Source organism: Kitasatospora sp. NPDC097643, assembly GCF_040302625.1.
GTDB lineage: Bacteria > Actinomycetota > Actinomycetes > Streptomycetales > Streptomycetaceae > Kitasatospora.
Genome location: NZ_JBEOSA010000072.1, coordinates 1 through 46,368 on the forward strand (window position 1 = coordinate 1; position 46,368 = coordinate 46,368).

At 73.3% G+C, this 46,368-nt stretch carries 37 protein-coding genes, 2 tRNA genes, 1 pseudogene and 1 riboswitch; of the genes and pseudogenes, 11 read left to right on the forward strand and 29 right to left on the reverse strand.

Going from position 1 to position 46,368, the window contains the following annotated elements:
• Positions 1-38 precede the first annotated feature (38 nt).
• Positions 39-2,597: an ABC transporter permease gene (locus tag ABTY15_RS33030; RefSeq protein WP_350603772.1), complete on the forward strand. Its 2,559-nt coding sequence runs from the start codon at positions 39-41 to the stop codon at positions 2,595-2,597.
• A gap of 179 nt (positions 2,598-2,776) precedes the next feature.
• Here ABTY15_RS33030 and ABTY15_RS33035 read toward each other — a convergent pair whose 3' ends face one another.
• From ABTY15_RS33035 to ABTY15_RS33065, 7 genes are all read right to left on the reverse strand, one after another.
• Positions 2,777-4,144, reverse strand: a complete 1,368-nt coding sequence (locus ABTY15_RS33035; RefSeq protein ID WP_350603774.1) for an NAD(P)/FAD-dependent oxidoreductase — start codon at positions 4,142-4,144, stop codon at positions 2,777-2,779.
• Between the two features lie 428 nt (positions 4,145-4,572).
• On the reverse strand, positions 4,573-5,508 hold the full coding sequence (locus ABTY15_RS33040; RefSeq protein ID WP_350603882.1) for a Ppx/GppA phosphatase family protein: 936 nt from the start codon (positions 5,506-5,508) through the stop codon (positions 4,573-4,575).
• Positions 5,509-5,510: 2 nt separating this feature from the next.
• Positions 5,511-6,182: a DUF501 domain-containing protein gene (locus ABTY15_RS33045; RefSeq protein ID WP_350603884.1), complete on the reverse strand. Its 672-nt coding sequence runs from the start codon at positions 6,180-6,182 to the stop codon at positions 5,511-5,513.
• The gene (locus ABTY15_RS33050) at positions 6,154-6,651 is read right to left on the reverse strand and encodes an FtsB family cell division protein (protein ID WP_350603775.1); all 498 of its coding nucleotides are present in this window, start codon (positions 6,649-6,651) and stop codon (positions 6,154-6,156) included. The genes ABTY15_RS33045 and ABTY15_RS33050 overlap by 29 nt, the downstream gene beginning before the upstream one ends.
• A 167-nt stretch (positions 6,652-6,818) precedes the next feature.
• Positions 6,819-8,105: a phosphopyruvate hydratase gene (gene eno, locus ABTY15_RS33055; protein WP_350603776.1), complete on the reverse strand. Its 1,287-nt coding sequence runs from the start codon at positions 8,103-8,105 to the stop codon at positions 6,819-6,821.
• 300 nt (positions 8,106-8,405) lie between these two features.
• Positions 8,406-9,338 (reverse strand): LysM peptidoglycan-binding domain-containing protein, encoded by a 933-nt coding sequence (locus ABTY15_RS33060; RefSeq protein WP_350603779.1) that lies wholly within the window; start codon positions 9,336-9,338, stop codon positions 8,406-8,408.
• Positions 9,339-9,342: 4 nt separating this feature from the next.
• Positions 9,343-9,511: riboswitch (cyclic di-AMP (ydaO/yuaA leader) on the reverse strand.
• A 210-nt stretch (positions 9,512-9,721) separates the two neighbouring features.
• Positions 9,722-11,020 (reverse strand): cytochrome P450 family protein, encoded by a 1,299-nt coding sequence (locus tag ABTY15_RS33065; RefSeq protein WP_350603783.1) that lies wholly within the window; start codon positions 11,018-11,020, stop codon positions 9,722-9,724.
• Between the two features lie 277 nt (positions 11,021-11,297).
• Here ABTY15_RS33065 and ABTY15_RS33070 point away from each other — a divergent pair, with 277 nt between their 5' ends.
• On the forward strand, positions 11,298-11,732 hold the full coding sequence (locus tag ABTY15_RS33070; RefSeq protein WP_350603787.1) for an SDR family NAD(P)-dependent oxidoreductase: 435 nt from the start codon (positions 11,298-11,300) through the stop codon (positions 11,730-11,732).
• A gap of 15 nt (positions 11,733-11,747) precedes the next feature.
• Here ABTY15_RS33070 and ABTY15_RS33075 read toward each other — a convergent pair whose 3' ends face one another.
• From ABTY15_RS33075 to ABTY15_RS33085, 3 genes are all read right to left on the reverse strand, one after another.
• Positions 11,748-12,776 carry a nucleoside triphosphate pyrophosphohydrolase gene (locus tag ABTY15_RS33075; protein ID WP_350603791.1) on the reverse strand — a complete coding sequence of 343 codons (1,029 nt, stop codon included), beginning with the start codon at positions 12,774-12,776 and terminating at the stop codon, positions 11,748-11,750.
• Positions 12,777-12,847: 71 nt separating this feature from the next.
• A complete protein-coding gene (gene mfd / locus ABTY15_RS33080; protein ID WP_350603796.1) occupies positions 12,848-16,504 on the reverse strand; it encodes a transcription-repair coupling factor in 3,657 nt (1,218 codons plus the stop codon).
• A gap of 513 nt (positions 16,505-17,017) precedes the next feature.
• Positions 17,018-17,359 carry a beta/gamma crystallin domain-containing protein gene (locus ABTY15_RS33085; protein ID WP_350603800.1) on the reverse strand — a complete coding sequence of 114 codons (342 nt, stop codon included), beginning with the start codon at positions 17,357-17,359 and terminating at the stop codon, positions 17,018-17,020.
• Positions 17,360-17,838: 479 nt separating this feature from the next.
• Here ABTY15_RS33085 and ABTY15_RS33090 point away from each other — a divergent pair, with 479 nt between their 5' ends.
• On the forward strand, positions 17,839-18,468 hold the full coding sequence (locus tag ABTY15_RS33090) for a hypothetical protein (protein WP_350603804.1): 630 nt from the start codon (positions 17,839-17,841) through the stop codon (positions 18,466-18,468).
• 47 nt (positions 18,469-18,515) lie between these two features.
• On the opposite strand, the gene ABTY15_RS33095 is transcribed toward ABTY15_RS33090, so the two are convergent.
• The 3 genes from ABTY15_RS33095 to ABTY15_RS33105 all read right to left on the reverse strand — a co-directional run bounded on the left by ABTY15_RS33095 (position 18,516) and on the right by ABTY15_RS33105 (position 24,000).
• Positions 18,516-20,021 carry a coiled-coil domain-containing protein gene (locus tag ABTY15_RS33095; RefSeq protein WP_350603807.1) on the reverse strand — a complete coding sequence of 502 codons (1,506 nt, stop codon included), beginning with the start codon at positions 20,019-20,021 and terminating at the stop codon, positions 18,516-18,518.
• Between the two features lie 277 nt (positions 20,022-20,298).
• Positions 20,299-22,935 (reverse strand): SUKH-4 family immunity protein, encoded by a 2,637-nt coding sequence (locus ABTY15_RS33100; protein ID WP_350603811.1) that lies wholly within the window; start codon positions 22,933-22,935, stop codon positions 20,299-20,301.
• A 63-nt stretch (positions 22,936-22,998) separates the two neighbouring features.
• Complete coding sequence (locus tag ABTY15_RS33105; RefSeq protein ID WP_350603816.1) at positions 22,999-24,000, reverse strand: HNH endonuclease; 1,002 nt, start codon at positions 23,998-24,000, stop codon at positions 22,999-23,001.
• A 366-nt stretch (positions 24,001-24,366) separates the two neighbouring features.
• Here ABTY15_RS33105 and ABTY15_RS33110 point away from each other — a divergent pair, with 366 nt between their 5' ends.
• Both ABTY15_RS33110 and ABTY15_RS33115 read left to right on the forward strand, forming a co-directional pair.
• The gene (locus tag ABTY15_RS33110) at positions 24,367-24,828 is read left to right on the forward strand and encodes a YwqJ-related putative deaminase (RefSeq protein WP_350603818.1); all 462 of its coding nucleotides are present in this window, start codon (positions 24,367-24,369) and stop codon (positions 24,826-24,828) included.
• A 46-nt stretch (positions 24,829-24,874) separates the two neighbouring features.
• The gene (locus tag ABTY15_RS33115; protein ID WP_502893649.1) at positions 24,875-25,423 is read left to right on the forward strand and encodes an SUKH-3 domain-containing protein; all 549 of its coding nucleotides are present in this window, start codon (positions 24,875-24,877) and stop codon (positions 25,421-25,423) included.
• Between the two features lie 20 nt (positions 25,424-25,443).
• On the opposite strand, the gene ABTY15_RS33120 is transcribed toward ABTY15_RS33115, so the two are convergent.
• Positions 25,444-26,712, reverse strand: a complete 1,269-nt coding sequence (locus ABTY15_RS33120) for a sensor histidine kinase (RefSeq protein WP_350603821.1) — start codon at positions 26,710-26,712, stop codon at positions 25,444-25,446.
• Between the two features lie 259 nt (positions 26,713-26,971).
• Between ABTY15_RS33120 and ppc the strand changes: the two genes are divergently transcribed.
• Complete coding sequence (gene ppc, locus ABTY15_RS33125; protein ID WP_350603826.1) at positions 26,972-29,767, forward strand: phosphoenolpyruvate carboxylase; 2,796 nt, start codon at positions 26,972-26,974, stop codon at positions 29,765-29,767.
• Positions 29,768-29,834: 67 nt separating this feature from the next.
• Here ppc and ABTY15_RS33130 read toward each other — a convergent pair whose 3' ends face one another.
• From ABTY15_RS33130 to ABTY15_RS33165, 8 genes are all read right to left on the reverse strand, one after another.
• Positions 29,835-30,866: a hypothetical protein gene (locus ABTY15_RS33130; RefSeq protein ID WP_350603828.1), complete on the reverse strand. Its 1,032-nt coding sequence runs from the start codon at positions 30,864-30,866 to the stop codon at positions 29,835-29,837.
• Complete coding sequence (locus ABTY15_RS33135) at positions 30,856-31,377, reverse strand: SigE family RNA polymerase sigma factor (RefSeq protein ID WP_350603832.1); 522 nt, start codon at positions 31,375-31,377, stop codon at positions 30,856-30,858. Before ABTY15_RS33135 ends, ABTY15_RS33130 begins: the two co-directional genes overlap by 11 nt.
• 122 nt (positions 31,378-31,499) lie before the next feature.
• Positions 31,500-31,823 carry a hypothetical protein gene (locus ABTY15_RS33140; RefSeq protein ID WP_350603834.1) on the reverse strand — a complete coding sequence of 108 codons (324 nt, stop codon included), beginning with the start codon at positions 31,821-31,823 and terminating at the stop codon, positions 31,500-31,502.
• Positions 31,824-31,957: 134 nt separating this feature from the next.
• The gene (gene pth / locus ABTY15_RS33145) at positions 31,958-32,539 is read right to left on the reverse strand and encodes an aminoacyl-tRNA hydrolase (protein ID WP_350603842.1); all 582 of its coding nucleotides are present in this window, start codon (positions 32,537-32,539) and stop codon (positions 31,958-31,960) included.
• Positions 32,540-32,656: 117 nt separating this feature from the next.
• Positions 32,657-33,244, reverse strand: a complete 588-nt coding sequence (locus ABTY15_RS33150) for a 50S ribosomal protein L25/general stress protein Ctc (protein ID WP_350603844.1) — start codon at positions 33,242-33,244, stop codon at positions 32,657-32,659.
• Positions 33,245-33,528: 284 nt separating this feature from the next.
• Positions 33,529-34,506 carry a ribose-phosphate diphosphokinase gene (locus ABTY15_RS33155; RefSeq protein WP_350603846.1) on the reverse strand — a complete coding sequence of 326 codons (978 nt, stop codon included), beginning with the start codon at positions 34,504-34,506 and terminating at the stop codon, positions 33,529-33,531.
• Between the two features lie 202 nt (positions 34,507-34,708).
• Positions 34,709-36,163: a bifunctional UDP-N-acetylglucosamine diphosphorylase/glucosamine-1-phosphate N-acetyltransferase GlmU gene (glmU, locus tag ABTY15_RS33160; RefSeq protein WP_350603848.1), complete on the reverse strand. Its 1,455-nt coding sequence runs from the start codon at positions 36,161-36,163 to the stop codon at positions 34,709-34,711.
• Between the two features lie 152 nt (positions 36,164-36,315).
• Positions 36,316-36,386: transfer RNA gene (locus tag ABTY15_RS33165), tRNA-Gln, on the reverse strand.
• 285 nt (positions 36,387-36,671) lie between these two features.
• On the opposite strand from ABTY15_RS33165, the gene ABTY15_RS33170 reads away from it, so the two are divergent.
• Together ABTY15_RS33170 and ABTY15_RS33175 are read left to right on the forward strand one after the other, a co-directional pair.
• A complete protein-coding gene (locus ABTY15_RS33170; RefSeq protein ID WP_350603852.1) occupies positions 36,672-37,667 on the forward strand; it encodes an acyl-CoA desaturase in 996 nt (331 codons plus the stop codon).
• 191 nt (positions 37,668-37,858) lie between these two features.
• Positions 37,859-38,461, forward strand: a complete 603-nt coding sequence (locus ABTY15_RS33175; RefSeq protein ID WP_280678407.1) for a TetR family transcriptional regulator — start codon at positions 37,859-37,861, stop codon at positions 38,459-38,461.
• A 60-nt stretch (positions 38,462-38,521) separates the two neighbouring features.
• Here the strand turns inward: ABTY15_RS33175 and ABTY15_RS33180 are convergent, their stop codons facing one another.
• Positions 38,522-39,379, reverse strand: coding sequence for a methyltransferase domain-containing protein (locus ABTY15_RS33180; RefSeq protein ID WP_350603855.1), 858 nt, complete (start codon positions 39,377-39,379; stop codon positions 38,522-38,524).
• A gap of 111 nt (positions 39,380-39,490) precedes the next feature.
• Between ABTY15_RS33180 and ABTY15_RS33185 the strand changes: the two genes are divergently transcribed.
• On the forward strand, positions 39,491-39,988 hold the full coding sequence (locus tag ABTY15_RS33185) for a MarR family winged helix-turn-helix transcriptional regulator (protein WP_153462181.1): 498 nt from the start codon (positions 39,491-39,493) through the stop codon (positions 39,986-39,988).
• A 90-nt stretch (positions 39,989-40,078) separates the two neighbouring features.
• On the opposite strand, the gene ABTY15_RS33190 is transcribed toward ABTY15_RS33185, so the two are convergent.
• The 5 genes from ABTY15_RS33190 to ABTY15_RS33210 form a co-directional block, all read right to left on the reverse strand.
• Complete coding sequence (locus ABTY15_RS33190; protein WP_350603864.1) at positions 40,079-41,044, reverse strand: LuxR C-terminal-related transcriptional regulator; 966 nt, start codon at positions 41,042-41,044, stop codon at positions 40,079-40,081.
• Between the two features lie 286 nt (positions 41,045-41,330).
• Positions 41,331-42,296, reverse strand: coding sequence for a UDP-glucose 4-epimerase GalE (gene galE / locus ABTY15_RS33195; protein WP_350603868.1), 966 nt, complete (start codon positions 42,294-42,296; stop codon positions 41,331-41,333).
• A gap of 160 nt (positions 42,297-42,456) precedes the next feature.
• Positions 42,457-43,125 carry a response regulator transcription factor gene (locus ABTY15_RS33200; protein WP_350603871.1) on the reverse strand — a complete coding sequence of 223 codons (669 nt, stop codon included), beginning with the start codon at positions 43,123-43,125 and terminating at the stop codon, positions 42,457-42,459.
• 167 nt (positions 43,126-43,292) lie between these two features.
• A tRNA-Thr gene (locus ABTY15_RS33205) sits at positions 43,293-43,368 on the reverse strand.
• A gap of 148 nt (positions 43,369-43,516) precedes the next feature.
• On the reverse strand, positions 43,517-43,960 hold the full coding sequence (locus tag ABTY15_RS33210; protein ID WP_350603875.1) for a winged helix-turn-helix transcriptional regulator: 444 nt from the start codon (positions 43,958-43,960) through the stop codon (positions 43,517-43,519).
• Between the two features lie 150 nt (positions 43,961-44,110).
• Here ABTY15_RS33210 and ABTY15_RS33215 point away from each other — a divergent pair, with 150 nt between their 5' ends.
• Complete coding sequence (locus ABTY15_RS33215; protein WP_350603876.1) at positions 44,111-44,710, forward strand: flavodoxin family protein; 600 nt, start codon at positions 44,111-44,113, stop codon at positions 44,708-44,710.
• 38 nt (positions 44,711-44,748) lie between these two features.
• On the opposite strand, the gene ABTY15_RS33220 is transcribed toward ABTY15_RS33215, so the two are convergent.
• Positions 44,749-46,104 carry an MFS transporter gene (locus ABTY15_RS33220; RefSeq protein ID WP_350603878.1) on the reverse strand — a complete coding sequence of 452 codons (1,356 nt, stop codon included), beginning with the start codon at positions 46,102-46,104 and terminating at the stop codon, positions 44,749-44,751.
• 171 nt (positions 46,105-46,275) lie between these two features.
• On the opposite strand from ABTY15_RS33220, the pseudogene ABTY15_RS33225 reads away from it, so the two are divergent.
• Positions 46,276-46,368 (forward strand): annotated as a pseudogene (locus ABTY15_RS33225) (MBL fold metallo-hydrolase); the annotation flags it as partial.

The following is a 46,368-nucleotide window of genomic DNA, read 5'->3' on the forward strand; positions in this document are numbered from 1 at the left end:
CCCGCCAGCCCGCTCGACGACCTTCCCCAGGACACCCCATGTATCGCACCGCACTGCGCAACGTGCTGGCCCACAAGGGCCGACTGCTGATGACGGCGCTGGCCGTCATGCTCGGCACCGCCTTCGTCGCCGGCACCATGATCTTCTCCGACACGTTCGGCAAGGCCATGCGGGACAGCAACTCCAAGAGCTACTCGGACGTTTCGGTCCAGGTCGTGGACAACGCGGCCGGCTCCCGCGCCTCCGCCCGGCAGAAGAGCGAGAGCGGCTCCGCCGCGCTCACCGACGCCACCGTCCAGCAGCTGGCCGCGCTGCCGGGCACCGCCAACGCCCGCGGCGTGGTCAGCGGCTTCACCGGCGTCGCCGACCGCGGCGGCAACCTGATCGGCCAGTTCTGGTCCGCCCGGGGCGCCAACTTCGCCCCGGGCCAGGACGGCAAGGACCCGCGCTACCCGATGGCCGAGGGCCAGGGCCCGAAGAACGCCAAGGAGATCGCCCTCGACCGCAGGACCGCCGACAAGGCGGGCTACCGGGTCGGCGACACCGTCCGGGTCGCCGCCAACGGCCCGGTGGTCGAGGCCAAGCTCACCGGCATCTTCACCACCGACGACCCGGTGGTGAACACCGGCGGCACGCTCACCCTGTTCGACCGCGCCACCGCCCAGCAGCTGCTGCTGGAGCCGGGCCGCTACAGCAGCATCGTGCTCACCGCCAAGCCCGGCACCGACGAGGACGCACTGCTCGCCCAGGCCGAGCCCAAGGTGCCGTCCGGTCACCAGTTCGTCATCGAGACCGGAGCCAAGCTCAAGGCCGACGAGCAGGAGATGATCACCAAGGGCACCGACAGCCTGCGCACCGTGCTGCTCGCGTTCGCCGGCATCTCGCTCTTCGTCGGCATCTTCATCATCGCCAACACCTTCACCATGCTGGTCGCCCAGCGCACCAAGGAGCTCGCGCTGCTGCGGGCGATCGGCGCCAGCCGCAAGCAGGTCACCCGTTCCGTCCTGGTCGAGGCCCTGGCGATCGGCACCGTCTCCGCCGTGGCCGGTCTGCTCGCCGGCGTCGGGATCGGCGCCGGGATGCAGTCCCTCATCCGCACGCTGAACGAGAACCTGCCGCAGGGCTCGCTGGTGATCAAGCCGCTCACCGTCGCCGTGACCCTCGCGGTCGGCGTCCTGGTGACGGTGCTGTCGGCCCTGCTGCCGGCCATGCGTGCGTCGCGGATCGCCCCGGTGGCCGCGATGAGCAGCGGCGACCAGCCGACCAGTCAGAAGGGCCTGGTCGTCCGCAACACGATCGGTTCACTGCTCGCCGCCGGCGGTCTCGGGCTGATCGGCTTCGGCGCCTCCACCGGCGACGACAGCGGCCGGATGCCGGTCGCGCTCGGCGCCTTCCTGGCCCTGATCGGCGTGTTCGTCCTGCTTCCGCTGCTCTCCCGCCCGGTCATCGCCCTGGTCGGCCCCCTGCTGCGCAAGCTGGCCGGCACCCCGGGCAAGCTGGCCCAGCAGAACGCCGTCCGCAACCCGCGCCGCACCGCCTCCACCGCCGCCGCGCTCACCATCGGCCTGACCCTGGTCAGCGGCCTCACCGTGATGGGCGCCTCGGTCACCGGCGCGATCGACAAGGCCGTCACCAGCTCGATGAAGGCCGACTACCTGGTCGGTGCCGCCAACGGCATGGACCTGTCCGACAAGGTGCCCGCCGAGATCGCCAAGGCCCCCGGGGTGACCGCCTCCTCGCCGCTCACCTCGGTCTACTGGGAGCTCAACGGCGTCACCAAGTCGATCAGCGGTCTGAACGCGGACAGCTTCGACCAGCTCACCTCGGTCAAGCTGACCAGCGGCTCCACCGCCGCACTCGGCCAGGGCCAGCTCCTGGTCGACCAGGACGTCGCCACCAGGTTCAACGTCACCACCGGCTCGACCATGACCGTGACCTACCCGGACCGGTCCAGCGGACAGCTCACCGTCGGCGGCGTGTACGAGAAGGCCGGCATGGTCGGCCCGGTCGTCCTGGCCAACAGCGAGATCGTCAAGCACGAGCCGAAGCCGCACATCTCCGAGGTCCTGGTCAAGGGCAAGGACGGCGCGACCGGCGCGCTCAAGCAGTCGCTCAAGGACGCCACCGGCGCCAACCCGGTGATCGAGGTCAAGTCCAAGCAGGACGTCCGGGACGGCTTCAGCCAGGCCATCACCGTCATCCTGAACCTGATGTACGGCCTGCTGGCGATGTCGGTGCTGGTCGCGATCCTCGGTGTGATCAACACGCTGGCCATGTCGGTCTTCGAGCGCAAGCGCGAGATCGGGATGCTGCGGGCGATCGGCCTGGACCGCCGGGGCATCAAGCGGATGGTCCGACTGGAGTCCGTGGTGATCTCGCTGTTCGGCGCCGGCATCGGCATCCTGCTCGGCTGCTTCATCGCCTGGGCGATCAACAGCACGCTGAAGTCCAGCCTGAACGGCCTGACCACCGTGCTGCCGTACGGTCAGCTGGCGCTCTTCCTGCTGCTGGCCGGGCTGGTCGGCCTGGTGGCCGCGCTCTGGCCGGCCCGCCGGGCGGCCAAGCTGGACATCCTGGCGAGCATCAAGACCGACTGACCCCGGTCCCGCACACGCGGAAGGCCCCTGCCGAGAGGGTTCGGCAGGGGCCTTCCAACTTCTGTACTCCGCCCGGTCGCACAACCGGCTGAGCACCACGGAGGTCGTGGTCCGGCAACACTGCCGGGCGGAGGGCCTCCGACTCATACCCCGGCGCTCCCACGCCGGGGTCCGGTCGCTTACTTGCTGGCGAGTTCCTTGTCGGCGGCCGGCTTGGCGGCCTCGACGGGCTTGGTGGGCGGGGTGACCTCCTGGATCGGCAGCTGCGGCTTCTCCATCTGGGAGAGGCCGACCAGCTCGCGCTTCAGGAACATCGCGAGCGTCCAGTCGGTGAAGACCCGGACCTTGCGGTTGAAGGTCGGCACCATCGCGCCGTGGTAGGCGCGGTGGAACCACCAGGCCAGACGGCCCTTCAGCTTCACCTTGCCGAAGAGGATCGCCACGCCCTTGTGCAGGCCGAGACCGGCGACCGCACCGAGGTTCTTGTGCTCGTAGTTCTTCTGCGGGAAGCCCCGCATGCCCGAGATGACGTTGTCACCGAGGACGACGGCCTGACGGCAGGCGTGCTGCGCGTTCGGCGGGCACCAGGCGCCCTCGCCGGCGGCGAGGTCGGGCACCTGGGCGTTGTCGCCGGCGGCCCAGACGTAGTCGAAGCCCTGGACCTGGAGGGTCGGCGCGGTGTCGACGTGGCCGCGCGGGCCCAGCGGCAGGCCGAAGTTGGCCAGCACCGGGTTCGGCTTCACGCCGGCGGTCCACACGATGGTGGACGCGTCCATCTCCAGGCCGTTCTTCAGCACGACGTGGCCGTCGACGCAGGAGTCCATCGAGGTCTCGATGTAGACCTCGATCTGGCGCTCCTCCAGCTTCTCCTTCGTCCACAGACCGAGGTCCGGGCCCATCTCGGGGAGGATGCGGTTGGCCGCCTCCACCACGACGAAGCGCATGTCGTCGCGGCTGACCGTCCGGTACAGCTTCGACGCGTCGCGGGCCATGTCCTCGACCTCGGCGATCGTCTCGACGCCGGCGAAGCCGCCGCCGATGACGACGAAGGTCAGGGCCTTGCGGCGGACCGCCTCGTCCGTGGTGGACTCGGCCTTGTCCAGCTGGGCCATGACGTGGTTGCGGAGGCCGATGGCCTCCTCGACCGTCTTCATGCCGATGCCGTGCTCCGCCAGACCCGGGATCGGGAAGGTGCGGGAGACCGAGCCGGTCGCGACGACCAGGTACTCGAAGGGCAGCTCGTAGCTGTCGCCCGCCGCGGGCTGGATGGTGGCGACCTTGCGGGCGTGGTCCACACCGGTGACCGCACCGGTGAGCACCTCCGCCTTCTTGAGGGCGCTGCGCAGCGGCGCGACGAGGTTGCGAGGCGCGACGTTGCCGCCGGCCGCCTCCGGGAGGAAGGGCAGGTACGTCATGTACGACCGCGGGTCGACGACCGTGACGGTCGCTTCGCCGTAGCGCATCTTCTTGAGGATGCGCATCGCGGCATACAGGCCGACGTAACCACCGCCGACAATGAGGATGCGAGGACGCTCCGTGGTGCTCATATCGGAAAGTATCCAGCACCGTTCGGAGCAGCCTTCGTGAGCCCGGTCACAAGCTGCTGGACACCCCGTGCTACACTGCGCGGCCACAAATCGGCCCCCTGGGCGACACCTCACCACCCCCGGCGGCCCCCCGTGAGCATGCGCGCGGCAACCACCCTGCTGAGCAGCAACGATCCGTATAGGGCCCGGGTTCCCGCTCGCGATTTCGATTTTCAAACCTCAAACGAGGCCTGACCTGCGATCCAGCGGGCGTCACGGACGGCACACCTTCAGTCCCGCATTTCGGACGTAGCGGACCGGCAGCTCCGACGAATGGCGGGCTCGTCATGTGAAGAAATTCACGAACTTTTCCGCACCGGCCCGGGCGCGCCCCGGCCCCGGGCCCCCGAAAGGGGCGCCGGGGCCGGTCGGGTAAGGCGCGCGGGTGGTCAGGAGGCCATACTCCAGGCGATGCCGTCCAGGATGTCGTGCTCGCTCACGACCAGCTCGGCGGCACCGGTCCGGGTCATGATCTCCAGCAGCTCCAGCGCGCCGGCCGCGATCACGTCCACCCGGCCCGGGTGCATCGACGGGATCGCCGCCCGCTCGGCGTGGGTGGCGGTCAGCAGCTCGGCCGCGATCTGCGCGACCCGCTCCCGGCTGAGCCGCGAGTGGTGGATCAGCGCCGAGTCGTAGCCCGGCAGGCCCTGGGCGATCGCGGACACCGTGGTGACCGTGCCGGCCAGGCCCACCAGGGTGGCCGCACCGGTCAGCGGGACGACCTCCTCCGCCTTGTCCAGCTCGGCCCGCACATGCGCCCGGGCGGCCTCGATCTGCTCCGCGGAGGGCAGCTCGACCCCGCCGAAGTGGCGCTCGGTGAGCCGCACGCAGCCGATGTCCACCGAGCGCGCCGCCTGCACGTCCTCGCCGCCCAGCACGAACTCGGTCGAGCCGCCGCCGAGGTCGAAGACCAGGTACGGCGCCGGGAACTGGCCGCCGGTCAGCTCCTTGGTGGCGCCGACGAAGGACAGGTGCGCCTCCTCCTCGCCGCTCACCACCTCGGGCTCAACGCCCAGGATCTCGCGCACGCCCTTGACGTACTCGTCGCTGTTCTCGGCGTCCCGCGAGGCGCTGGTGGCGACGAAGCGGGTGCGCTCCGGGCCGACCCCGAAGCCGGTGATGATCTCCCGGTACTCGCGACAGGCCGCGAAGGTGCGGGCCAGCGCGTCCGGGTGCAGCCGCCCGGTCTGGTCCACGCCCTGGCCCAGCCGGTTGATGATCATCCGACGGTCGAGGTCGGTGATCTCCCCGGTGGCCGGATCCAGATCGGCGACCAGCAGGCGGATCGAGTTGGTGCCGCAGTCGATCGCGGCCACCCGGGTCATGCTCACTGCGACTCCTGCTCCGCTTCGGCGTCCTCGGCGGCGCGCTTCTTGGCGGCGCGCTCGGCGGTCTTCTGCTGCTTGGCCGCGATCACGGCCTCGTGGTCCTGCTCCTTGGCCCGGTTGCGGACGACCCGCTCACCGGCCGCCGCGACCTCGGCCGGGGAGACGCAGGGGCCCTTGGCCCACCAGTCCTCCAGCATCCCGATCGCCTCGTCACCGAGCGGGTTGACGCCCTCGCCGGCCGCCAGCGAGTGGCCGACCAGCACGTGCAGGCACTTCACCCGGTCCGGCATGCCGCCGGCGCTCGGGAAGCCCTCCAGCACCTCGATGGCGTCGCGCCGGGCGATGTAGTCCTCGTGCGCCTTCTGGTAGGCGGCGGCCAGCTCCGGGTCCTCGGCGAGCCGGGCGCTCTGCTCCTTCATCACGCCGTCCGCCTCCAGGGTGCCGATCAGCGAGGCGGCCTTGGGGCAGGTCAGGTAGTACAGCGTCGGGAACGGCGTGCCGTCCGGCAGCCGGGGGGCCGTCTCCACGACGTCCGGGTTGCCGCAGGGGCAGCGGTGCGCCACGCCGCGCAGGCCGCGCGGCACCCGGCCGAGCTGGGCGGCGATGGCCGCGACGTCGGCGTCGGAGACGGTGGGGTGGTTCTCAGTGGTCATGGGGGGAGCGGTCTCCAGCGGAGGACGGGGAAAGCGGACGGGGGGAGGCGGGGGCCAGCGCGACGGTGGCGGCGGCGTCCACCGAGTCCCAGATGCTGGCGTACCAGGGCGTGGCGGCCTTCACCGGGCCGGTGGCCGCGCCGACGGAGGAGGAAGCCGCGGCGGAGGCGGAGCCGGGGGCCGCGGAGGGCTGGGCGGCACCGGATGCGGCCGGGTCCACCGCGATGTACGGGGTCTCCCCCGGCATCGCGTAGTGCAGCCGGGCGCGGGCCTGCGCCTTGACGTACTCCGGGTCCTGCCAGCGGGCCTTCTCCCGGCGCAGCTGTTCGACCTGCTGCCGGGCGTGGTCGGCCTTCGCCCGCTGGGCGGAGATCTCGGCGCGCTGGGAGATGAACTGCCGCGTCGGGTAGGCGAGGATCGCCACCAGCGAGCAGAGCACCAGGACGAGGACGGTCGCCCGGCTCGTGAACCGGGGTCGGGCCGCCAAGCCCGGGATCCTCCAGCCTGCCATCTCCCGTGTCCCCTCCTGTCGCGACGGTGCCCCGCCGTCCACCCTACGGGGTGAACGGCGGGGCACCGGTCAGGCTTGCGCCACCTGGCGCGCTCGGCCCTCGGACGGACCGTACCGACTACTCCGCGGAGCGGCTGTGCTCGTTACTCCGCAGAGCGGAAGCGCGGGAAGGCGCCGCGGCCGGCGTACTCGGCGGCGTCGTCGAGGATCTCCTCGATGCGCAGCAGCTGGTTGTACTTGGCGACGCGCTCGGAGCGGGCCGGGGCACCGGTCTTGATCTGGCCGCAGTTGGTGGCGACGGCCAGGTCGGCGATGGTGACGTCCTCGGTCTCGCCGGAGCGGTGCGACATCATGCAGCGGTAGCCGTTGCGCTGGGCCAGCTCGACGGCGTCCAGGGTCTCGGTCAGCGAGCCGATCTGGTTCACCTTCACCAGCAGCGCGTTGGCGGTGCCGGTCTCGATGCCCTTGGCCAGGCGGGCCGGGTTGGTGACGAACAGGTCGTCGCCGACCAGCTGGACCTTGTCGCCCAGCTTGACGGTCATGGCCTTCCAGCCGTCCCAGTCCGACTCGTCCAGCGGGTCCTCGATGGAGACCAGCGGGTAGGCGGCGACCAGCTCGGCGTAGTACTCGATGAGCTCGGCGGCGGACAGCGCCTTGCCCTCGAACTGGTAGGCGCCGTCCTTGTAGAACTCGGAGGAGGCGACGTCCAGGGCCAGCGCGACGTCACGGCCGGGCACGTAGCCGGCCTTCTGGATGGCCTCCATGATGAGGTCCAGCGCCTCGCGGTTGCTGTCCAGGTTCGGCGCGAAGCCGCCCTCGTCGCCGAGGCCGGTGGACAAGCCGCGGTCCTTCAGCACGCCCTTGAGGGTGTGGTAGACCTCGACGCCCCAGCGGACGGCCTCGGAGAAGGACTCCGCGCCGATCGGGGCGATCATGAACTCCTGGATGTCCACGTTGGAGTCCGCGTGCGAACCACCGTTGAGGATGTTCATCATCGGGACGGGCAGGACGTGCGCGTTCGGGCCGCCCAGGTAGCGGAACAGCGGCAGGTCGCTGGCCTCGGAGGCGGCGTGCGCCACGGCCAGGGAGACGCCCAGGATGGCGTTGGCGCCGAGCGAGGACTTGTCCGGGGTGGCGTCCAGGTCGAGCATGGCCTGGTCGATCAGGCGCTGCTCGGTGGCGTCGTAGCCGACCAGCTCCGGGCCGATCTGCTCGATGACGGCCAGGACGGCCTTCTCCACGCCCTTGCCGAAGTAGCGGTTCTTGTCACCGTCGCGAAGCTCCAGCGCCTCGAAGGCGCCGGTGGAGGCACCCGACGGGACAGCGGCACGGCCGGTGCTGCCGTCGTCGAGGCCGACCTCGACCTCGACCGTGGGGTTGCCACGCGAGTCGAGGATCTCACGGGCTACGACGACATCGATGGACGGCACGAGGCATCTCCTTGCGGAAGCAGGGTCCGGCCGACGGTGGTGATGTCGGCCGGATGATTGCGGAGTCGTTACGACCAGAGCCTAACCGCCCGGGCTCCCGGGGCCACGTCGGCCTCGGCACCGTCTCAGCGTGTGGCCCGACTACCCACCGGTAGTTCACCTGGTTGTCCCACCGAAGTGGGCGAATCAGGGGCGAAGACGGACGAAGGGGTCCGGGTCCTGCCCGGAGTGGCCCCCTCGTCCGCTCGTCAGATCGCCAGGTCGTCAGTTCGTTCGCTCACCCGCCGGACCGGCGCGGGCTCAGCCGAGGTGCAGCACCTGGCCGGGCACGATCAGGTTCGGGTCGCCGCCGACGGTGGCGCGGTTGCCCTCGTAGACGGACTGCCAGCCGCCGGACACGCCCTGGGCGGTGGCGATGCCCGACAGGGTGTCGCCGGCCCGGACGGTGTAGTCGTGGCCGGCCTGCTGGGCGGCGGCGGGGGCCGCGGCGCGCGGGGCCGGGGCGGGCTGGGCCTGGGCGGCCTGCGGGGCGTACTGGGGCTGGGCCGCGGCCTGCGGGGCGTACTGCTGGTAGACGCTCTGGTGGCTGGTCCAGTACCAGGCGCCGTTGTTCTGGTACCAGAACACCTTGGCGTCGGCGTCCCAGCCGGCCTTGCCGGAGAAGCCCGGGGCCTGGGTCTGCGGCTGCGCCTGGGGCTGGGCGTACTGCTGCGGCTGGGCCTGCTGGGCGTGGGCCTGCGGCTTGGCCTGCTGCACCGGCTTCTGAGCCGGCTTCGGCTGGGAAGGCTGGGCCTGCTGGGCGGGCTGGGCGGCGGGCTGGGCCTCGGCCGCGGAGTCGACGGCCGCCGGGGCGCCGCCCTTCGACAGGCCGGCCTTCTGCGAGCAGACCGGCCAGGCGCCCGGCCCCTGCGAGGCCAGCACCTTCTCGGCCACCGTGATCTGCTGCGCCCGGCTGGCCTGGTTGGCCTGCGGCGCGTACGAGGTGCCGCCGTACGCCTTCCAGGTGCCGGAGGTGAACTGCAGGCCGCCGTAGAAGCCGTTGCCGGTGTTGATGCTCCAGTTGCCGCCGCTCTCGCACTGGGCGACCGCGTCCCAGGTGGAGGCCGGGGCGGCGGAGGCACCGGTGGCGGTGAGGATCGGCATCGCGAGTCCGACGCCGGCCACACCGGCGACGGCGATGGCCTTCTCGGCCTGGGTGCGACGACGGTGACGGCCAGTTCCAACGAACAGCATGAAGGGTCCCTCTCCGCACGCCTGCGAGGTGAGCTGTCGGGTTCGGACCGGGAGGTGGCCCGGCCGCCGGTGAGCGGAAACGATTCCGCTCGGGCGGCTTCACCCCAAGCCGTGGAGGACGGCAACAAACCTGGTTCCCCCGCCCCTGCCCAGGGTTCTGGTCGGTTTCCCGTGGCGCGGCGGGCAGGATTCGGCGTTCCGCGCACGAGGTCCGCAGCTGCGAACTCCACGGAGAGTAGACAGATCCTCAGAGCAATCACAAGCTCATATCACCGACATCACACAGAAATTACGGCCCGTGGTCGATCGCCTACCAACGGAGGCTGTTTGTCCGGATTGATGGGTGTTCATACCGGGGTAAGGAGAGCGTTGGCGACGCCCCGTCAGCGTGTCGGAGCGTCGGGGCGGGCGTGCGGCGAGTGGGTTTCCGGACTGAATTCGACCGGAAGTTCACGAAGCCCACGCATGATCAGGCCACCCCGCCAGCGCAGATTCTCCGGGCTTTCCGCCAACCGCAGATCCGGCAGCCGGGAAAGCAGCGTGGCCAGCGCACTCCGCCCCTCCAGGCGGGCCAGCGGAGCGCCGATGCAGTAGTGGATGCCGTGCCCGAAACCCAGGTGCGGATTGTCCGTCCGGGCCAGATCCAGGGTGTTCTCGTCCGCGAACCTGGCCGGATCGCGATCGGCCGCCGCCAGCACCACCAGCACCGGATCGCCCACCGGGATGTCCACCCCGCCGATCGACAGCGGACGGGTCGCGAACCGCCAGGTCGCCAGCTCCACCGGCCCGTCGTAGCGCAGGAGTTCCTCGATCCCGGTCTCCAGCAGCCCGGTCTCGCCGCGCGCCACCGACTCCTGGAGCAACACCCGCTGCTCCGGGTTGCGCAGCAGCGCGTACGTGCCGTTGCCGATCAGGTTGACGGTCGTCTCGAAGCCGGCGAAGAGCAGGATGAAGGCCATCGCCGCGGCCTCGTTCTCGGTCAGGTGCTCGCCGTGGTCGCTCGCCCGGATCAGCCCCGAGATCAGGTCGTCCCCCAGGTCCGCCCGCTTGCGGTGGATCAGCTCCAGCAGGTACGCCCGCATCCGCTTCACCGCCCGCCCCACGCCGCCGCGTTGGGCGCCGCCGTGGCCCGGCTTCGTGTGTCGCAGCATCATCCCGGCCCAGTCGCGGAAGTCGTCCTGGTCCTCGGCCGGCACGCCCAGCATGTCGCAGATCGCGTAGATGGGGAGCGGGAAGGCGAACTCGTGGATCAGGTCCGCCGAACCGCGCTGCGCGAAGCCGTCGATCAGGCGGTCCGTGAGCTGCTGCACGCGCGGCTCGAACTCCGCCACCCGGCGCGGCGTGAACGCCTTCGACACCAGGCGGCGCAGCCGGGTGTGGTCCGGCGGGTCGATGTTCAGCAGGTGGGTCATCAGGTCCGCCTGCCGCTCCCCCGGGATGCCCACCCGGCCGGTGCGGTGCGCCTGCTCGCTGTGGTGCGCCGGGTTCTTCGACAGCCGGCCGTCCGCCAGCGCCTGCCGGGCGTCCGCGTACCGGGTCACCAGCCAGGCCTCCACCCCGCTCGGCAGGGTGGTGCGGTGCACCGGGGCGTGCTCGCGCAGCCAGGCGTAGGCGGGGTACGGGTCGGCGGCGAACTCCCAGGTGAAGAGCTGCGGGGCGGCGGGGTCGGGCTGAACTGGCATGGGTCGACGGTATCCGGTGGGTCACCCGCCCCGGGGACGGCTCGGGGACGGCTCGGGGCGGGGTCGGTTCCCGGTCGGGCGCGGCTCGGACGCGGGTCGGGGCGGGGTCGGGCGCGGCCGGGTCGGGAAACCTCCTTGGACAGCTCTTAACCGTGCGGTGGGCGTGAGCCTGGTCACCTGCGGGGTAATCCCTGTTGCGGAGGGTCAGGACCTGCCTACGATCCTCCGCAGAAATCGTGGGCGCCGGTGCGGTGCCGCCCACAGGGAGGAGCGACCAATGAGGGTCAGCGGGGCAGTCGTCGTGATCGCGGTACTCGACGGCGGGTCGGGAGCCGACCTGGCCCGCCGCTTCGCCGCAGCCGGCGCCGCCGGAATGCTGATCGCCGACCAGCACGTCGGCGTCGCCGAGGACCTCGCCACCGAGCTCGACCGGACGGGCTGCCCCGTCGTCGGCGTCAGCGGGGACATCCGCCGCCCCAGCGACGTCGCGGCCCTCGTCGACACCGCCGAGAAGCACCTCGGACCGATCGACCTCTTCTGCGTCGCCGGCCCCGGCGGCGAACGGATCATCTCCCTCTCCGACCTGCCCGACCACCTCGACCTGGAGCGCCTCGCCGAACTCCTGGCCCTCGTCGGCGAGGCGATCGGCGAGGTCGTCCCGCCCGTCCCGCCGCAGCGGCACCCGGTCGAGCACACCGCCACGGCGGCCTGAGGCCGCCCTGCGCGGCTACTCCTCGTCCGGCTCGAGCCCCTCGGCCGCGCGCACCACGTCCCGGTAACCGCGCGCGGCCGAGCGCAGCGCGGCGTCCACGTCCACCCCGGCGTCGTGCGCCCGCTGCGCCACCGCGAGCAACAGCCTGCCCGTCGACTCCGCGGTCAGCTCCGCCGGCAGCTCGTACGGCTCGTCCGGCACACCCGCGAAGCCCGACCGGCGCACCCGCGACACCAGCTTCGCCGCGTACGCCAGCGAGGGCAGCCCGGCCGGCACGCCGTCCAGCACCGACTCGCGGTCCGTCTTCTCGGCCGCCTTCAGCCGCTCCCAGCTCGCCTCCACCTCGGCGGAGTCCCCGGCCTCCACGTCGCCGAAGACGTGCGGGTGCCGGTACATCAGCTTCTCGACGATGTCACCGGCCACGTCGTCGATCGAGAACGCGTCCGTCGGGTGCTCCTCGGCGATCCGGGAGTGGAAGAACACCTGGAGCAGGACGTCGCCCAGCTCCTCGCGCAGCGTCTCCCGGTCCCCCTCCTCGATCGCCTCGACCAGCTCGTACGCCTCCTCCACCAGGTACTTCACCAGGCTCGCGTGCGTCTGCTCGGCGTCCCACGGGCAGCCGCCCGGCGAGCGCAGCCGGTCCATCACCGAGACCAGGTCCAGCAGCCGCGCCCCCGGCAGGTCGTACGAACCCGGCAGCACCTCGATCTCCGGCACCTCGCCCGCGTGCTCCACCGCCAGCCGCGCCAGCGCGTCCGTCAGCCCCGGATCGCCGTCCGGGCCGCCCAGCCACACCGTCGGCCCGGCCTCCGCCGGCTGCCCGGTCAGCAGCCGCGCCAGCGCCGGCGCCGATCCGGCGGCCAGCACCTCCACCGCCACCCCGGCCTGCCGCACCGCGGCCAGCTGGGGGTGCCCGGCATCCCCCACCAGCACCCGCCCCGCCGACCGCAGCGCCTCCCAGGCCGGCCACGCCAGCAACCCGGGAGCCACCCGGTGGGTCGTGGTGAGCAGAATCAACTTCGCGCCCGGAACATTCGTCGTCACACCCCGAACCTACCCGCCGCCGTCCCGGAAGTCGGCCCCACCGGCTTCCGGGGCACGGCTCGCCGTCGGGGCTACTTCTTCGACCCCGCCAGGTCGTCGAACATCGCCGACAGGAACTCGCTGCACCAGCCCAGCAGCTCCCGGCCGACCAGCGGCTTGCCGCCGATCCGGCCCGTGCTCGGGCGCGGCACCAGCAGCTGCTGGGCCGCCGCCTTGACCTGGCTGCGCGGGTAGAGCCGGTTCAGCCGCAGCTGCTGGGACTCCCGCAGCTCCACCGGCCCGAAGCGGACGTTGGCCCCTTGCAGGGTGATGTCCGAGATGCCGCACCGCCGGGCGTACAGCCGCAGCGCCGCGACCAGCAGCAGGTTCTCCACCGGCTCGGGCAACTTGCCGTAGCGGTCGACGAGTTCGTCCCGGACCTGGGTGATGTCCGCCTCCGAGTTGACCGCCGCGATCGAGCGGTACGCCTGGAGCCGCAGCCGCTCGCCGGGTGCGTAGTCGTGCGGCACGTGGGCGTCCACCGGCAACTCGATCTTCACCTCCAGCGGCTCCTCCTCCGGCTCGCCGCCGCTCGCCAGCGACTCCCGGAACTCGGCCACCGCCTCGCCGACCATCCGCATGTAGAGGTCGAAGCCGACGCCCGCGATGTGCCCGGACTGCTCGCCGCCGAGCAGGTTGCCGGCGCCGCGGATCTCCAGGTCCTTCATCGCGACGTACATGCCGGCGCCCATCTCGGTGTGCTGGGCGATGGTGGCCAGGCGCTCGTGCGCGGTCTCGGTGAGCGGCTTCTCCGGCGGGTACAGCATGTAGGCGTAGCCGCGTTCGCGGCCCCGCCCGACCCGGCCGCGCAGCTGGTGCAGCTGGGAGAGGCCGAAGGTGTCGCCGCGCTCGACGATCAGGGTGTTGGCGTTGGAGATGTCGATGCCGGACTCGACGATCGTGGTCGACACCAGGACGTCGAACTCCTTCTCCCAGAAGTCGACGACGACCTTCTCCAGCTGGGTCTCCCCCATCTGCCCGTGCGCGGTGGCGATCCGCGCCTCGGGCACCAGGTCCTTGAGCCGGGCGGCCGCCTTGTCGATCGACTCGACCCGGTTGTGGATGTAGAACACCTGGCCCTCGCGCAGGAGTTCACGCCGGATCGCGGCCGAGATCTGCTTCTCGTCGTACGGGCCGACGAAGGTCAGCACCGGGTGCCGCTCCTCCGGCGGCGTGGTGATGGTGGACATCTCGCGGATGCCGGTGACCGCCATCTCCAGGGTGCGCGGGATCGGGGTCGCCGACATGGTGAGCACGTCGACGTTGGCCCGCAGCTTCTTCAGCTGCTCCTTGTGCTCGACACCGAACCGCTGCTCCTCGTCGACGATGACCAGGCCGAGGTCCTTGAAGCGGGTCTCCGAGGAGAACAGCCGGTGGGTGCCGATGACGACGTCCACCGAGCCCTCGAAGAGCCCCTCCAGCACGGCCTTGGCCTCGCTGTCGGTCTGGAAGCGGGACAGCGCCTTCACCGTCACCGGGAAGTTGGCGTACCGCTCGGCGAAGGTCGAGAAGTGCTGCTGCACCAGCAGCGTGGTCGGCACCAGGACGGCCACCTGCTTGCCGTCCTGCACCGCCTTGAACGCGGCCCGCACGGCGATCTCGGTCTTGCCGTAGCCGACGTCGCCGCAGATCAGCCGGTCCATCGGGACGGACTTCTCCATGTCGGACTTGACCTCGGCGATGGTGGTCAGCTGGTCCGGCGTCTCCGCGTACGGGAAGGCGTCCTCCAGCTCGCGCTGCCACGGGGTGTCCGGGCCGAAGGTGTGGCCGGGCGCGGCCATCCGGGCCGAGTACAGCTTGATCAGGTCAGCGGCGATCTCCTTGACCGCCTTCTTGGCCCGCTGCTTGGTCTTCGCCCAGTCCGCGCCGCCGAGCCGGTGCAGGGTCGGGGCCTCGCCGCCGACGTACTTGGTGACCTGGTCGAGCTGGTCGGTCGGCACGAAGAGCCGGTCGCCGGGGTGGCCGCGCTTGGCCGGCGCGTACTCCAGCACCAGGTACTCGCGGGTGGCGCCCTGGACGGTGCGCTGCACCATCTCGACGTACCGGCCGACGCCGTGCGCCTCGTGGACGACGAAGTCGCCGGCGGCCAGGGCCAGCGGGTCGATCGCGTTGCGGCGCCGGGACGGCATCCGGCGCATGTCCTTGGTGGAGGACTTCTGGCCGGACAGGTCGGTCTCGGTGATGACCGTGAGCTTCAGGGCCTCGTCGACGAAGCCGTGTTCGATCGAGCCGCAGGAGACGTAGACGACGTCCCGGGTGGGCGCTTCGGCGAGGTCGGCGACCAGCCGGGCCGGGATGCCCTCGTTGCCGAGGACCTCCGCCAGCCGCGAGGCCGGACCGTGCCCCTCGGTCACCATGACGACCCGCCAGTCGGCGGCCAGCCGCTCCTTGGCGTCGGCGATCGCCCGGGCGGTGTCGCCCCGGTACGCCTCGACGGCGTGCATGCCGAGGGTCAGCGTGTTGGCATCGAACTCCAGCACCCCGTCGACCGTCGACTCACTGGTCGCGAACGGGCTGACCGACCACCAGGGCAGCCCGATCTCGGCGGCGTGCTCGCGCACCTCGGCGAGCGAACGCAGCGAGGCGGCGGAGACGTCGATCGCCTCCAGGTCGATCGGCCGGTCCCCACCGGCGGCGGCCGCGACCCAGGAGGCGTGCAGGAACTCCTGACTGGTCGCCACCAGGTCGGCCGCCCGGGTGCGGACCCGCTCCGGGTCGCAGACCACCGCGACCGAGCCGAGCGGCAGCACGTCCAGCAGCAGCTCCATGTCGTCGACCAGGACGGGCGCCAGCGACTCCATGCCCTCGACCGCGATGCCCTCGGCGATCTTGTCCAGGATCTCGGCCAGCCCGGGGTGCTCGGCGGCCAGTTCGGCGGCCCGCCCCCGCACCTCGTCGGTGAGCAGCAGCTCCCGGCAGGGCGGCGCCCACAGGCCGTGCTCGGCGATCTCCAGCGAGCGCTGGTCGGCGACCTTGAAGTACCGGATCTCCTCGACGTCGTCGCCCCAGAACTCCACCCGGAGGGGGTGCTCCTCGGTCGGCGGGAAGACGTCCAGGATGCCGCCGCGAACGGCGAACTCGCCGCGCTTCTCGACCAGTTCGACGCGCGCGTAGGCGGCGGCGGAGAGCCGGCGGGCGACCTCCTCCAGGTCGTGCGACTCCCCGCGGCCCACGGCCACCGGCTCCAGCTCGGCCAGCCCCTTGACCTGCGGCTGGAGCACCGAGCGAACCGGCGCGACGATCACCTGCACCGGCCCGGCCGCCGGGTCTCCCCCGGCCTCCGGCTGGGAGGTGCCCCCAAGCCGCGGGTGCACGATCCGGCGCAGCACGGCCAGCCGACGGCCGACGGTGTCCGAGCGGGGCGACAGCCGCTCGTGCGGCAGGGTCTCCCAGGCCGGGTACTCGGCGACGGCGTCCGGCGGCAGCAGCGAGCGCAGCGAGGCGGCCAGGTCCTCGGCCTCCCGGCCGGTCGCGGTGACGGCGAGCACCGGACGGCCCCGCTCGCCGGCCGCCTGGCCGGCGAGCGCGCGGGCCAGCGCGGCGATGGCGAACGGCCGGGCGGCGGGCGGACCCACCAGGTCCAGGTGGCGGCGGCCACCGGCCGCGGCTCCGGTGGCGGTCGCCGCCTCGATCGCCTCGGCGAGCGCCGCGTCCCGCGCGACGACATCGAGCAGTCCGGTCAGGCTCATCTGGGGTCTCTTCTTCGTCCCGTGGCTGGTGCTGCCCCCGGGCGGCGAAGGCCCGCCGGGGCAACGCGAACGGCCCGGCACGCCGAGCGGCCGGGGGTCTCCAGCCTACGCCGCGGTACCGACAGGTACGCGGTGTACGGCCACGGCGGGGCCGGGCGGGGGCGGAGCGTGGTCCGACGGCGGGCCGGGCGGGGACGAACCACCGGTCGGGCCCGGCTCCGTGATCCGCCACGAACTGGACATACTCCTGTCACTGCCCGTCCATGGAGATCGCGCACCATGGTGAACGTGCCCGCCGCACCCAACCGTGGGGGATGGCTGTGGCGGCACTGTCGCACCCCCGATGGGGGTCGGAGGTGCGAGGCCGGGCGACCCTGGGTGGGGGCGCCCGCCCAAGCGCCGGGAACCGTGGCGCCCTTTCCTGGAGGGCGCCACGGGTCTCGGCCTCACTCCTGTGCGCCCCGCCCCTTCACCCCCGGGCCCCTTCGCGCCGCACCCCTTCGCGCCCGGCGGCTACCAGCGGGAGAGGTTGATGTCGTACATCATCACCTCGTGCCCCTGGTTGCCGTTGAAGTCGTACCGCTCCCAGTTGAAGACGGTCCAGGAGCCGAGCCCGCCGCCCAGGTAGGTGACGACCCGGTTGTCGCCGGCGTCGATGCGGTCGACGTTGTAGATGCGGACGGCCATCCACCCGTCGTTCGCGAAGCAGAGCTGGCCGCTGTAGCCGTAGTTGTACACCTTCGCGAAATCGTTCCGATTTCCGCAGTCGACCCGGTTCACGGCATTTGCCTGGGCCACCGGCAGCAGCGTCGCGGCGGCGGCCGTCAGCGCCGCCAGTACGCCCAGTCGACGCACATTGACATTTCCGTTCCGGCGGTTCGTTCGGGGATTTGCGCGGCGAATCATGAAACCCCTCCATCGGTAGCGGTCGAGACTCCAGAGATTTTCACGGCGGGACAACCCCGGACAGGTGTTTTCCGGCCAAGCCAGGCCCTGGAGAGCGGCTCGGGAACGCGCCGGGCGGCAATGCGCTAGGGTCCGAACACTCTTGCCGCGCTTGAGGATCGGAGCAACGCTTGGCACGCCCCGCGCAATTCGGACGATTCACCGCCATTGCCCTGACGGCCACTCTTTCGGTTTTATCAGCGAGTTGTTCCAGCACCTCCGGGGGCGGCACCGCGGAATCCGCTCCGACCCCGCCGGAGATCATCTCGACGAACGCCCCGGAATCCGGTCGGGGCGGCCTGACCGGACTCCCGCTCTCCGCTTATCGGGCCGATGACGACGGCGCCGTCAAAGAGATTCAGGCCCGGAATGCACTGGTCGTCTCGTGCATGCACCGGGCGGGCTTCACCGCATTCGACTCGGACGGCCTGCAACCCGCGCAGCCGCCGGACAACGCGACCGCGCTGCCGGCCGGGCCCTGGGGGTACCTCGGGACGGAGGCCGCGACCACCCTGGGCTTCCACCCGCCCAAACACACGCTCCCCCGGCCGGACGCCGCCCCGGCCGGCTCCGGCGAGGCCTACGACACCGCCCGGGTGGACTGCGACCGGCAGGCGGCGGAGCGGCTCGGCTCGCCGCAGGGACCGGGCACCGAGCTGGTCGGCCGGCTGTTCCAGGAGTCATTGAAGGCCGCCGGGCAGGACGCCCGGGTGGTGGCGGCCACGAAGGAGTGGGCCGGCTGCATGACGACGGCCGGCTTCGAGGTCACCGGTCCGGAGGCGCTGCCGCAGCGGTTCCAGAGCACCCCGGAGATCACCCCGGCCGAGCTGGCCGCCGCCCGCGCGGACGCCGACTGCACGGCGCGGAGCAACCTGGCCGGCCTCTGGTTCGCCGTCCTCGCCGGGTACCAGCGTCAGCTGATCGACCGCAACGCGGAGGCCCTGACCGCCCAACGGGAGGCGGTCAGGGCCCAGGACGCGAAGCTCACCCGGCTGATCGCGGAGGCGGGCACGTCATAGCGCGGACGGCCGGGGCCTCGGCGCCGCCGGGCTCAGCGATGCCGAGCTCAGCGGCGGCGGTAGGAGACGGTGTTCGGGGTGGCGTAGTCGCTGCCGTCGTCCACGATGACGATCTTCGGGATGATCCGGGTCTCGTCCTCCTGCTGCCCCTCCTCGCTCGCACCGGTCTCGTCGGTCTCGTCGGTCTCGCCGGTCTCCCCGGCCGCTCCGTCGGCCTGCTCGGCGACCGGCTTGGGCGGCGTGGTCGGCTTCGGCGGCACCACGGCCGGCGCGACCGGCCCGGTCACCACCGGAGCGGGCGCGGCACCGCCGGCCTTGCCGGCCGGGCCCGCTGCCTTGCCGCCCTCGCCCTCCGCCTTGCCGCTCGCATCCTCGGCCTTGCCGCTCGCCTCCTCGGCCTTGCCACGCTCGCCGGCCGCCGTGCCGGCCGGGACCTCGGGCCTGCCGACGGTGGGCGGCAGCCGCAGCACCGCCGTCGCCTTGTCCCGTGCCGTCGGCGCGGGAGGCTTGCGCAGGTCGGCCACCGCGATCTCCCCGGTGTCCGCCTCCGAGTCCACCGGCACCGCGTCCACGGCGGCGTCCGCGACGGCATCGGCCACCGCGTCCGCGTCCGGCGCCTTGCCGGCCGGCGCGCCGTCGGCCGGGCCGGCGTCCGCCGGCGCCTCGGGCTCGATCGCGCCGACCGCCGCGCCGGTGAGCGAGGCCAGGGTGCCCTTGATGTGGTCAAGGTGCTTCTGCACCGTCTCCAGCTTGGTGTCGAACTCGCGCTGCTCGCGCTCGCTCTCCGCGTTGATCGCCTCGGCCTCCCGGCGGGCCTGTTCGATCAGCTGGTCCGCCTTGGCCTGGGCGTCGGTCTCCAGCTGCTTGATCCGGCCGAGCACGGTCTCCCGGTGCTGCTCGGCCTCCTTGACCCGGCGCTCGGCGGTCGAGGAGACCTCGGCGTCCTCGGCGTCGGCCCTGGCCTGGGCCTGGGCGAAGGTCTCGTCGGCCTTGCGGCGCCGGTCGGCGAGCTCGGCCTCGGCCTGCTCGCTCGCCTCGGCGGCGGCGACCCGCACCTTGGCGGCGTACGCGGTGGCGGTGTCCCGGGCGGTGCGGCTCTCCCGGTCGGCCTCCGCGCGGGTGCCCTCGGCCTCGGCCCGGGTGCGTTCCTCGGTGCGCCGGGCGGCCTGGTCGGCCTCGGAGCGAGTGGTGGCGGCGTACTCCTTGGCGGTCCGGTCGAGCGCCTGGCCGGCCTCGTAGACCTCGTCCCGCAGGTCCTCGGCGAAGCGCTCGGCCTTCTCGCGGACGGCGCGCGCCTCGTTCTCGGCCATCGCGGCCAGTCCGGCGGCCTGCTCGCTGAGCACCTGGTAGTCGGGGGCCGGGGCGTCCTCGGCGGCCTGGCGGATCTCGGCCAGTCGACCCTCCATCTGACGGATCCCGGCGCCGAGGACGCTCAGCCGTTCCCACGCCTCGTCACGCTGCGCGGTGAGGGCGGCGAGGGCTCGGTCGACCTGCTCGGGCGCGTAACCACGCCGGGCAGCGGTGAAGCCGTACTGGGGGACGGCGTCGCTCATGGGCTCTTCCCCTCGTTTCGCGGGCTGCGGAGCCCATGATCGGTCGGAACGGACGGATCCGGAACCGGTTCGGGAACCGCGGCCGGATTCGATCGTCGGGCGGATCGAAAGCGGATCGAAAAATGTCGAGGACCGGTCGAATAGACCCATCCTCTTGACCTATTTTGCGCTGATCTGGGCGAAACCCCAACGAGGCACAGCCACGGCGGCATGCCGGAGGGGTCGTTCCGGACACCGGAACGACCCCTCCCCACCTGCGAGGATCCGCGACGGTCCGCTACAGCAGACCGTCCCAGAACTGCTCCAGCAGCACGGCCCACCAGGTGTCCGCGTTCTGCAGGGCCGCCGGGTCGATCGCGGCGAGCTGGGCCTGGAAGTCGGTCGTCCAGCGACCGGCCTGGTCCGGCGTCAGCCCGTACCGCAGCCGCCACATCCGGCCCAGCAGGGCCATCGCGCGGACGAACTCCGGTACACCACTGTTGACGAAGCGGGGCGGCTGACCGGTTCCGTCGAGGTCCACGGCGACCACGTGCGCGGTGCCGTACTGGACGCACAGCTGGCGGCCGTAGTCGTTGCCGAGCACCAGGTAGCCGCCGAAGTCCGGGCCCCCCACCAGGCCGCGCTCGGCGGCCAGCTCGGCGAGCGTCGGGATCGGGCGGCCCTCCTGGGCCTGCGCCCAGAAGAACGGCCCGAAGTCGCGCGGCAGCCCGGCCCACATCAGGGTCTGCGCGACCGGCTCGGGCACGCCCTGGCGGGAGACCGCGCGCTGCTCGAAGCGGAACACGTTGGGCCCGAAGGCCGCCTGGAGCTCCTGGGCGAGCTGCTGCGGCGGGATCGGCGGCAGCGCCGGGACGGTACCCGGCGCGGGCAGCGGCACCCGGAACGGGCGGACCCGCTGGGCGCCGGAGGCCAGCTGGTGCAGCTCGTCCAGGTGGTCGAGCAGCTCGGCCATCCCGGCCTGCCGGGATGCGTGGTCGCGACCGTAGGCGGCGGTGTGGGTGAGCCGGACGTTCGGCCAGGACGAGGCGATCATGCGGTGGCAGTAGCCGCCCGGCAGGTCGCAGGACTCCAGCTCGGTGTAGAGCTCCAGCACCTGCTCCGGCGGCACGTTCAGCCGGCGCAGGTCCTGGAGGATCTTCCACTCCGGGTGCGGGGTGCCGGGCTCGCTGCGGTGCAGCAGCTTCTGCTCGGAGCCGTCCGGACCCCGGTAGCTGAGCGCGGCGAAGTAGCCCGGGCCGACCGCGGGCACGCCGGGCGGCACGGCGGCCGCGGCCTGCTGCGGCACCGGCGCCGGCGGGACGGCCCCGGCCGGGGCGCCCGCGTTCGGGTAGCCGTACCCGGCCGCGGGCGCGGCGGGGGCGGCCGGACCGCCGGGCGGCGGCGGGACGGCGGGGCCGCCGGACGGCGGGGTGCCCGGGTCCACCGGGGCCGGACCGCCCAGCAGCGCCGGGTCGATCGCGCTCGCCAGCTGGGTCGCCTCGTACGCCACCCCGGCGCCGGGCGCGGGGGTGCCGCCGGCCGGCGTGCCCGCGGGGGCCAGGGCCTCGCCGCCGCGCAGGCCCGCCGGGGGCGGGGGCGGCGGGGTCGAAGCGGCCGAGCGGCCGCCGGGGCCGGCGCCGGGCGTGCCGGAGCCCGGGGTGTGCCGCAGCTCGGCGGGCGGGGGCGGCGGCGGGGCGGAGCCCGGGTTGCGGCCGAGCGCACCGGGGGCGGCGCCCGGGCCGGACGCACCGCCGGGGCCGCCGCGCAGCGCGGCCGGCGGGGGCGGCGGCGGGGCCGAGCCGGGGCTACGGCCGAGCGCGCCCTGCGGCGCCTCCCCCGCCGCCGGGGCGGCCGGGGTGCCCGGCGCACCGGGCAGGCCGCCGAGACCGGGGACCCCGCCGGGCGGGGCCAGCATGGTGGGCGCGTGGTCCACGCCACCGGCGGCCGGGGTACCGGGCGCACCGGGCAGCCCGTCTAGACCGGGCGCGCCCCCGGGCGGGGCCAGCATGGTCGGCGCGTGCTCCACCCCACCGGCGGCCGGGGCACCCGGCGCACCGGGCAGCCCGTCCAGGCCGGGGAGGCCGCCGGGCGGGGCCAGCAGGGTGGGGGCCGGCTCGGCGGCGGGCGCGGGGGCGCCGGCGCCGGGCGGCGGGACCTGGGGCAGGCCGGGGCCGCCGCCGGTCGGCGGCATCAGCATGGTCGCGGCCTCGGCCCCGGACGGCGCGGGCGCCTCGGGCCGGTCGGAGCCGGTGATCCGCAGGCCCTCGGGCATCAGGACGGTCGCCGCCTCGGCGCCGACCGGCGCGGCCGGTGCCGGGAGCGGCGGGGCCGACTGCACCTGCGGCGGTACGACGGGCTCCCCGTGACCGGGCGGCGGCGCGAGCATGGTCGGCGCGTCCCCGGCGGGGCGGTCGGAGACCGGCGGCTCGGTCAGCACGGCCGGCGCCGGCGGCACCGGGGCGGGCGCGGGCGCAGGCGCCGGGGCGGGCGCGGGCACCGGGGCGGGCTCGGGAGCCGACGCACCCCCCAGCCGCTCCGCCTCGGCCGCGAGCGCCGCCGCGCCCGCCTCCTGCAACCACTGCGGCGGGCTGAGCAGGAAGGACGTCGCCTCGACCGGCCCCGGTGCGGGCTTGGCCGCCCCGGCCGGGTTGGCCGCGACCGGCCGCCCGTACACCTCCTCGTACTGCCGGACCACCTCGTTGACGGGCAGCGCGGGCCAGAGCGTGCTGGCGCCGGAGTCCCGGGCGATCACCAGCCGCGCCTCACCGGCCGAGCCGTCCGACCCGGCGCCACCGGCCGGATCGGCGGGCTGCACCGCCCAGCAGACGAAGCCCAGGTCGAACTCGCGGACCCGCACCTCGCGCTGCTGCGACCGCGGCACCCCGCCGTTGATCCACTCCTCGGCGAGCTCCTGCGCCTGCGCGTACGTCACCACGCCCGGTTCACCCCTGTCCCCTTCGTCCCCGCTCGTTCCAACTCCGCCGTCCCCACGGGCACGTCAGCCCACCGGGACGGCCCGGGCGAACCCGCCGTCCACCATCAGCTCCGCGACCGTCTCCAGCTCCGGCGGGCTGCCGGCCAGCCGGAGCAGGAAGGCGTCGAAGTCCTCGCCGCAGGGCAGCAGCAGCCGCGCGCAGCGGTCCTCCGGGGCCTCCGGGGCACCGGAGTCGCGGGCGTCGTCGTACAGGTGGAACCAGACCGAGCCGATCCGGTCGCCGCGCACCTTGAGCGCGACGAGTCCGCCCTGCGCGTACGCGATGCCCAGGTAGTCCTTGGTGAGGTGGTCGCGCAGGCACTTGTTGGCGTACACGACGTCCTCGGTGCCGTACTCCTCGCTGAGGGTCAGGAAGGGCTGGTCGAGCAGCATGCCGAGCTCGGTGTCCAGCGCGACGCCGACCGGGGCGCGGCCGCCGCCCAGCTTGAGGAAGGTCCGGTAGGCGCCGGGCAGCCGGTAGCCGAGGCGCTCCTCGGCGCGCTGCACCAGGTCCTCGGGGACGCCGATCGGGTCGCCGCCGTCCTTGGCCAGCGAGAAGTGCACCGGCCGCCGCTCCTGGAGCGGGCGGGTGCCGCGGCGGTTGTGGTCGGCGGAGGAGGTGGCCAGGCCGCCGTGGTGCCGCAGCAGCGCCTTGACCTCGACCGGGACGAGCTCCATCCGGCGCCAGCCGGGCGCGGCCCGGCCGACCGCGTGGTGCCAGGTCCAGCCGGGCGGGGTGGCGACGGCGGTCTCCAGGTCGGCCCAGAGCGGGTGGCCCTGGGTGAACAGCGCGGCATTGGCCGAGACGTAGTCGGTCAGCCGGAGCTCGTCGACGCCGAAGCCCTCCGGCGGGTCGGCGACCTCGGCCGCCGCGGCGGCGTACGGGCCGAAGTCCGGGAAGCCGTACTCGTCCACCCGGACCCCGCCGGGGTGTCGCTCCGCGCGGACCGGATCCGGGAACTGCACCACCTGACCTGCGTACGCCGCGTTCGGTGCGGCGGCGACGCCGGGCCGACCTGTCGTCATCTGGGAGCCCCCACTGGCTGCTGCAAATTCTCGGTGCGCTTGCTGGACACCAGGGTAGGGGGTCGCCCCCGGCGCCGGACCCCCGCCCGGAGGACCGGGGACGGCTCCAACCACAACGGAACCGGGCGGCCGCCGGAACGGTACCGGCCGCGCCGCGCACCTGGGCCGGATTCAGGAAATCATTGGACAAGTCATGACGGAGCCGTGCGGATTCGGCCAGGATCGGGTGACCGTCCGACACCTCCCCCACAACCGTCGCCCACCCCCGCACCCCGGTTGTACGGATGTCGGTGTCGTTTGACAGGCTTGCCCCGGACCGGCCCCCGCCGGTCCGTCCGTCAGCGGGAACGAGGAGGAGGACGACGCATGACCACCGGTGAGCCGGCGGGCCCGCCCGTGCTGCGCCACCACCGCGACAGCCTGCTGCCCGCCGTCGCCGCCGCGCTGTCGCTCAAGGGCGGCGAGGTGCACACCCTGGCCGGGGACAAGGACGCCCGGCGCCCGGTCCTGCACCCACTGGTCGGCGACTTCCTGGACACCCTGCCGGTCGAGGCACGGGAACGGTTCACCGGCCGCTGCCCGGAGGCCGTCCTGCTCTCCCAGTACCTGACCACGGTCGACGGCAGGCGCTCCAAGCGCGCCGCCCGCAAGCCGATGAGCCTCAACGAGGCGCGCAAGGCGCTCAAGGGCTCCCGGATGACCACCGTCCGGATCCGCGAGGAGGACGATCCGGCGCACGGCACCCACGCCCCGCCGTGCCGCTCCTGCGTCCCGATGCTGGAGCACTTCACCGTGCAGAGCGTCGCCGTCGGGCCGCCCGCGCGCTGACCGGCCGCCCCTCGTACGCCCCTGTCCCCGTCCCCTGGAGCCCGTCCTGAATCCGCCCAGCCCGCCCCCGCCCCCGCCGGCCACCCTCGCCGCCGGCACCACCGGGCGGACCCGCCCGCGCTTCCCCGCCGACGTCGCCGCCGAGCTCAAGGCGGCCGGCTGGCACCCCGGCCGCTGGCAGATCCAGCAGGCCGAGGAGTGGGCCGACGCCCTGGTCGCGCACGGCGGAGGGGTGCCCGTCCCGCACGCGGTGTTCCCGGCGGCGGTGGAGGCCTGGGCCGAGTTCGGCGGTCTCGCCTTCGACCTGGCGGGCCCGGGCCGCCAGGTGGCCCGCACCCCGTTCCTGATCGACCCGCTGTGCGGGCTGCACCAGCCGCGCACCCTGGCCGACCTCGGCCGCGCCCTGGACACCCGGCTCGCCCCGCTCGGCGAGGAGGCGTACGGCCAGGCACTGCTCGCGATCGACGAGGAGGGCCGCGTCTACAGCCTGGACCACACCGGCGAGTGGTTCCTCGGCCACGGCATCGACCAGGCGATCGCCACCCTGGTCCTGGGCACCGCCCCGGAACGGCTGCGCACCGCCGACGAGCACTGACCCGGCTCCCGGAGCGCGTCCTACCGCAGCGGGTCGGCCCGCACCGCCAGCCGGGACGGCAGCACCGCCTCGACCCGGAACCCGCCGTCCGCCTCCGGACCGGCCGAGAAGGTGCCGCCCAGCGCGACCACCCGCTCCCGCATCCCGACCAGCCCGTTGCCGCCGCTGGGCAGCTTCGCCGCGCCCCGCTCGCCGCCCGGGCAGGCGTTCACCACGCTCACCCGCACCCCGTTCGGCGCGTACGCGAGCAGGACGGACACCTGGGCGCCGCCCGCGTGCTTGTGCGCGTTGGTCAGGCCCTCCTGGACGACCCGGTAGGCGGTCTGCTCGGCCTCGGCGGTGAACTCCTGCCGGCCGCCGCTGACGGTCAGCGTCACCGCCATGCCGGCCGCCCGGGACTGGTCGACCAGCCGGGGCAGCACGGTCAGCGAGTCCGGCTCGGCCGGCCGCTCGTCGTCCATCCGCAGCACGCCCAGGATCTCGCGCAGTTCGTTGAGCGCCTGCCGGCCGACCTCGCCCATCAGCTTGGCGCTCTGCGCGGCCCGCTCCGGGTCCTTGCCGGCGATCCGCTCCAGCGCCCCGGCGTGCACCACCATCAGCGACACCCGGTGCGCGACCACGTCGTGCATCTCCCGGGCGATCCGGGTCCGCTCCTCCAACCGGGCCCGGCGGGCCCGCTCCTGGGCCTGTTCGGCCAGCAGGTCCAGCTCGGCCTCCAGGCCGTGCGCGCGGTCCTTGAGCGACTCGATCAGCCGCCGCCGCGCGCCCACGTACAGACCGGTCACCACCGGCGGGACGGTCAGGCCGACCGCCACCAGCACGGATATCAACACCTGGCCCCAGAGCGGCGGTTGTTCCACCGTCGGGTCGCCGGGGGTAAGCATCGACACCATCATCACGGCGACGGCCTCGGCGAAGGCCAGCGCGGACAGCGAGACCACCCGCCAGCGCCGCGAGGGCCACTCCCAGGTCTCCGCGAGCGTGTACAGCGACACCACCAGCAGCAGCACGCCCAGCATCCCGGGCATCGCCACCAGGGTCACCAGCACCGGCACGGCCGGCCAGCGGCGGCGCAGCACCAGCGAACCGCCCGCCACCGCGCCGAGCAGCGCGATCCCGGCCACCCCCGCGGTGCCCAGCTGCACCCGGGCGCCCAGGAAGGAGATCGTGCTGAAGGCGCACTCCAGCGCCGCGAGCACCGCCAGCCCGATGTCCAGGAAGGCACTGCGCGGCCGCTTCCACCACCAGAACGACCGGACGTGCGCGCGCTCCCCAGGCGACTTGCTCATGACGGACAGCCTAAGCGGCAACCCCCTCCCCTCCCCACCGGGATTGCGGTTCACACCCCCCGGAACTCCCAAGTGGTCCAGACCACAGGGAGTCCCCGGTGATCATGTCCGCCATCCGGCCACATCGCGGACAGCGACCGCCCCGACACCTATGCTGGTCGCGACGGACAGCGCGGTCCGCAAGTGTCACACCCGCCTCACGCGGGCGGACCTGTGACGATGAGCCGTTGCCGAACCCCACCACCACAGGGAGCCAGCCGTGACCGCTCCGGTCCCCAACCCGGCGGACAGCCCCACTGCCATCGCCGACAACGCCGCCCTGCGCGCGGACATCCGCCGCCTCGGCGACCTGCTCGGCGAGACACTGGTCCGCCAGGAGGGCCCCCAGCTGCTGGGCCTGGTCGAACAGGTCCGCCTGCTCAGCCGCACCGACGGCGAGGCCACCGCCGAACTCCTCTCCGACATCGACCTGGAGACCGCCGCCAAGCTGGTCCGCGCCTTCTCCACGTACTTCCACCTCGCCAACGTCACCGAGCAGGTGCACCGCGGCCGCGAGCTCGCCACCCGCCGTGCCCGGGAAGGCTCCCTGCTCGCCCAGACCGCCGACCAGCTCGCCGAGGCCGACCCCAAGCACCTCGCGGACACCCTCGCCCACCTGGCGGTCCGTCCGGTCTTCACCGCGCACCCCACCGAGGCCGCCCGCCGCAGCGTCCTCAACAAGCTGCGCCGGATCGGCGAACTCCTCGACCGCATCCACCGCGAGGAGATCGCCGCCGGCCTCTCCCACGCCGACCCGGCCCGCACCAGCAGCGCCCGCCGCCAGGCCGACCGCCGCCTCGCCGAGGTCATCGACCTGCTCTGGCAGACCGACGAACTGCGCATCGCCCGCCCCGAACCCACCGACGAGGCCCGCAACGCCGTCTACTACCTGGACGAGCTCTACCGCGAGGCCGTCCCCGAGGTGCTGGAGGAGCTGCACGAGGAACTCGCCCGGGTCGGCCTGGGCCTGCCCGAGGGCGTGCGCCCGCTCACCTTCGGCACCTGGATCGGCGGCGACCGCGACGGCAACCCCAACGTCACCCCGCAGGTCACCTGGGACGTCCTCAACCTCCAGCACGAGTACGGCATCAAGGACGCCCTCGACGCCGTCGACGACCTGCGCAACACCCTCTCCACCTCCGAGCGGCTCGCCGGCGCCTCCGTCGACCTGCTCGCCTCGCTCAACACCGACCTGCACCGGCTCCCCGAACTCAGCCCCCGCTACAAGCGGATGAACGCCGAGGAGCCGTACCGCCTCAAGGCCACCTGCGTCCGGCTCAAGCTGGAGAACACCCGCGAACGCCTCGCCCAGGGCACCCCGCACATCGAGGGCCGCGACTACCTCGGCACCCGCGAACTCCTCGCCGACCTGCGGCTCATCCAGGACTCGCTGCGCGCCCACCGCGGCGAACTCATCGCCGACGGCCGGCTGGCCCGCGCCGTCCGCACCATCGAGGCCTTCGGCCTCCAGCTCGCCACCATGGACGTCCGCGAGCACGCCGAGGCCCACCACCACGCTCTCGGCCAGCTCTTCGACCGGCTCGGCGAGGAGGCCTGGCGCTACGCCGACATGCCGCGCGAGTACCGGCAGCGACTGCTCGCCAAGGAGCTCCGCTCGCGCCGCCCGCTCGCCCCCACCCCGGCCCCGCTCGACGCCGCCGGCACCAAGACCCTCGGCGTCTTCAGCACCATCCGCGAGGGCTTCGAGCGCTTCGGCGACGAGATCGTCGAGAGCTACATCATCTCCATGTGCCAGGGCGCCGACGACGTCTTCGCCGCCACCGTCCTGGCCCGCGAGGCCGGCCTGATCGACCTGCACGCCGGCATCGCCAAGATCGGCATCGTGCCGCTGCTGGAGACCACCGAGGAGCTCCAGAAGGCCGACCGCATCCTCGACGACATGCTCTCCGACCCGTCCTACCGCCTGCTCGTCTCGCTGCGCGGCGACGTCCAGGAGGTCATGCTCGGCTACTCGGACTCCTCCAAGTTCGGCGGCATCACCACCTCCCAGTGGGAGATCCACCGCGCCCAGCGCCGACTGCGCGACGTCGCCCACCGCTACGGCATCCGGCTGCGCCTCTTCCACGGCCGCGGCGGCACCGTCGGCCGCGGCGGCGGCCCCTCCCACGAGGCCATCCTGGCCCAGCCCTGGGGCACCCTGGAGGGCGAGATCAAGGTCACCGAGCAGGGCGAGGTCATCTCCGACAAGTACCTGCTGCCCTCCCTCGCCCGGGAGAACCTCGAACTGACCCTGTCCGCCACCCTCTCCGCCTCCGCGCTGCACACCGCCCCGCGCCAGGCCCCCGAGGAACTGGCCCGCTGGGACGCCGCGATGGACCAGGTCTCCGAGGCCGCCCACACCGCCTACCGCGCCCTGGTCGAACAGGACGACCTGCCGAAGTACTTCTTCGCCGCCACCCCGGTCGACCAGCTCGCCTCGCTGCACCTGGGCTCCCGCCCGTCCCGCCGCCCCGACTCCGGCGCCGGCCTCGACGGCCTGCGCGCCATCCCGTGGGTCTTCGGCTGGACGCAGTCCCGCCAGATCGTCCCCGGCTGGTACGGCGTCGGCTCCGGCCTCGCCGCCGCCCGCGCGGCCGGCCTCGGCGACGTGCTGGACGAGATGCACGGCCAGTGGCACTTCTTCCGCAACTTCCTGTCCAACGTCGCCATGACGCTGGCCAAGACCGACCTGCGGATCGCCCGCCACTACGTCGAACAGCTGGTGCCCGCCAAGCTGCACCACATCTTCGACCAGATCGTCGCCGAGCACGAGCTCACCCTGCGCGAGGTGCTCCGGCTCACCGGCGAGAGCGAACTGCTGGAGCACAACCCGGTGCTGAAGCAGACCTTCACCGTCCGCGACGCCTACCTCGACCCGATCTCCTACCTCCAGGTCGCGCTGCTGCGCCGCCAGCGCGAGGAGGTCGGGGCCGGCCGCCACGAGGACCCGCTGCGCGCCCGCGCGCTGCTGCTCACCGTCAACGGCATCGCCGCCGGCCTGCGCAACACCGGCTGACGACGGGCACGCGAAGGGGCCGACGGCGCACCGCCGTCGGCCCCTTCGCGTACGCCCACCCGGGCGGCTAGCGCACCTCGACCACCTTCGGGCCGTACCTGGCCTTGATCTCCGCCCCGGCGGACTCCCACTGCGGGCAGTCGACCACCACGCCGGCGCCGTCGTTGGCGACCGAGACGAACCGGATCTCCACCCCCTTGGCCTGCCAGGAGCCGGAGTCCGCGCGGATCCGGTCGGCGAGCGCCTGGAGTTCGGTCCGCGAGCCGACCGCGTCGACGAACTGCAGCCGCACCGACGGCCGGTCCCCCAGCGCCTGGGTGGCGGCGGCGTCCAGGCCGGTGCCGGGGAGCCGGATCAGGTAGACGGTGGCGGTGGCGGAGTCGAAGCAGGTGCCGAAGTAGACGTCCGGGAAGTGGTCCCCCGCCGCGGCGACGCTGTTGGCCTCCCGGACCACCTCCTGGTGCCGCAACTGGGCCTCGGAGAGCGGCGACGGCGACCCGGAGAAGCTGGTGGGCCCGGTCCTCGGCAAGGTCCCACCGGTGAACGTCATCCCCGAGGACGGCACGCCGGACGACGGCAGCCCCGACGGGACGCCGGTGAACGGCCCCCCGGACGACGGCAGCCCCGACGACGGCCCTCCCGACGACGGCAGCCCCGACGGGGGGAAGCCCGACGACGGCAGCCCCGAGGCGAGCCAGGACGGCGTCCCCGTCCACGTCGGCCGGGCCGTGGGCGGGTGGAACCCCGGCGTCCGCAGCGCCGTCGGCCCGTTGGTGCAGGACAGCACCAGCCGGCCGACCCCGCCCCCGCCCCACGGGCCCGACGACGGGCTCGTCGCCCCCGGCCCGCCCGTCGGGATCCCCACCGGGTGCGCCGCCTCGGCGGTCCCCCCGCCCCCGCCCAGCTGGGTGAGCGCCCCCACGCCCAGCGCCAGCGCGGCCGCCGCCGCGACCCCCCGCACCACGGTCAGCCGCCGCGCCCGCCGCCGCCCGGCCTCCCGCAGCCCGGCCAGCGGCGGCCGGGCGTCCACCGCGCCGGCCCGCGCACCGAGCCGGACGACCAGCTCCTCCTCGAACCCGTCCTGCCCCTCAGCCGCCATGCCCCACCATCTCCCTCGTCGGTGCCAGCTCCTGACGAAGCGCCCGCATCGCCCGGGCCAGGTGCGTCTTCGCCGTGGTCTCCGAGCAGCCGAGCTCCTGCGCGACCCGCGCCACCGGCAGGTCGACGTAGTACCGCAGCACCACCACCGCCCGCTGCCGGGGCGGCAGCGCCCGCAGCGCCCCCGCCAACCGCTCGTCCCGCTCGACCACCGGCTCCCCCGGGCCGTCCGGCAGCTCCGGGGTGAGCACCTCCCGCCGGGTCCGCCGCCACCGCGAGACGTGGGTGCGCACCATCGCCGTCCGCACGTACCCCTCGGCCGCGCCCGGGTCCCGGATCGTCGACCGCTTCGGGTACACCCGCGCCAACGCGTCGTGCAGCAGGTCCCGGGCGTCGTGGACGTCCCCGGTGATCAGGTACGCCCCGCGCAACAGGGCCTGGTACCGCGCCGCGACGAACTCGTCGAACGGATCACCGTCGACACCCCCCGGGCGCATCGATTCGCGCTTCATACCAACAGGACGCACCACCCTCCGGAAACGGATGACACCGGCCGGGAACAACACGGAGGGCCGGCGCCCACCACCGTGGACACCGGCCCTCAGCCGTCGTTCATAGGGCCTCCGGGAAGCCCTTACTCGCCGGTCCGGCCCGCGCGGTGGCGCCGCACCCACAGGGCCGCGCCGCCGGCCGCGACCACCAGGCCGCCGCCGACCGCCAGCAGCCCCGCGTCCGGGCCGACCGAGTCGCCCAGCACCGGCGCGAACTGCGCGGCCGCCGGCTCCGGGGCCGCCGTCGGGTCCGAATCCGCCACCGGGTCGGCGTGCGCCACCGCACCGCCCGAGAGCAGCACCCCGGCCGCCCCCAGCGCACCGGCCGTACCGACCCGTCGTCCGAGCTGCTTCAGCCGGACCACCCGGAGCCGCCGCAGACGGCGGACCGGACGCAAACTCCGCATCGAGAACTCCCCAGGACTCGCTCGCGTACCGGGCCGACGCTATCCGATCCCGCACAGGGTTCTCACATGGATTCAGGTTTGGACGCCCAAGCGTTGTACGACTGTTGCGCGCCCGCCCCGACCGTGACGGTCCGTCAGGAGTTGTACGTGCCCTGGGCTCGCTCCAGCCCCTCCGACAGCAGCGCCTCCACCGCGTCCGCCGAGCGGTCCACGAACCACTCCAGCTCCTTGCGCTCGGCGCCGGAGAAGTCCTTCAGCACGAAGTCCGCGACCTCCATCCGGCCCGGCGGCCGGCCGATCCCGCAGCGCACCCGGTGGTAGTCCGGCCCCAGCGACTTGGTGATCGACTTCAGCCCGTTGTGGCCGTTGTCCCCGCCGCCCAGCTTCAGCCGCAGCGTCGCGTAGTCGATGTCCAGCTCGTCGTGGACCGCGACCACCGCCGAGGCGGGCACCTTGTAGAAGTCCCGCAGCGCCGTCACCGGGCCGCCGGACAGGTTCATGAACGACATCGGCTTGGCCAGCACCACCCGGCGGCCCGCCAGCCGTCCCTCGGCCACCTGCGCCCGGCTCTTGTGCGCCTTGAACTTCGCACCCATCCGCTGCGCCAGCAGGTCCACCACCATGAACCCGATGTTGTGCCGGTTCCGGGCGTACTGCTCACCCGGGTTCCCCAGCCCCACCACCAGCCACGGCCCCTCGTACGCCTCGTCGGCCATCGCCCCGCTCCTCCTCGTCCTCGCGGTCAACGTCATCTTCCCGGACACACCGCTGCCCCGGTCGCTCCAGCACGGGAGCGACCGGGGCAGCGGTCCTGATCAGCTACGGCGTGAGGCTCAGGCCTCGGCGCCCTCGGCCTCGGCGGCCTCCTCCTCGACCGGGGCGGCCTGGGCGGCGATGACCTGAAGCACGACGGCGTCGGCCTCGACGGCCAGGGCGACGCCGGCCGGCAGGGTGATGTCCTTGGCGTGGACGGAGGCACCGGCCTCCAGGCCCTCGACCGAGACGGTGACGGCCTCGGGCAGGTGGGTGGCCTCGGCCTCGATCGGCAGGGCCTGGAGGACGTGCTCCAGCAGGTTGCCGCCCGGGGCCAGCTCGCCCTCGGTGTGCACCGGAACCTCGACGGTGACCTTCTCGCCGCGCTTCACCAGCAGCAGGTCGACGTGCTCGATGTCGCGCTTGATGGCCTCGCGCTGGACGGCCTTCGGCAGCACGTACTCGTCCTTGCCGTCGATCGGCACGACCAGCAGGGCGTTCGGGGTCTTGAGGGCCATCATCAGGTCGTGGCCGGGCAGGTTCAGGTGAACCGGGGCGTGGCCGTGGCCGTAGACGACACCGGGGACGAAACCGGCACGACGGGCGCGGCGGGCGGCACCCTTGCCGAACTCGGTACGGGTCTCAGCGGCAAGGCGGATCTCGGACACGACTGCACTCCTCGTGGAAACTGGCGCGGGGGTGCAGGCAACGCGAAAAACCGCCGGGACCACACCCTCAGTACGTTCGGGGGTCACTCGGCGGTAAACGGCCTCTGCCGGCGGACGGGAATCCGGCACCGGCAGCGCGTCGATCACGGAACCGGCGCCCGGCAAGCAGGCACACGGCATCCCTCGCCGAGCAGTTTCACGAGTCTAACCGCAACTGCGGCCTCCCGCGAAATCGGCGGCGGCCCCGGTCCGCACCGGACCGGGGCCGCCGCCGTCGGGCTTCGTCAGTGCACGCCCTCGAACAGGCTCGTGACCGAACCCTCCTCGAACACCTCGCGGATCGCCGCGGCGATCGACGGGGCGATGGACAGCGTGGTGATCTTGTCCAGCTGAAGCTGCGCCGGGGTGGGCAGCGTGTTGGTGAACACGAACTCGCTGACCCGCGAGTTCTTCAGCCGGTCCGCCGCCGGGCCGGACAGCACACCGTGGGTGGCCGCCACCAGGACGTCCGCCGCACCGTTCTCGAACAGCGCGTCGGCCGCGGCGCAGATCGTGCCGGCGGTGTCGATCATGTCGTCGACCAGGACGCAGACCCGGTCCTGGACGTCACCGACGACCTCGGCGGACAGGATCGTGTTCGCCTGAGTCATGTCGCGGCGCTTGTGGATGATCGCCAGCGGCGCGTCCAGCCGGTCGCACCACTGGTCGGCCACCTTCACCCGGCCGGCGTCCGGCGAGACGATGGTCAGCTTCGCGCGGTCGACCCGCCCGCCGACGTAGTCCGCCAGCAGCGGCAGCGCGAACAGGTGGTCCACCGGGCCGTCGAAGAAGCCCTGGATCTGCGCGGTGTGCAGGTCCACGGCCATCAGCCGGTCGGCACCCGCCTGGCGCAGCAGGTCGGCGACCAGACGGGCCGAGATCGGCTCGCGGCCCAGGTGCTTCTTGTCCTGCCGGGCGTACCCGTAGAACGGCAGGATCGCGGTGATGCTCCGCGCGGAGGCCCGCTTCAGAGCATCGATCATGATCAGCTGCTCCATGATCCACTGGTTGATGGGAGCCGTGTGGCTCTGCATCACGAAGCAGTCCGCGCCGCGCGCCGACTCCAGGAAGCGGACGTAGATCTCGCCGTTCGCGAAGTCCAGGGCCTTGGTCGGGACCAGCTCGGTCCCCAGGGACTCGGCCACCTCCCTCGCCAGCTCCGGGTGGGCACGGCCGGAGAAGAGCTTCAGCTTCTTCTCACCCGACGTCGTGATCCCGCTCACTGCACCGTCTCCTCGCGTTGCGGACGCTGAACCCGTCCACCTCACACGGGCAGGCGCAGCCCGCACGCAAGATGGGGTCGGGGAATGGTCGTGCGCCTGGACACGGGCGGTAAGCCCAGCGGCGCACGTATGTCCCCAAGGTTACGCGCCCGTGCGGAAAGCGTCCGCCCCGGGACCGCCCCTCGGACTCCCGCCCGCCCCGTCAGGCCTCCGCGGCCCCGTCCGTCGCAGCCTGCGCGGCCTGCGCCGATGCGGTCCCGGGGCGCTTGCGCTCCACCCAGCCCTCGATGTTGCGCTGCTGCGCCCGGCTCACGCCGAGCGCGCCCGGCGGGACGTCGGAGGTGATCACCGAGCCGGCCGCGGTGTAGGCGCCGTCACCGACGGTGACGGGGGCGATGAACATGTTGTCCGAGCCCGTGCGGCAGTGCGCTCCGATCACGGTGCGGTGCTTGTTCACGCCGTCGTAGTTCACGGTGACGGAGGCCGCGCCGACGTTGGTGCCCTCGCCGATGGTGGCGTCCCCGATGTAGGACAGGTGCGGCACCTTGGCGCCCTCGCCCAGCTCGGAGTTCTTCACCTCGACGTAGGTGCCGACCTTCGCCTTGCGGGCCAGCTTCGCCCCCGGTCGCAGGTAGGCGTACGGGCCGGCGGTGGCCAGCTCGCCCACCTCGGCGCGGTCCGCCGTGGTGTTGCTCACACGGGCGCCGGCGCCGACCAGGGTGTCGGTCAGGGTCGAGTTCGGGCCGACCTCGCAGCCCTCGCCCAGGTGGGTGGCACCCTGGAGCTGGGTGTTCGGCAGCACCACGGCGTCCGGCTCGTACGTCACCTGCACGTCGAACCAGGTGGTCGCCGGGTCCACCACGGTGACGCCCGCGCGCATCGCCCGCTCCAGCAGGCGGTCGTTCAGCAGTCGGCGGGCCTGCGCCAGCTGCACCCGGTCGTTGATGCCGAGGATGTCCCGGTGGTCCTCGGCGACCACGGCGCCCACCCGGTGGCCCGCGGTGCGCAGGATCTCCAGGGTGTCGGTCAGGTACTCCTCGCCCTGCGAGTTGTCGGTGGTGAGCTCGGCCAGCGCCTCGGTCAGCAGCTTCGCGTCGAAGGCGAAGACTCCCGAGTTGATCTCGGCGATGGTGCGCTGGGTGTCGGTGGCGTCCCGCTCCTCGACGATCGAGGCGACCGTGCCGTCCTCGTCGCGCAGGATCCGGCCGTAGCCGAAGGGCTCGGGGACGACCGCGGTCAGCACGGTGACCCCGTTGCTCTGGTCCTCGTGCGCCTTCGCCAGGCGGCGCAGCGTCTCCCCGGTCAGCAGCGGGGAGTCCCCGGCGGTGACGATCACCGTGCCGTCCAGCACGACGCCGTCGGCGGCCAGTGCCTCCAGCGCCGTCCGGACCGCGTGCCCCGTACCGTTCTGCTCGTGCTGCACCACCGGACGCACCACCGGGTAGTGCGCCGCCAGGTGCTCCTCGACCTGCTCCCGCTGGTGCCCGACCACGACCACCAGCTGCCCCGGCGTCAGCTCCCCGGCCGCCGACACCGCGTGCCCCACCAGCGATCGCCCGCAGACCTCGTGCAGCACCTTGGGCAGCGCGTTCGACTTCATCCGAGTCCCGCCACCGGCGGCAAGCACGACAACGGCGGCAAGCGAATTGGCACCCATGCGGGGAGGCTCCTCAGTCGGTTCACAGAGAGGGCAGAGCGGCCAGGGCGTGGATCCGCACACGTGCCCCGGCGATTCGAGCATAGTGCGAGGCAGTTGACCCGATTGCCAGCCCCCGGCCCGCAGAAGCAGGGCCACAGCCACTCGATGTGCTCCCGGAGGAGGATTCGAACCCCCATAAGCTGGACCAAAACCAGCTGTCCTGCCCTTAGACGATCCGGGACCGACGCTCCCGCCCTCGGTGCCCGGCGGCGCGCTCGCCCAAGACTACGGTGTAGCGCGCGCTACATCTACCACCTGTAGCGCCCTCCCTGGCGATCCTCCAGCGGATTCCGGCGCCCGCGGACGACACGACCGACCGGCGGGCGGTTCATCCATCCAGTCGGGTGAATTCACTCAAGCGCCGCGCGGCAGTGTGTTCCCTTCCCGGCGGCGCCGAACCTACGATGCCGTAAGTTACGCCAACGTAGGCTCCGCTCCCGTTCAGGGCCGCTGCAAAGGGACGCCCATGACCATCCAGGCCGGCAGCGAAGCGCGCGCCGGGACCGCCGCGCTCCCCGTCGACTCCGCCCGATCCTCCGATCCCGCCCCCGCGCGGCTGTCCGCCACCCGTGGCGGGGAGAAGCAGGGGTTCGCCGAGCGGCTCGCGCTCGCCCTGTTCATCCTGGTGCCCTTCGCCGCCCTGCTGGCCGCCGTACCGGTGGCCTGGGGGTGGGGGATGGGCTGGACGGACGTCGCGATCACCACCGCGATGTACTTCCTCACCTGCCACGGCATCACCGTCGGCTACCACCGCTACTTCACCCACGGCGCCTTCAAGGCCAACCGCCCGATGCGGCTGGCGCTCGCGATCGCCGGCAGCCTGGCCATCGAGGGGCCGCTGGTGCGCTGGGTGGCCGACCACCGCAAGCACCACCGGTTCAGCGACAAGGACGGCGACCCGCACTCGCCCTGGCGCTACGGGGAGAGCATCCCGGCGCTGCTGAAGGGCCTGTGGTGGGCGCACATGGGCTGGATGTTCGACGAGGAGCAGACCCCGCAGCTCAAGTACGCCCCGGACCTGGTCCGCGACCCGGCCATGCGGCGGATCTCTCGCCTGTTCTGGCTCTGGACGACGATCTCGCTGCTGCTGCCCCCGCTGGTCGGCGGCCTGGTGACGCTGTCCTGGACGGGCGCGCTGTCCGCCTTCTTCTGGGGCTCGCTGGTCCGGGTGGGGCTGCTGCACCACGTCACCTGGTCGATCAACTCGATCTGCCACGCGGTGGGCCGGCGCCCGTTCCGCTCCCGCGACCGCTCGGGGAACGTCTGGTGGCTGGCGGTGCTCTCCTGCGGCGAGTCCTGGCACAACCTGCACCACGCCGACCCCACGGCGGCCCGGCACGGCGTGCTGCGCGGACAGATCGACTCCTCGGCCCGGCTGATCCGCTGGTTCGAGCTGGCCGGCTGGGTCCGGGACGTCCGCTGGCCGGACGCCCAGCGGATCGCCGCCCGCCGCGCCGCATGAGGCGGCGCTTCCAGCATGATGTAGGGGTGAACGGGAGCAGCGCAGACAGCACAGGCGGCCACCACAGCACGCGGACGGACGCGGCGCCCGATGCGGCGCCGGCCCGTCCGCGGGTCGCCGCACCGGCGGCCGGGTCCGCGCCGGGGGGTGCGACTGCGCCCGCGCCGCGCCGGCGGGGCGGCCGGGTCCGGATGACCGGGAAGCAGCGGCGTGAGCAGCTGCTGGAGATCGGCCGGACGGTGTTCGCGGAGCGCGGTTACGACGGCACGTCGGTGGAGGAGATCGCCGAGCGCGCCGGGGTGTCCAAGCCGGTGGTGTACGAGCACTTCGGCGGCAAGGAGGGGCTGTACGCGGTGGTGGTGGACCGCGAGATGCAGCTGCTGCTGGACATGGTGACCGGGGCGCTGACCGGCGGGCACTCGCGGGAGCTGCTGGAGCAGGCGGCGTTCGCGCTGATGGACTACATCGACACCTCGACGGACGGCTTCCGGATCCTGGTGCGGGATTCGCCGGTGGCCCAGTCGACCGGCACCTTCGCCTCGCTGATCAGCGACATCGCGACGCAGGTGGAGGACATCCTGGGGCTGGAATTCAAGTCGCGGGGCTTCGACGCGCGGCTGGCCCCGATGTACTCGCAGATGCTGGTCGGGATGGTGGCGCTGACCGGGCAGTGGTGGCTGGAGGTCCGCAAGCCGGACAAGGCCCAGGTCGCGGCCCACCTGGTGAACCTGGCCTGGCACGGGCTGGAGGGCCTGGAACGGCACCCGAAGCTGGTCGGCGACCGGAAGGGCTGATCCGGGGCCCGTCGTCCGCCGCTCGGGCTCCGTCCGCCGCTCGGGCCTCCCGTGCGCCGCTCAGGCCTTCGTACCCACCGCGAAGATCCGCCGGAACGGGAACACGGTGCCGTGCGGTCCGGCCGGGTAGGCCCGGCGCAGCAGCGCCCCGTACTCGGCGAGGAAGGCGGCCCGCTGCGCGGGGTCGGCGAGCCGGGTGAGGACGGGCCGCAGGGCGGTGCCCTTGACCCACTCCAGGACGGGGTCCGGGCCGGGCAGCAGGGTGCGGTAGGTGGTCTCCCAGACGTCGGGGGCGCAGCCGGCCCCGGCGAGCGCGTCGAGGTACCGCTCGGGCGGGTGGACGCCGGGCCGGACGGCGTCCTCGCCGAGCAGGTCGCGCCAGCGGGGGCGGCGGCGCAGCTCGGCGAGCAGGGTGTGGCTGGGGGCGTCGAAGTTGCCGGGGACCTGGAAGGCGAGGACGGCCCCGGGCCGCAGGGCGGCGGCCCAGCGGGGGAGCAGGCCGAGGTGGCCGTCGATCCGTCCCTCCTCGCCCGCCTTCGGCGAGGAGGGTCCCTGTCGGGGCCGGCGCTTCTCCGGGTCCATCCACTGCAGAGCTGCGTTGGAGACGATCAGGTCGGGCCGGGCGGGGCCCGGGTCGAAGGTACGGGCGTCGGCGAGGAGGTAGTCGGCGGTGGGTTCGCCGTCGGTGCGGGCGGTGGCGAGCATCGGGGCGGAGTTGTCGATGCCGGTGATCCGGGCCCGGGGCCAGCGTCGGCGCAGGACGGCGGTGGAGTTGCCGGGGCCGCAGCCGATGTCGAGGATCACCGGCTCCTCCGGGTGCGGGAGGGCGGGGACGCGGGCGAGCAGGTCGTGCAGCGGCCGGGTGCGTTCGTCGGCGTACCGCAGGTACTGTGCCGGGTCCCAGACGGGGGTGGTCATGGTGCACCTCACAGGTATCTCGATATCAAGATATCCAGTCACAGCCTCCTCGGCAGATTTCTCGATGTCAAGAGACTTCACATCGACACATCCACCGATACACTGATCGTCATGGAGGACGAGGTCGACAGGCTGGTTGCCGCGTGGCGTCGGGAGCGCCCCGACCTCGACGTGGAGCCGCTGGAGGTGCTCAGCCGGGTCAGCCGGCTCGCCCGGCACCTCGACCGCGCCCGTCGCACCGCCTTCGCCGAGCACGGCCTGGAGCCCTGGGAGTTCGACGTGCTGACCGCCCTGCGGCGGGCCGGCTCCCCGTACCAGCTCTCCCCCGGACAGCTGCTCACCCAGACCCTGGTCACCTCCGGCACGATGACCAACCGGATCGACCGCCTGACCGGCAAGGGCCTGGTCAAGCGCCTGCCGGACCCGGACGACCGCCGCGGCGTGCTGGTCCGGCTCACCGACGACGGCCGCGACCGCGCCGACCAGGCCCTCGCCGGGCTGCTCGCGCACGAGCGCGAACTGCTCGCCCAGCTCACCTCCGGCCAGCAGGGCGAACTCGCCGCGCTGCTGCGGCTGCTGGTCGCCCCGTTCGACAACATCCCGGGCTGAACCCGGCCGGCGGCAGGACCCGGCCGCCGGCCGCCGGCACCCGACCAGCTGACACCCGGCTACCCGGCTACCCGGCTACCCGACTCCCGGCTACCCGGTGCCCGGCACGGTGGTCGAGGCGACCGACGGTGACGCCGGCACGGCCGGCTCCGCGGGGCTGACCCCGGCCCGACGGGCCACCGCCACCGCGGCCAGGGTGGAATGCACTCCGAGCTTGCCGAGCACGTTCTGCATGTGGGTGCGGACGGTGTGCGGGGACAGGTAGAGGCGCTCCGCGACGGCCTGCCGGCCCAGCCCCGCGACCATGCAGCGCAGGATCTGCTTCTCCCGCGGAGTGAGCGTGTCGACCAGGCGCTCGCTCTCCGTCCGGTCGCGCCGCGCGGTGGTCAGCTCGCGGATGACCCCGGTGAGCAGCGCCGGCGGCAGATGGGTCTCGTCCCGCAGCACGCCCCGGACCACGGCGAGCAGCCGGGCCAGTGAACTCTCCTTCGCCACCCAGCCGGTGGCGCCCGCGTGCAGTGCCCGGGCGGCCCGGTGCGGGTCGTCGGCGGTGGCCAGGACGACGGCGCGCAGCCCGGGGTGGCCCCGGCGGAGCCGGGCGAGCAAGGTGATGCCGTCGGGCGGCGGGGCGGCCGGCCTGAGCTGGTCGGCGGTGCGCGGGTCCAACCGCTGCGGATCGGACCGCAACCCCTCGGGCCGGAGCACGTCCGGCCGCAGCAGGTCCACCGAGCGACCGCCGGGCGGCGGCGCGGGCGGTACGGCCGGGCGGCGGGGCTGCGGCACGGCCGAGGTCAGCCGCCGACGGGCCGGATCGACCGGGTCCGCGCCGGGCCGTCGGCGCCCGCCCGGCAGCCCGGCCTCGGCACCGAGGTCGGCGTCGATCAGCACCACGTCGAAGGCCCGGCCCTCGACGGCGGCCCGTTCCAGTGCCCGTTCGGCGGCGGCCCCGCTACCCGCCGCGCCGACCTCCACATCGGGCTCGGCGGCGAGCGCCGCGGCCAGCGCCTCGGCGAAGATCCGGTGGTCGTCGACCACCAGGACGCGGATCCGCCCCATCGTCACTACCCCCCTGCTCAGACCGGTCCGAGCCCGGGAGGCGGGGACCGGTCCGGCACCCGTGATCCGGGCCCGTCACTCCGCCGCCCACCGGTGGCCGGTGAGGCCGAAAAGGGCGCCGGCCCCCACCGGTACCGCATTCAGCGTACGGGCCCGGGTAAGCCCTCGTGGTGGTTTGGTGAAGTTTCGTCAGGAAGGGCGTGCGCGGGCGGCCTTGCGGCGGGAACGCCGCGGGCGCCGCCCCCGGAAGGTTCGGGGGCGGCGCCCGCGGCGGTCGTCGTACGTCCTACTGCTGGCCGCTCTTCTTCAGGGTGAACGTCCAGGCGTCCGCGACGATGTCGTCCAGGTTCGGGCGGCGCGGCGTCCAGCCGAGGGCCTCGTGCGCGCGGCCGGCGGAGGCCACCAGCACGGCCGGGTCGCCGGCCCGGCGGCCGGCGATCTGCACCGGGATCTCCCGGCCGGTGACCCGCTTGACCGACTCGATCACCTCGTGGACCGAGAAGCCGTTGCCGTTGCCGAGGTTGCAGATCAGGTGCTCGCCCGGCTTGGCGGCGTCCAGCGCCAGCAGGTGCGCCTCGGCCAGGTCCGCGACGTGGATGTAGTCGCGGATGCAGGTGCCGTCCGGGGTCGGGTAGTCGTCGCCGTACACGGCGATGTGCGGGCGCTGGCCGAGCGCGGCCTGGAAGACCAGCGGGATCAGGTGCGACTCGGGGTCGTGGCGCTCGCCGTACTCGCCGTACGCACCGGCCACGTTGAAGTAGCGCAGCGAGACGGCGGCCAGGCCGTGGGCGACGGCCTCGCTGGTGATCAGGTGGTCGACGGCGAGCTTGCTGGCGCCGTAGGTGTTGGTCGGCGCGGTCCGGGCGGTCTCCAGGATCGGCACGACCTCCGGCTCGCCGTACACGGCGGCGGTGGACGAGAACACGAGCTTGCGCACGCCGGCCGCGCGCATCGCGCTCACCAGCTCCAGCGAGCCGGCGACGTTGTTGCGCCAGTACTTCTCCGGGTCCACGACCGACTCGCCGACCTGCGAGGAGGCGGCGAAGTGCAGCACGCCGTCGAAGGAGCCGTCCAGCACCTTGCCGGCGTCCTGGACCCGGCCCTCGACGAACTCGGCGCCGGTCGGGACGCCCTCGCGGAAGCCGGTGGAGAGGTCGTCCAGGACGGTCACCTGGTGACCCGCCTCCAGCAGGTGGGCGGCCACCACACTGCCGACGTAGCCGGCACCACCGGTGACCAGGTACTTACTCATGATGAGACCTCCAGCGGGCGATGGTCCGCCAGGTCGGCGGGGGCCATCGACGACGTGTGTACGACGGTCACCATTCTCCCTGCCCGCCGGGGTGCTCCGGACCACCGGACCCGCCCGCCGGAGCCGGCGCGGACCGCCCGACCAGGCCGTCCGGCCCCGCTCAGTCGCCGGACATCCGCTCCAGCAGACCGGTGCGCGCCGCCACCGCCGCCGCCTCCAGCCGGGTCCGCGCGCCGAGCTTCATCAGCACCCGCTGGACGTGCGTCCGGGCGGTGCTCGCGGCGATCCGCATCCCGGCGGCGATCGCCGCGGTGTCCTCGCCGTCCGCGATCCGGGCCAGCACCTGCACCTCACGGCGGGTCAGCAGCCGCAGCAGCCGGACCGCCTCGTCGTCCGGTTCGGCGGCGGGCCGCAGCAGTTGGTCGAACGCGCCGCGCAGCACGTCCACCGCCACCGCGGCCTCCCCCGCCCGGGCCCGGCCGATCGCCCGCTCGACCACTTCGATCCGCTCGTCGCTGGGCACGTACCCGGCCGCACCGGCGGCGAACGCGCCCGCCACCCCGCGCAGTTCACCCACCGGCCCGAGGACGATCACGGCCACCTCGGGGCGTTCCCGGCGGATCCGGCGCAGCCCGTCGAAGGCCCCCGGCTCGCCCGGCGCGGCCACGCCCAGCAGACACACCTCGGGGCGCCGCCCGGCCACCAGGTCGGCGGCGACGCCGGCCGGACAGCCGACCGCGAGCACCCGGTGGCCGCGCAGCTGCAACGCGGTGGCCAGCGCCTCGGCGAGCAGCCGATGGTCGTCGACCACCACGAGTCGAACGCCCATGACGCCCTCCCGGTCGGGGTCCGGCCCGCCCGCACCCCTCGGGCGGGCGGCCGATGACGCACCATCACAGCGCATTCCGTACCCGACCCGCTAGGCCGCCCCGCCCGGGCGCGGCACGGGCCCGCGGAAACGCGAAAGACCCCCGCCGCGAGGCGAGGGTCTTTCAGTGGAGCCCCCATGCGGAATCGAACCGCAGACCTTCTCCTTACCATGGAGACGCTCTACCGACTGAGCTATAGGGGCTTGCCGGTTTGTTTTCACCGGGCCGGTCGAACAAGGAAGACATTACACGGCCGTCGGCCCGGAAGGGAAATCGGCCCCGTCACCCCGTCCGATCCGGCGCCGCGCCGCATCCCGGGGACCGACCTGTCCGATCCCGGGGACCGCCGTCTCACGCCTCGGTGTGCGCCTCGTCGAACACCTCGCGCGCGGCGAGCATCTCCGGGGTGCGCTGCTCCGTCCACCGCCCGAGCGGCGCCACCAGCTCGGCCAGTTCCCGACCCAGCGGCAGCAACTCGTAGACCACCCGGGGCGGCGTCTCCGGGAACACCGTGCGGCGCACCAACCCGTTGCGCTCCAGGGCGCGCAGCGACTGGGTGAGCATCTTGCGGCTGACCCCGTCGACCGCACGCTGCAACTCGGAGAAGCGCTGCTGACCGAACTCACCGAGGCTCATCAGGATCAGCATCGACCACTTGTCGGCCAGCTCGGCGAACATCGCCCGACTCGGACAGAACTGCGCGAAGACGTCCCGCGCCAGCTCGTGTTCCCGACCGTCGCCCTGGTCCTCGTCCTGGCCCCGCTCCCGCGCCCGGGCCCGCTGCTGCGTCGTCATGCCCTCCAGGGTAACGGGGTCGGTCTCCAATCCATCCTTGGTTACCAATGGAGACCTGGTCTATATTGGAGACCATCAGTCCGGCCCGGCACCACCCGGCCGGCGCCCTTCCCCTGCCCTGCCCACGACACCCCTCAGGAGTGCCCCGCCATGACCGCCGCCCGCCCGACCGTCGCCCTCGCCTACCACTCCGGCTACGGCCACACCGCCGTCATCGCCGAGGCCGTCGCCCGCGGGGCCGCCGCCGGCGGCGCCGAGGTCGTGGTGATCGCCGTCGACACGATCACCGACGAGCAGTGGGCCCAGCTCGACGCCGCCGACGCGATCGTCTTCGGCTCCCCCACCTACATGGGCACCGCCTCCGGCGCCTTCCACGTCTTCGCCGAGGCCAGCAGCAAGCGCTGGTTCACCGACGCCTGGAAGGACAAGGTGGCCGCCGGCTTCACCAACTCCGCCTCCAAGAGCGGCGACAAGGGCGAGACCCTCGGCTTCTTCCAGACCCTCGCCGCCCAGCACGGCATGAACTGGGTCAACCTGGGCCTCAAGCCCGGCTGGAACGCCACCACCGCCAGCGAGAACGACCTCAACCGCCTCGGCTTCTTCACCGGCGCCGCGGCCTCCTCCCCGTCCGACGCCGGCCCGGAGGCCGTGCACAAGGCCGACATCGCCACCGCCGAGCACCTCGGCGAGCGCGTCGCCCGGCACACCGCCGTCGTCCTGGCCGGCCGCGCCGCCCTCGCCACGGCCTGAGGGTCGGTCCGCCGTCCGAACGGCCCGCACCGTCTCGGCTACGCCGCCGGGTCCGCCCCCAGGGCGGGCACCCGGCGGCGTCCGCCGTCCACCGCCGCCAGCTCCGCACCACCGGTCTCCGGCAGCAGCCACAGGCACCCCAGCGCCACCACGCCCAGCCCCGCCAGGTACCAGCCGACCGGCTCCGCCGTCCCGTACGCCGCGGTCAGCCGCGTCGCCACCAGCGGCGTCGTCGCACCGCCCACCACCCCGCCCAGGTTGTACGTCAGCGCGGCACCCGTGTAGCGCACCCGGGTCGGGAACAGCTCCGGCAGGAACGCCGCCACCGGCCCCAACATGCACCCCAGCACCAGCATCGCCCCCGCCAGCGCCACGAACATCAGCGGCCGGCGCACCGTCTCCAGCAGCGGGAACAGCACCAGCGACCACCCGATCGCCAGCCCGGTCGCCCACCCCAGCGTCCGCCGCCGACCCCAGCCGTCACTGCGGCCCGCGCTCACCCACACCATCACGCCCTTGCCCACCGCGCCGACCAGCAGCATCGACAGCACCAGCGTGCTCGACACCCCGAGCCCGGTCGTCGCGTACGCCAGCGCGTACGTCGTGGTCAGGTAGAACAGCGCGTACCCCACGGTGATCGCACCGCAGCCCGCCAGCACCACCCGCCAGTGCCCGCGCAGCACCTCCACCACCGGCACCCGCGCCCGCCCGCCCCGGGCCTCCTCGGCTCGCGCCGACTCCCGGAACACCGGCGACTCCTCGATCCGCAGCCGCACGAACAGCCCCACCGCGACCAGCCCCAGCGACGCCAGGAACGGCACCCGCCAGCCCCACTCCCGGAACGCCCCCTCGTCCAGCGCGAGTTGCAGCACCAGGAACACCCCGTTCGCCAGCACGAACCCGCTCGTCGGCCCCAACTGCAGGAACCCCCCGTACCGCCCGCGCCGCGCGGTCGGCGCGTTCTCGGCGATCAGCAGCGCCGCCCCACCCCACTCCCCGCCCAGACCCACGCCCTGGCACACCCGCAGCACCACCAGCGCCACCGGCGCCCACCACCCCCACGCCCCGAACCCCGGCAACACCCCCACCGCGGCCGTCGCCACCCCCATCAGCAGCAGCGACACCACCAACGTCGTCTTCCGCCCCAGCCGGTCCCCGAAGTGCCCGAACAGCACCGCCCCCAACGGCCGCGCCAGGAACGCCACCGCGTACACCGAGAACGCCGCCAACAACGCCCCCACCGCGCCGAGTTCGGGAAAGAACACCGGCCCGAAGACCAACGCCGCAGCCGTGCCGTACAGGAAGAAGTCGTAGAACTCGATCGCCGTCCCGATCAACGCCGCAACCGCCGCACGCCGCAACTGACCAGCCCGCCAGGCATCCTCCGCATCCATACCGCCACCCTGATGACCCGCCCACCACCCCCAACAGCCCCCACCCGAGTGACACCGGAGCACCCCACCTTCCGCACGCCTCCCGGCGCACACCACCGGCCACGTGCGGATTGCGCTCCAGCCCTTTCGAGCTGGGCCACCACACGACAGAACCGCCCGGCCGTCGGGGCGGACTTCCTGGAACGTCTCACCGCCGCCGGATTCCCCCCGGAGTCCGTCGACCTGGTGATCCTCACCCACCTGCACGCCGACCACGTCGGTTGG

Excerpts from the sequence above, each read along its gene's own strand:
- ABTY15_RS33030 (WP_350603772.1), top strand. The coding sequence starts at position 39 with ATGTATCGCACCGCACTGCGCAACGTGCTGGCCCACAAGGGCCGACTG.
- ABTY15_RS33035 (WP_350603774.1), bottom strand. The coding sequence starts at position 4,144 with ATGAGCACCACGGAGCGTCCTCGCATCCTCATTGTCGGCGGTGGTTAC.
- ABTY15_RS33040 (WP_350603882.1), bottom strand. The coding sequence starts at position 5,508 with ATGACCCGGGTGGCCGCGATCGACTGCGGCACCAACTCGATCCGCCTG.
- ABTY15_RS33060 (WP_350603779.1), bottom strand. The coding sequence starts at position 9,338 with ATGCTGTTCGTTGGAACTGGCCGTCACCGTCGTCGCACCCAGGCCGAG.
- ABTY15_RS33065 (WP_350603783.1), bottom strand. The coding sequence starts at position 11,020 with ATGCCAGTTCAGCCCGACCCCGCCGCCCCGCAGCTCTTCACCTGGGAG.
- ABTY15_RS33070 (WP_350603787.1), top strand. The coding sequence starts at position 11,298 with ATGAGGGTCAGCGGGGCAGTCGTCGTGATCGCGGTACTCGACGGCGGG.
- mfd (WP_350603796.1), bottom strand. The coding sequence starts at position 16,504 with ATGAGCCTGACCGGACTGCTCGATGTCGTCGCGCGGGACGCGGCGCTC.
- ABTY15_RS33090 (WP_350603804.1), top strand. The coding sequence starts at position 17,839 with ATGCACCGGGCGGGCTTCACCGCATTCGACTCGGACGGCCTGCAACCC.
- ABTY15_RS33095 (WP_350603807.1), bottom strand. The coding sequence starts at position 20,021 with ATGAGCGACGCCGTCCCCCAGTACGGCTTCACCGCTGCCCGGCGTGGT.
- ABTY15_RS33105 (WP_350603816.1), bottom strand. The coding sequence starts at position 24,000 with ATGACGACAGGTCGGCCCGGCGTCGCCGCCGCACCGAACGCGGCGTAC.
- ABTY15_RS33110 (WP_350603818.1), top strand. The coding sequence starts at position 24,367 with ATGACCACCGGTGAGCCGGCGGGCCCGCCCGTGCTGCGCCACCACCGC.
- ABTY15_RS33120 (WP_350603821.1), bottom strand. The coding sequence starts at position 26,712 with ATGAGCAAGTCGCCTGGGGAGCGCGCGCACGTCCGGTCGTTCTGGTGG.
- ABTY15_RS33130 (WP_350603828.1), bottom strand. The coding sequence starts at position 30,866 with ATGGCGGCTGAGGGGCAGGACGGGTTCGAGGAGGAGCTGGTCGTCCGG.
- ABTY15_RS33135 (WP_350603832.1), bottom strand. The coding sequence starts at position 31,377 with ATGAAGCGCGAATCGATGCGCCCGGGGGGTGTCGACGGTGATCCGTTC.
- ABTY15_RS33140 (WP_350603834.1), bottom strand. The coding sequence starts at position 31,823 with ATGCGGAGTTTGCGTCCGGTCCGCCGTCTGCGGCGGCTCCGGGTGGTC.
- pth (WP_350603842.1), bottom strand. The coding sequence starts at position 32,539 with ATGGCCGACGAGGCGTACGAGGGGCCGTGGCTGGTGGTGGGGCTGGGG.
- glmU (WP_350603848.1), bottom strand. The coding sequence starts at position 36,163 with ATGGGTGCCAATTCGCTTGCCGCCGTTGTCGTGCTTGCCGCCGGTGGC.
- ABTY15_RS33170 (WP_350603852.1), top strand. The coding sequence starts at position 36,672 with ATGACCATCCAGGCCGGCAGCGAAGCGCGCGCCGGGACCGCCGCGCTC.
- ABTY15_RS33175 (WP_280678407.1), top strand. The coding sequence starts at position 37,859 with ATGACCGGGAAGCAGCGGCGTGAGCAGCTGCTGGAGATCGGCCGGACG.
- ABTY15_RS33180 (WP_350603855.1), bottom strand. The coding sequence starts at position 39,379 with ATGACCACCCCCGTCTGGGACCCGGCACAGTACCTGCGGTACGCCGAC.
- ABTY15_RS33185 (WP_153462181.1), top strand. The coding sequence starts at position 39,491 with ATGGAGGACGAGGTCGACAGGCTGGTTGCCGCGTGGCGTCGGGAGCGC.
- ABTY15_RS33190 (WP_350603864.1), bottom strand. The coding sequence starts at position 41,044 with ATGGGGCGGATCCGCGTCCTGGTGGTCGACGACCACCGGATCTTCGCC.
- galE (WP_350603868.1), bottom strand. The coding sequence starts at position 42,296 with ATGAGTAAGTACCTGGTCACCGGTGGTGCCGGCTACGTCGGCAGTGTG.
- ABTY15_RS33200 (WP_350603871.1), bottom strand. The coding sequence starts at position 43,125 with ATGGGCGTTCGACTCGTGGTGGTCGACGACCATCGGCTGCTCGCCGAG.
- ABTY15_RS33210 (WP_350603875.1), bottom strand. The coding sequence starts at position 43,960 with ATGACGACGCAGCAGCGGGCCCGGGCGCGGGAGCGGGGCCAGGACGAG.
- ABTY15_RS33215 (WP_350603876.1), top strand. The coding sequence starts at position 44,111 with ATGACCGCCGCCCGCCCGACCGTCGCCCTCGCCTACCACTCCGGCTAC.
- ABTY15_RS33220 (WP_350603878.1), bottom strand. The coding sequence starts at position 46,104 with ATGGATGCGGAGGATGCCTGGCGGGCTGGTCAGTTGCGGCGTGCGGCG.